Origin of the sequence: Enterobacter sp. Ap-867 (assembly GCF_011752855.1) — a bacterium.
Classification (GTDB): Bacteria; Pseudomonadota; Gammaproteobacteria; order Enterobacterales; family Enterobacteriaceae; genus Cedecea.
In genome coordinates this window covers 1,083,314-1,140,984 of the sequence record NZ_VWWS01000001.1, presented here as the reverse complement: position 1 = coordinate 1,140,984, position 57,671 = coordinate 1,083,314, and the positions used below count along the sequence as shown (strand labels likewise).

At 54.4% G+C, this 57,671-nt stretch carries 44 protein-coding genes, 1 pseudogene and 1 other annotated feature (2 of these 46 running past the window's edge); of the genes and pseudogenes, 17 read left to right on the top strand and 28 right to left on the bottom strand.

What is annotated here, in order from left to right; genetic code table 11:
• The 6 genes from acnA to topA all read right to left on the bottom strand — a co-directional run.
• Positions 1 to 1,570: the 5' portion of an aconitate hydratase AcnA gene (gene acnA, locus F3J26_RS05440; protein ID WP_166992086.1), read on the bottom strand. 1,106 nt of this gene lie to the left of the window's left edge; the window shows 1,570 of its 2,676 coding nt (coding positions 1-1,570); it begins with the start codon at positions 1,568 to 1,570; its stop codon lies beyond the left edge, outside the window.
• A gap of 228 nt (positions 1,571 to 1,798) precedes the next feature.
• On the bottom strand, positions 1,799 to 1,897 hold the full coding sequence (gene ymiC / locus F3J26_RS22650) for a small membrane protein YmiC (protein WP_286180188.1): 99 nt from the start codon (positions 1,895 to 1,897) through the stop codon (positions 1,799 to 1,801).
• Between the two features lie 158 nt (positions 1,898 to 2,055).
• The gene (locus F3J26_RS05435; RefSeq protein ID WP_157141453.1) at positions 2,056 to 2,226 is read right to left on the bottom strand and encodes a YciX family protein; all 171 of its coding nucleotides are present in this window, start codon (positions 2,224 to 2,226) and stop codon (positions 2,056 to 2,058) included.
• A gap of 2 nt (positions 2,227 to 2,228) precedes the next feature.
• Positions 2,229 to 2,387, bottom strand: coding sequence for a YmiA family putative membrane protein (locus tag F3J26_RS05430; RefSeq protein ID WP_502706581.1), 159 nt, complete (start codon positions 2,385 to 2,387; stop codon positions 2,229 to 2,231).
• Between the two features lie 314 nt (positions 2,388 to 2,701).
• Positions 2,702 to 3,676: an HTH-type transcriptional regulator CysB gene (cysB, locus tag F3J26_RS05425; protein WP_008461319.1), complete on the bottom strand. Its 975-nt coding sequence runs from the start codon at positions 3,674 to 3,676 to the stop codon at positions 2,702 to 2,704.
• A 198-nt stretch (positions 3,677 to 3,874) separates the two neighbouring features.
• A complete protein-coding gene (gene topA / locus F3J26_RS05420) occupies positions 3,875 to 6,472 on the bottom strand; it encodes a type I DNA topoisomerase (RefSeq protein ID WP_008461318.1) in 2,598 nt (865 codons plus the stop codon).
• A gap of 400 nt (positions 6,473 to 6,872) precedes the next feature.
• Here topA and F3J26_RS05415 point away from each other — a divergent pair, with 400 nt between their 5' ends.
• A complete protein-coding gene (locus tag F3J26_RS05415; protein ID WP_008461316.1) occupies positions 6,873 to 7,124 on the top strand; it encodes a YciN family protein in 252 nt (83 codons plus the stop codon).
• A 36-nt stretch (positions 7,125 to 7,160) separates the two neighbouring features.
• Here the strand turns inward: F3J26_RS05415 and sohB are convergent, their stop codons facing one another.
• A complete protein-coding gene (gene sohB, locus F3J26_RS05410; RefSeq protein WP_008461314.1) occupies positions 7,161 to 8,210 on the bottom strand; it encodes a protease SohB in 1,050 nt (349 codons plus the stop codon).
• A gap of 256 nt (positions 8,211 to 8,466) precedes the next feature.
• Between sohB and F3J26_RS05405 the strand changes: the two genes are divergently transcribed.
• Positions 8,467 to 9,228 carry a YciK family oxidoreductase gene (locus tag F3J26_RS05405; RefSeq protein WP_039294082.1) on the top strand — a complete coding sequence of 254 codons (762 nt, stop codon included), beginning with the start codon at positions 8,467 to 8,469 and terminating at the stop codon, positions 9,226 to 9,228.
• Positions 9,225 to 9,815, top strand: a complete 591-nt coding sequence (gene cobO / locus F3J26_RS05400) for a cob(I)yrinic acid a,c-diamide adenosyltransferase (RefSeq protein ID WP_166992083.1) — start codon at positions 9,225 to 9,227, stop codon at positions 9,813 to 9,815. The genes F3J26_RS05405 and cobO overlap by 4 nt, the downstream gene beginning before the upstream one ends.
• 30 nt (positions 9,816 to 9,845) lie before the next feature.
• Here cobO and rluB read toward each other — a convergent pair whose 3' ends face one another.
• The 4 genes from rluB to rnm form a co-directional block, all read right to left on the bottom strand.
• Positions 9,846 to 10,733, bottom strand: coding sequence for a 23S rRNA pseudouridine(2605) synthase RluB (gene rluB, locus F3J26_RS05395; RefSeq protein WP_008461308.1), 888 nt, complete (start codon positions 10,731 to 10,733; stop codon positions 9,846 to 9,848).
• Between the two features lie 190 nt (positions 10,734 to 10,923).
• Positions 10,924 to 11,745 carry a MerR family transcriptional regulator gene (locus F3J26_RS05390; protein ID WP_166992080.1) on the bottom strand — a complete coding sequence of 274 codons (822 nt, stop codon included), beginning with the start codon at positions 11,743 to 11,745 and terminating at the stop codon, positions 10,924 to 10,926.
• Positions 11,746 to 11,755: 10 nt separating this feature from the next.
• Entirely contained in the window at positions 11,756 to 12,376 is a 621-nt protein-coding gene (locus F3J26_RS05385) for an L-threonylcarbamoyladenylate synthase (RefSeq protein WP_008461305.1), read from the bottom strand.
• Positions 12,373 to 13,269, bottom strand: a complete 897-nt coding sequence (gene rnm / locus F3J26_RS05380) for an RNase RNM (RefSeq protein ID WP_442892446.1) — start codon at positions 13,267 to 13,269, stop codon at positions 12,373 to 12,375. The genes F3J26_RS05385 and rnm overlap by 4 nt, the downstream gene beginning before the upstream one ends.
• 142 nt (positions 13,270 to 13,411) lie before the next feature.
• Positions 13,412 to 13,509: a sequence feature (Trp leader region), on the top strand.
• A 21-nt stretch (positions 13,510 to 13,530) separates the two neighbouring features.
• Here rnm and F3J26_RS05375 point away from each other — a divergent pair.
• The 5 genes from F3J26_RS05375 to trpA are packed head-to-tail and all read left to right on the top strand — an operon-like array spanning position 13,531 to position 20,063.
• The gene (locus F3J26_RS05375; protein ID WP_166992074.1) at positions 13,531 to 15,093 is read left to right on the top strand and encodes an anthranilate synthase component 1; all 1,563 of its coding nucleotides are present in this window, start codon (positions 13,531 to 13,533) and stop codon (positions 15,091 to 15,093) included.
• Positions 15,093 to 16,688, top strand: a complete 1,596-nt coding sequence (trpD, locus tag F3J26_RS05370; RefSeq protein WP_166992071.1) for a bifunctional anthranilate synthase glutamate amidotransferase component TrpG/anthranilate phosphoribosyltransferase TrpD — start codon at positions 15,093 to 15,095, stop codon at positions 16,686 to 16,688. Before F3J26_RS05375 ends, trpD begins: the two co-directional genes overlap by 1 nt.
• Positions 16,689 to 16,692: 4 nt before the next feature.
• The gene (gene trpCF / locus F3J26_RS05365; protein ID WP_166992066.1) at positions 16,693 to 18,054 is read left to right on the top strand and encodes a bifunctional indole-3-glycerol-phosphate synthase TrpC/phosphoribosylanthranilate isomerase TrpF; all 1,362 of its coding nucleotides are present in this window, start codon (positions 16,693 to 16,695) and stop codon (positions 18,052 to 18,054) included.
• A gap of 12 nt (positions 18,055 to 18,066) precedes the next feature.
• On the top strand, positions 18,067 to 19,257 hold the full coding sequence (gene trpB / locus F3J26_RS05360) for a tryptophan synthase subunit beta (RefSeq protein ID WP_166992063.1): 1,191 nt from the start codon (positions 18,067 to 18,069) through the stop codon (positions 19,255 to 19,257).
• A complete protein-coding gene (gene trpA, locus F3J26_RS05355; RefSeq protein WP_166992060.1) occupies positions 19,257 to 20,063 on the top strand; it encodes a tryptophan synthase subunit alpha in 807 nt (268 codons plus the stop codon). The genes trpB and trpA overlap by 1 nt, the downstream gene beginning before the upstream one ends.
• A 72-nt stretch (positions 20,064 to 20,135) precedes the next feature.
• Here trpA and F3J26_RS05350 read toward each other — a convergent pair whose 3' ends face one another.
• Positions 20,136 to 20,561 carry a PH domain-containing protein gene (locus F3J26_RS05350; RefSeq protein ID WP_166992057.1) on the bottom strand — a complete coding sequence of 142 codons (426 nt, stop codon included), beginning with the start codon at positions 20,559 to 20,561 and terminating at the stop codon, positions 20,136 to 20,138.
• Positions 20,562 to 20,689: 128 nt separating this feature from the next.
• Positions 20,690 to 21,322 carry an outer membrane protein OmpW gene (gene ompW, locus F3J26_RS05345; RefSeq protein WP_008454288.1) on the bottom strand — a complete coding sequence of 211 codons (633 nt, stop codon included), beginning with the start codon at positions 21,320 to 21,322 and terminating at the stop codon, positions 20,690 to 20,692.
• A gap of 285 nt (positions 21,323 to 21,607) precedes the next feature.
• On the opposite strand from ompW, the gene F3J26_RS05340 reads away from it, so the two are divergent.
• The 4 genes from F3J26_RS05340 to yciA are packed head-to-tail and all read left to right on the top strand — an operon-like array spanning position 21,608 to position 23,781.
• Complete coding sequence (locus F3J26_RS05340; RefSeq protein WP_166873363.1) at positions 21,608 to 22,018, top strand: YkgJ family cysteine cluster protein; 411 nt, start codon at positions 21,608 to 21,610, stop codon at positions 22,016 to 22,018.
• A gap of 28 nt (positions 22,019 to 22,046) precedes the next feature.
• Positions 22,047 to 22,790 (top strand): YciC family protein, encoded by a 744-nt coding sequence (locus tag F3J26_RS05335; protein ID WP_166992054.1) that lies wholly within the window; start codon positions 22,047 to 22,049, stop codon positions 22,788 to 22,790.
• A gap of 59 nt (positions 22,791 to 22,849) precedes the next feature.
• The gene (locus tag F3J26_RS05330; RefSeq protein ID WP_166992051.1) at positions 22,850 to 23,386 is read left to right on the top strand and encodes a septation protein A; all 537 of its coding nucleotides are present in this window, start codon (positions 22,850 to 22,852) and stop codon (positions 23,384 to 23,386) included.
• Entirely contained in the window at positions 23,386 to 23,781 is a 396-nt protein-coding gene (yciA, locus tag F3J26_RS05325; protein ID WP_039294112.1) for an acyl-CoA thioester hydrolase YciA, read from the top strand. Before F3J26_RS05330 ends, yciA begins: the two co-directional genes overlap by 1 nt.
• Positions 23,782 to 24,444: 663 nt before the next feature.
• Here the strand turns inward: yciA and F3J26_RS05320 are convergent.
• A pseudogene (locus F3J26_RS05320) lies at positions 24,445 to 25,272 on the bottom strand (IS3 family transposase); the annotation flags it as partial.
• On the opposite strand from F3J26_RS05320, the gene F3J26_RS22830 reads away from it, so the two are divergent.
• Positions 25,273 to 25,365, top strand: coding sequence for a hypothetical protein (locus F3J26_RS22830; protein ID WP_502706577.1), 93 nt, complete (start codon positions 25,273 to 25,275; stop codon positions 25,363 to 25,365).
• 60 nt (positions 25,366 to 25,425) lie between these two features.
• Here the strand turns inward: F3J26_RS22830 and cdiI are convergent, their stop codons facing one another.
• The 4 genes from cdiI to tonB form a co-directional block, all read right to left on the bottom strand.
• Positions 25,426 to 25,791 (bottom strand): ribonuclease toxin immunity protein CdiI, encoded by a 366-nt coding sequence (gene cdiI, locus F3J26_RS05315; protein WP_166992048.1) that lies wholly within the window; start codon positions 25,789 to 25,791, stop codon positions 25,426 to 25,428.
• An 8-nt stretch (positions 25,792 to 25,799) separates the two neighbouring features.
• Positions 25,800 to 40,124 carry a hemagglutinin repeat-containing protein gene (locus tag F3J26_RS05310; RefSeq protein WP_166992045.1) on the bottom strand — a complete coding sequence of 4,775 codons (14,325 nt, stop codon included), beginning with the start codon at positions 40,122 to 40,124 and terminating at the stop codon, positions 25,800 to 25,802.
• Between the two features lie 9 nt (positions 40,125 to 40,133).
• Positions 40,134 to 41,795, bottom strand: coding sequence for a ShlB/FhaC/HecB family hemolysin secretion/activation protein (locus F3J26_RS05305; protein WP_166992950.1), 1,662 nt, complete (start codon positions 41,793 to 41,795; stop codon positions 40,134 to 40,136).
• A 285-nt stretch (positions 41,796 to 42,080) separates the two neighbouring features.
• Positions 42,081 to 42,815 (bottom strand): TonB system transport protein TonB, encoded by a 735-nt coding sequence (gene tonB, locus F3J26_RS05300; protein ID WP_205246352.1) that lies wholly within the window; start codon positions 42,813 to 42,815, stop codon positions 42,081 to 42,083.
• Between the two features lie 215 nt (positions 42,816 to 43,030).
• On the opposite strand from tonB, the gene F3J26_RS05295 reads away from it, so the two are divergent.
• Positions 43,031 to 43,327 carry a YciI family protein gene (locus F3J26_RS05295; protein WP_008454262.1) on the top strand — a complete coding sequence of 99 codons (297 nt, stop codon included), beginning with the start codon at positions 43,031 to 43,033 and terminating at the stop codon, positions 43,325 to 43,327.
• A gap of 43 nt (positions 43,328 to 43,370) precedes the next feature.
• Here the strand turns inward: F3J26_RS05295 and F3J26_RS05290 are convergent, their stop codons facing one another.
• From F3J26_RS05290 to F3J26_RS05280, 3 genes are all read right to left on the bottom strand, one after another.
• Positions 43,371 to 44,132 carry an EAL domain-containing protein gene (locus tag F3J26_RS05290; protein ID WP_166992042.1) on the bottom strand — a complete coding sequence of 254 codons (762 nt, stop codon included), beginning with the start codon at positions 44,130 to 44,132 and terminating at the stop codon, positions 43,371 to 43,373.
• Between the two features lie 26 nt (positions 44,133 to 44,158).
• Positions 44,159 to 45,688 carry a sensor domain-containing diguanylate cyclase gene (locus F3J26_RS05285; protein ID WP_166992039.1) on the bottom strand — a complete coding sequence of 510 codons (1,530 nt, stop codon included), beginning with the start codon at positions 45,686 to 45,688 and terminating at the stop codon, positions 44,159 to 44,161.
• 179 nt (positions 45,689 to 45,867) lie between these two features.
• Positions 45,868 to 46,047, bottom strand: coding sequence for a YciY family protein (locus F3J26_RS05280; RefSeq protein WP_008454259.1), 180 nt, complete (start codon positions 46,045 to 46,047; stop codon positions 45,868 to 45,870).
• Positions 46,048 to 46,193: 146 nt separating this feature from the next.
• On the opposite strand from F3J26_RS05280, the gene cls reads away from it, so the two are divergent.
• Together cls and F3J26_RS05270 are read left to right on the top strand one after the other, a co-directional pair.
• Entirely contained in the window at positions 46,194 to 47,654 is a 1,461-nt protein-coding gene (gene cls, locus F3J26_RS05275) for a cardiolipin synthase (RefSeq protein ID WP_008454258.1), read from the top strand.
• 37 nt (positions 47,655 to 47,691) lie between these two features.
• Positions 47,692 to 48,021 carry an HI1450 family dsDNA-mimic protein gene (locus F3J26_RS05270; protein ID WP_008454257.1) on the top strand — a complete coding sequence of 110 codons (330 nt, stop codon included), beginning with the start codon at positions 47,692 to 47,694 and terminating at the stop codon, positions 48,019 to 48,021.
• A gap of 33 nt (positions 48,022 to 48,054) precedes the next feature.
• Here F3J26_RS05270 and F3J26_RS05265 read toward each other — a convergent pair whose 3' ends face one another.
• The 7 genes from F3J26_RS05265 to F3J26_RS05235 all read right to left on the bottom strand — a co-directional run bounded on the left by F3J26_RS05265 (position 48,055) and on the right by F3J26_RS05235 (position 56,009).
• Positions 48,055 to 48,900 (bottom strand): ion transporter, encoded by an 846-nt coding sequence (locus tag F3J26_RS05265; RefSeq protein ID WP_008454256.1) that lies wholly within the window; start codon positions 48,898 to 48,900, stop codon positions 48,055 to 48,057.
• Between the two features lie 51 nt (positions 48,901 to 48,951).
• Positions 48,952 to 49,956, bottom strand: coding sequence for a murein tripeptide/oligopeptide ABC transporter ATP binding protein OppF (oppF, locus tag F3J26_RS05260; RefSeq protein ID WP_166992036.1), 1,005 nt, complete (start codon positions 49,954 to 49,956; stop codon positions 48,952 to 48,954).
• Complete coding sequence (locus F3J26_RS05255; RefSeq protein ID WP_039303721.1) at positions 49,953 to 50,966, bottom strand: ABC transporter ATP-binding protein; 1,014 nt, start codon at positions 50,964 to 50,966, stop codon at positions 49,953 to 49,955. Before F3J26_RS05255 ends, oppF begins: the two co-directional genes overlap by 4 nt.
• Before the next feature lie 11 nt (positions 50,967 to 50,977).
• Positions 50,978 to 51,886 (bottom strand): oligopeptide ABC transporter permease OppC, encoded by a 909-nt coding sequence (gene oppC, locus F3J26_RS05250; RefSeq protein WP_034807489.1) that lies wholly within the window; start codon positions 51,884 to 51,886, stop codon positions 50,978 to 50,980.
• A 12-nt stretch (positions 51,887 to 51,898) separates the two neighbouring features.
• On the bottom strand, positions 51,899 to 52,819 hold the full coding sequence (oppB, locus tag F3J26_RS05245) for an oligopeptide ABC transporter permease OppB (RefSeq protein WP_008454251.1): 921 nt from the start codon (positions 52,817 to 52,819) through the stop codon (positions 51,899 to 51,901).
• A gap of 108 nt (positions 52,820 to 52,927) precedes the next feature.
• Positions 52,928 to 54,559 (bottom strand): oligopeptide ABC transporter substrate-binding protein OppA, encoded by a 1,632-nt coding sequence (gene oppA / locus F3J26_RS05240; protein ID WP_166992033.1) that lies wholly within the window; start codon positions 54,557 to 54,559, stop codon positions 52,928 to 52,930.
• 802 nt (positions 54,560 to 55,361) lie between these two features.
• Positions 55,362 to 56,009, bottom strand: a complete 648-nt coding sequence (locus F3J26_RS05235; RefSeq protein ID WP_008454247.1) for a YchE family NAAT transporter — start codon at positions 56,007 to 56,009, stop codon at positions 55,362 to 55,364.
• A gap of 476 nt (positions 56,010 to 56,485) precedes the next feature.
• Between F3J26_RS05235 and adhE the strand changes: the two genes are divergently transcribed.
• Positions 56,486 to 57,671, top strand: the 5' portion of a protein-coding gene (adhE, locus tag F3J26_RS05230; protein ID WP_166992030.1) for a bifunctional acetaldehyde-CoA/alcohol dehydrogenase. Its footprint extends 1,487 nt past the window's final position; only the first 1,186 of its 2,673 coding nucleotides appear in the window; the start codon lies at positions 56,486 to 56,488; its stop codon lies beyond the right edge, outside the window.

Here is a 57,671-nt window from a genome sequence, read left to right as displayed (position 1 = left end):
GATCGCCTTTTTTAATCGCCTGCTCGATAGGATCGGGCAGCGGACCAGAGTTGCCTATGCAGGTAGTACAACCGTAACCCACCAGGTTAAAGCCCAGCTCATCAAGGTATGGGGTTAATTTGGCTTTCGCCAGATAATCCGAGACCACCTTAGATCCCGGCGCAAGCGAGGCCTTCACCCAGGGCTGCGGCTTCAGCCCCAGACTGACGGCTTTTTTAGCCAGCAACCCTGCCGCCATCAGCACGCTGGGGTTTGACGTGTTGGTACAGGAGGTGATAGCGGCAATCACCACGGCGCCATCCGGCAATTGATGCTCTTCGCCCGCCAGCGTGTAGCTGACCGGATGACGATCTTTGTGGGAAGCGTTGACTTCAAGCTCGTTGCTGGCGGCAAACGCTTTTGGCACTCCGCCGAGCGGGACACGATCCTGCGGGCGTTTTGGCCCGGCCAGGCTTGCCTCAACGTCATGCATGTTTAGAGAGAGCGTGCTGGTAAACACGGGTTCATCTCCCGTATTGCGCCACATGCCCTGCGCCTTAGCGTAAGCTTCAACCAGAGCCACCTGCTCTTCGCTACGCCCGCTGAGGCGCATATATTCCAGCGTTACGCCGTCGATCGGGAAGAAACCGCAGGTCGCACCGTATTCTGGAGACATGTTGGCGATCGTTGCCCGGTCGGCGAGCGGCAACGAATCAAGCCCGTCGCCGTAAAACTCAACAAATTTGCCCACTACGCCGTGTTTACGCAGCATCTGGGTGACGGTCAGCACAAGGTCCGTCGCGGTGATCCCTTCCCGCAGTTTGCCCTCAAGCTTAAAGCCGACCACATCGGGGATCAGCATAGATACCGGCTGGCCCAGCATCGCCGCTTCAGCTTCGATACCGCCCACTCCCCAGCCCAGCACGCCAAGGCCATTAATCATCGTGGTATGCGAGTCGGTGCCAACCAGCGTGTCAGGGTAAGCGACAAGTTCGCCGTTCTGTTCTTCACTCCAGACGGCTTTGCCCAGGTACTCAAGGTTCACCTGGTGGCAAATGCCGGTACCGGGTGGCACAACGCTGAAACGGCTGAAGGCCTGCTGGCCCCAGCGTAGAAAGACATAGCGCTCGTGATTGCGCTCCATTTCAAGACGAACGTTTTCCTCGAAGGCATCGTTGTCGCCGAAATGGTCGACGGTCACCGAGTGGTCAATCACCAAATCGACCGGGGAAAGCGGGTTAACTTTCGCCACATCACCGCCGAGGCGCTTAACGGCCTCACGCATTGCGGCAAGATCGACCACCGCCGGTACGCCAGTGAAGTCCTGCATCAGTACCCTGGCAGGACGATAGGCAATTTCGCGGTCGGCGTGGGCCTGTTTCAGCCAGCCGGCCAGGGCATGAATATCTTCGCGGGTGACGGAGTCTTCATCCTGCCAGCGCAGCAGGTTCTCCAGTAAAACTTTTAGCGACTTAGGTAACCGGCTGATATCCCCCAGCTCTTTTGCGGCCAGCGGCAAGCTGTAGTAATGCCAGGTTTTATTTAGCGCCCGTAGAGTGTCCTTACTGGCTTCGCGTAGGGTTAACGACATAGCTCCTCCTTTATGACAGGGATAGCGAGTGCCCTGATTATTCGCAGGGTCACTATTAAAGATAACACAAACCTGCCGTAACGATTTGATAACAACCCAAATTGATAAATGAGGCGAAGGGAATAAACCGTGAATAAACAAACGCCCCAACGGAATGTCGGGGCGAGAGGCGAATCGGGAGGATTATTCGAAGCAGTAAGACAGCGGCGCTCAGCCACTCAACGAAGATTAATTCGCGAAGACACGCAGCACTTCTACCCAAAACAAAGCAGACAGCGTGAAAGCACCGATCCATGACCAATATTTCACGGCATTGTTATTATTCATAGAGTTAACTCAATGTGACTATATGCAACAAGACTGCTTAATTAAGCAATCACCAGAATGTATTGCTGTGTGTAATTATTAGTGAATAACAGGTTGCCCTGCGGCAAATAAAAAGCACGTTTAATTCCGCAGAAAAAATAAACAATTCAATAACGATTTTATTGTTTTTTGCTATCGTCTTCAGAAAACAAATCAATAAAGGCCTGCTGCTGTTTCGTCAGCGTCCAGCCTTCAGGTGGCGTGCTTCCCTCTTTCTTAACGTCTTTTCGTGGTTTGCCGCTGTTGCGGGCCACAACTTTAGGTGCAGGACCCCTATCCCGAGTAGACATAGCTACCCCCAAAAATGCCAGGCAACCAGCGCCACAACCAGCCAGAACAAGGCTGACACCAAAAACACCGCCATCCATGCCTTACGTTTCAGGGATGGATCCTGCTGCGATTCCTCACTGCCTGAAGACATTGCTAGCCTCATACAATCGACACCACTTATCGTAACGTTTCTAAACAATCGGTATAACTAATCGCCAGTTGGGATTAATCCTAAAGAAACTCTAGCTCAAAAGCCAGAAAAATTGCGCAATAAGCAGGAGAAAAGATTTAATCTTTTGACCTGAAATAAATAATCGAAACGCCAGGTTTGCGCAACCACGAATTATTTACTAGCTGTGTCTCTTAATTGCGACACAATAACCATTAGCAGGATGTGGCTTATTTACGGGAATGGGAATAGACGAAGAAATGCGTTTAATTCTTGTTTAATAATGACTCGGGTATCTTCGGATGTGCCGAAGATACCCTGGGGAATTATTTGGCGGGTAATTTTATATCTTTAAACATCGCTTCAATATCTTCGTTCGAGCGTAATGCCACGGCGGTATCCACCACGTCACGGGTTAAATGTGGCGCAAAACGCTGAATAAAATCATACATATAACTGCGCAGGAAAGTGCTGCGACGGAAACCTATTTTCGTCGTGCTGTGGCTAAATACGCCCTGGGCTTCGATACGGACTAAATCCGGGTCTGAAATCGGATCTACCGCCATGCTAGCAATGACCCCTACTCCGAGTCCCAGGCGAACATAGGTTTTAATCACATCGGCATCGGTGGCGGTAAAGACGATTCGCGGCGTTAACCCTGCGCGGTTAAAAGCAGTGTCCAACTCGGAACGGCCGGTAAAACCAAAGGTGTAGGTGACCAGCGGATACTGCGCCAACTCTTCGATGCTAACCGACTCTTTCGAAGCCAATGGGTGATCGGGCGTAACCACAATGGAGCGGTTCCAGTGGTAGCAAGGCAGCATCACCAGGTCATCATAGAGATGAAGCGCTTCGGTGGCGATAGCAAAATCGGCATTGCCTTTGGAAACTGCCTCTGCAATCTGCGTCGGCGAGCCCTGATGCATATGCAGTGAAACCCGAGGATAACGCTCAATAAAGCCTTTAATCACGCCAGGCAGCGCATAACGGGCCTGTGTGTGGGTTGTCGCCACATAGAGCGAGCCTTTGTCAGGCCAGGTGTGTTCTCCGGCAACGGATTTGATGGCGTCGACTTTCGACAGCACTTCACGGGCGATACGGATAATTTCCTGCCCCGCTGGCGTAACCTGGGTCAGGTGTTTTCCGCTTCGGGCAAATATTTGTATTCCCAGTTCGTCTTCCAGCATACGAACTTGCTTACTGATCCCCGGCTGAGAGGTATAGAGCCCTTCCGCCGTAGAAGAGACATTAAGATTGTGGTTTACGACTTCAACGATATAACGCAGCTGCTGTAATTTCATAGCTTACCGTCCAGGGTCAAAGGCCCCGGCGCAATGGGCGGGGTTAAGACGCAGAAAAAACGAAAATTGACATTGCTTTACTCACTATATCAGTTATAGCTACTTTGTATAGATGGGATAAAAAGATAATAAACGAGTTATATAAGGCGCCATAAAAAAACCGGAGACAGGCTCCGGTTTTCACAGGTTCAGGCAGAATTATTTCTTACCAACGACCCATTTGCCGTCAACGAAGAAGGCTGACCAGCCGGTCGCTTTACCGTCTTTATCAGAAGCCACGTACTGCTGCTTCGTTTTACGACTAAAGCGAACGAACGCTTTATTCCCCTCTGGATCTTCCTGAGGAGCGTCGGCCAGATAGCGCAGCTTCTCAGGCAGGCGATCGCGGAAGCGATGCAGCTCTTCAACCAGCGGGGCGCGCGTTTCACGAGATTTCGGGAACGTGTTCGCGGCCAGGAAGACACCAGCGGCGCCATCACGCAGCACGAAATACGCGTCAGACTTCTCACACGGCAACTCTGGCAGCGGCACCGGATCTTCCTTCGGTGGCGCTACTTCGCCGTTACGCAGGATCTTACGGGTATTTTTACACTCGTCATTAGTACAAGCCATGTACTTGCCAAAACGCCCCATTTTCAGGTGCATTTCGGAGCCACATTTCTCACACTCAACGATTGGGCCGTCATACCCCTTGATGCGGAATTCACCCTCTTCGATTTCGTAGCCATCACAGGTCGGGTTATTACCGCACACGTGCAGCTTGCGCTTCGGATCGATAAGGTAGCTGTCCATCGCCGTGCCGCACTTCTGGCAGCGACGCTTGGCACGCAGGGCGTTAGTTTCCGCATCGTCACCTTCCAGCACGTTAAGAACTTCGTTCTCCGGTACCAGGTTGATGGTGGTTTTGCAGCGCTCTTTCGGCGGTAACGCATAGCCAGAACAGCCGAGGAACACGCCGGTACTCGCGGTACGGATCCCCATTTTACGGCCGCAGGTTGGGCAGTCGATGCTGGTCAGAACCATCTGGTTCGGACGCATACCGCCTTCTTCTGGATCCTGCTCCGCTTTCTCAAGCTGGCCGCTAAAATCAGTGAAGAAGTTGTCCAGCACGCCTTTCCACTCGGCCTGGTTATTGGCCACCTGGTCAAGACTGTTTTCCATTTGCGCCGTGAAGTCGTAATTCATCAGCTCGCGGAAGTTCTCTTCCAGGCGATCGGTAACAATTTCACCCATTTTTTCGGCGTAGAAACGGCGGTTCTCAACGCGCACGTAGCCACGATCCTGAATGGTTGAAATGATAGAGGCATAGGTGGACGGGCGGCCAATCCCGCGTTTTTCCAGCTCTTTCACCAGCGACGCTTCGCTGAAACGCGCGGGCGGCTTGGTAAAGTGCTGGGCTGGAAGCAGTTCAACCAGCGTCAAAGATTCGCCCGGATTCACCGCCGGTAAGGTGCGATCTTCATCCCCTTTGCGCAGCGCAGGCATCACTTTCGTCCAGCCATCAAAGCGCAGCGTGCGGCCACGCGCCTTCAGACGGTACTCACCGGCTTCCACCGTCAGCGTGGTGGAGTCGTATTTCGCTGGCGTCATCTGGCAGGCGACGAACTGGCGCCAGATCAGCTGATAAAGCTTCTGGGCATCCGCCTCCATGTCTTTTAACGCTTCCGCCTGCACGGCCACGTCAGAAGGACGAATCGCTTCGTGCGCTTCCTGAGAGTTATCCTTGCTGGCGTATTGATTGGCATCCGCCGGCAGGTATTTCTTACCGAAGTTTTCTTCGATGTAGCCGCGTACCATGCTCACCGCGTCCTGGCTCAGGTTAGTAGAGTCAGTACGCATATAGGTAATGTGGCCCGCCTCGTAAAGACGCTGCGCCATCATCATGGTTTTCTTCACGCCGAAGCCAAGGCGGGTGCTGGCAGCCTGCTGCAGCGTGGAAGTGATGAACGGCGCCCCCGGTTTGCTGCTGGTCGGCTTGTCTTCACGATCCAGAACGGTGTAACGCGCTTTTTCAAGCAGGCTAACGGCCGCCATGGTCTGCTCGCGGTTAACCGGACGGAACGGTTTGTCTTTATGGTGACTCACCTGTACCGGCAGCGCATCGCCCTTCGGCGTCGACAGGTTGGCATCGATTTCCCAATACTCTTCCGGGACGAACGCTTTAATTTCGCGTTCACGCTCAACCACCAGGCGAACGGCCACGGACTGAACGCGCCCGGCAGACAGGCCACGCGCAATTTTTTTCCACAGCAGCGGAGACACCATATAGCCCACAACGCGGTCCATAAAACGGCGCGCCTGCTGGGCATTCACACGGTCAATATTCAGTTCACCGGGCTTTTCAAACGCCTGACGAATCGCATTCTTAGTGATTTCATTAAACACCACGCGGCTGTAGCGGGTGTCGTCGCCGCCGATAACTTCCCGCAGGTGCCAGGCAATAGCTTCCCCTTCGCGGTCAAGGTCGGTTGCGAGATAGATGTGGTCTGCTTTTTCTGCCAGTGATTTCAGCTCGGAGACCACTTTCTCCTTGCCAGGCAGCACTTCGTAATGAGCATCCCAGTCATGCCAGGGATCGACACCCATACGGTTGACGAGCGCTCCGCGTTCATCCTTTTTGACCTTTTTGGCCCCTTTGGCGGCGGTAGAGTCAGCGCTCTTCTTGGTGGTTGATCCACTGGTCGGCAAATCACGGATATGACCGACGCTGGACTTCACCACGTAGTCGTTTCCAAGATATTTGTTGATCGTTTTGGCTTTTGCCGGGGACTCAACGATAACGAGAGCTTTACCCATTTTCACCTTTACCTATTTAATTCTTCCAGGAATACGTCGCAAATTTTCACCTTCCACTGGCGACGCGCTTTTTTATATTGCGGCAGCGTAGAAGGAGATCAACTCTTTTTTTCAATAACCTGCAACACCCACGGCTCACTCGTCGGGTATTAAAGGCCTAAAGTCTCAAACAAGTGGCATAGCACGACGGAAGTTTGGTCGAATGTCAAGCAATTCTGTTGCCAGATTTGCGAAAGCGTCACACTCTACCTGATAAAATATGTTACGCAACTTTATTAGCATGCAATACCGGATCCCGCCAGCACGGTTAACTTTTTTAAGGCCACAGGGTTTACAGGGAAAATTTGCCCTTTTCCCTCAAGCGGACGTAAACTAGCGCCAGTTTTTTAAGGAGAACATCATGCAAGAGACAACTCAGCCTATTGACCGCGAATCCCTCCTCGCAGAGGCGAACAAAATCATTCGTGAACATGAGGATTTCCTGCACGGAATGGAAGCCACCGGCGTGGAGCAAAAAAACGGCGTGCTGGTCTTTAGTGGAGAATACTTCCTGGACGAACAAGGTTTGCCCACGCCGAAGAGTACGGCGGTGTTTAATATGTTTAAACACCTGGCCCACGTCCTGTCAGAAAAGTATACGCTGCAGGGCTAAACGAAAAGCGAGGCTTAAACGCCTCGCTTTTTTGCTTTACAGCAGTGGTTTTTCACCACGCTGCCACCAGCGCAACAGCAGGCGATCTAAGCTATTCGCCGCGCTACCGGTGAAGCGGTCCATCATTTTTTTACGCTGCAAATAACGTACATTAATAGCGTCAAAATCTTTCATCATCCCCAGCAGCAGATCGTCGCTGGTCGCCACGTCATCAACCAGACCTTTTTCTTTCGCCTGGGTACCGTACCAGTGCTCGCCCGTAGCCACTGATTCAATATCAAGGCCCGGACGCATGCTGCTGACAAACTGTTTGAACAGGTGATGCGTTTCGTTGAGATCTTCCCTGAACTTCTCACGCCCCTGCTCAGTATTCTCACCCAACAGGGTCAGCGTGCGCTTGTACTGCCCCGCGGTGTGCAGCTCCACGTCGATGTCATTGCGCTTAAGCAGGCGATGGAAGTTAGGGATTTGCGCGACAACGCCAATCGAGCCGATGATCGAGAAGGGCGCGGCCACAATGCGCTGGGCCACACACGCCATCATATAGCCGCCGCTGGCCGCCACTTTATCCACCGCAATGGTTAAAGGCACGGCTTTGTCCCGCAAGCGCTGGAGCTGTGATGCCGCTAGCCCGTAGCCATGAACCACTCCGCCAGGGCTTTCCAGGCGCAGCAAAACTTCATCCTTGGGTTTAACAACTGATAGCACGGCGGTAATTTCTTCACGGAGCGAGCTGACTTCGTGGGCATCCATACTGCCTTTAAAGTCGAGGACGTAAAGCGTCGGCTTGCCTGAACTGGCCTTTTCGCCACGTTTAGCCCGCGCCTTTGCCTGCTTCGCTTCGAGCTTAAGCTTTTTCTTTTCTTCTTTAAGCCACAGCTTCTGCTGATGCGGGTCGAGCATAGCGACCTGCATCTCCTGCTGTACATCCTGATACTGCTCGCTCAGATTCGTCAGCCTTAGTTCACCCCGGCCCTGTTTCTTACGTTGCGCAACGTTCACCAGGATAAGTGCAATGGCACCAATTGCCACCACGATGGTCACCGCTTTAGCCAAAAAAAGTCCATAGTCAGCAATCAGATCCACATTTACCGCCTTTATCACCAAGCATTGTTAATCTCCGCAGTGTACCCGAGCAGGCACACGTTCGTCTGTAAGTAACTATAAAGGCAGCATGAGGGCATCCTTAAAAGATTTGGCTCGGGGAAATTTTTGCAAAATGTTAATCCTTAGCATTGTCTCCGGCTGACTGATTGAAATACGCCCGTCTTTAAGGCATAAAGCCAGGTAACTTAACGAGAAATAAGACGTGAGCATATTGCATCACGCGAGGAGTAAAACCGTGCACTATCAGCCGCAAGATAATTTACTGAAAAATCGCATTATTTTAGTGACCGGTGCCAGCGATGGCATCGGCCGTGTCGCCGCACTCACCTATGCCAGATTTGGTGCTTCGGTGATTTTGCTGGGGCGCAATGAGCAAAAGCTCCGCGCCGTCGCCGGTGAGATCCAGTCTCACGGTTTGCTCCCCGCGCACTGGTTCACGCTCGACCTGGCTACCGCCACGTCGGCAGATTGCCATGCGCTGGCTAACAAGCTTAGCGCGCTGGTTCCTCGCCTCGATGGCGTCCTGCATAATGCCGGTATTCTTGGCGATGTCGTGTCGATGGACAAGCAGGATCCCGACACCTGGCAGGCCGTCATGCAGGTGAACGTCAATGCGACCTTTTTCCTGACTCAGGCTTTGCTTCCTTTATTACTTAAATCCGAATCTGGCTCTCTGGTGTTCACCACCTCAAGCGTGGGTCGCCAGGGCCGCGCTGGCTGGGGCGCTTACGCCGCATCGAAATTTGCGACGGAAGGCATGATGCAGGTGCTGGCGGAGGAGTATAAGCAGCACAACCTGCGCGTAAACTGCATCAACCCAGGCGGTACTCGCACCGCAATGCGCGCCAGCGCCTTCCCCACGGAAGATCCGGCTAAACTGAAAACGCCCCGGGATTTAATGCCGCTTTATCTCTGGCTGATGGGCGACGACAGCCGCCGTAAGACCGGCATGAGTTTTGATGCCCAGCCTAACCGTAAACCGGGGATTTCAGAATGAGCGAAGAGCGTTATCAGCAGCGCCAACAGCGCCAGAAAGAAAAGGTTGATGCGCGCATTGCAGAAGCCCAGCAGGAGCGCGGGATCCTGATAGTCTTCACCGGTAACGGGAAAGGTAAAACAACCGCCGCATTCGGCACCGCTACCCGCGCCGTAGGCCACGGCCAAAAAGTCGGCGTCATTCAGTTTATCAAGGGCCAGTGGCCGAACGGCGAACGTAATCTGCTGGAGCCACACGGGGTTGAGTTTCAGGTGATGGCGACAGGCTTTACCTGGGAAACGCAAAACCGGGAAACGGATACCGCCGCCTGTCTTGCGGTGTGGGAGCACGGCAAACGGATGCTGGCAGACGCCACGCTGGATATGGTGATCCTCGACGAGCTGACCTACATGGTGGCCTATGATTATCTGCCGCTGGAAGACGTCTTAATCGCGCTGGCTAACCGCCCGGCGAATCAGACAGTGATTGTGACTGGCCGCGGGTGCCACCGCGATATTCTGGAGATGGCCGACACGGTGAGCGAACTCCGCCCGGTTAAGCATGCGTTTGACGCCGGGGTGAAGGCGCAGATGGGTATTGATTACTAATAAAAAACCCCTCAAAAGAGGGGTTAAGATTTAGCTGCCGCTGCCGTTATTACGGCTGCTGCTGGCGCGGCGGTTACCGCCGGTCACCTGGGTGTGACGCTTCACGGCACGACGAATCTGGTTCGCTTTCATGCGGCGGCGATCTTTTTCTACCGCCACTTTACTGCTGGTTTCTTCCGGCAGTTCCACCAGCGTACGCAGGTAGTTTGTCTGCGCCAGATCAAGCTCGGTATAGCCCCCGCGCGGAAGGCCTTTCGGTAGCTTAATGTCACCGTAACGCACGCGAATAAGGCGGCTCACCTGAACACCGACAGCTTCCCACAGGCGACGAACCTCACGGTTACGGCCTTCGGTCAGGGTCACGTTATACCACTGGTTAATGCCTTCCCCGCCGGTGAACTTGATGGTTTTGAACGCCGCCGGGCCATCTTCAAGCTGCACGCCACGAGACAGTTGTCTTACTTTGTCGTCATCCACCTGGCCAAACACGCGTACGGAGTATTCACGCTCCACTTCACGGCTTGGGTGCATCAGGCGATTTGCCAGCTCCCCGTCGGTGGTGAACAGCAGTAAACCACAGGTATTCACGTCCAGACGCCCAACGGCAATCCAACGTGCACCGCGCAGCTTTGGTAAACGGTCAAAAACGGTTGGGCGCCCTTCCGGGTCGCTGCGGGTACAGAGCTCACCTTCCGGCTTGTAATAGGCCAGCACGCGGCAGATCTGTTCCGCTGATTCACGGATGGAGATCAAATGACCATCGATGCGGATTTTAAGCGACTGGGTAATTTCAACGCGATCGCCCAGCGTGGCAATTTTACCGTCAACGCTTACGCGGCCTGCAGAGATAATGGTTTCAATCTCACGACGGGAACCATGGCCAGCGCGAGCCAGCACTTTTTGTAACTTTTCGCTCATTGAGCTTCCTCGGGTGTCGCCTTCACAGGCGTCTCAGATACTTTGAAATCAAAAGGCATGGGCCTGATGAAGTATAAATACGAATTTGAATGGCTGCCCGGCAATGCAGGAAAACCGCTGACAGCATCGTGGCCGCACATACTACACGAATTTTAACGTAAATGGAGTGAAAACCCGTTTACAGATTCGCTCACCGCTGGCTCTGAGTATCCAGCAGTGCAGCTTGCTCGCCGGAAGCACAATTGCGCGGAGTAGCCACATTTTTATTTCCTCTGGCGGCCTCACTGCCTCCCAGAAAAACAGGAATTCCGCTCTTCAGCCAGCGGTGATACTGTGCCTGTTGGTTAGCATTCAGCGCCTTATCGGCCCAAATCATAATGTGGTCCGCATGAATACGGCTAAGATCCGGGCAGGGAATGCCGCGATCCAGGACCTCAACGCAAAAACCGTCGCTGGCAAAACGGATCCCTTCCAGCCAAAGCTCGACGGGATCTTTTAGCGAAAGTGCCAGAATAAACAGACTGCCGCCCGGACGCTTACGCCCGCTGGCCAGGACGAACGTCGCATATTCAATCAGCGCCGTATCAAGCAATGCGCTATTCATCGCCTGTTCCTGCTGTGCATCAGCGTTAAGCCATAGTCTCAGCGGGCGGATAACCTCATCAATAAAAATAGCGGGCGGGACTTCGCGGCCATAGCGCCAGATAAGCCCCCGGAGCTTCGCAGGCTGCATCGCTTCACACTGCGCCAGCAGGGCTTCCTGAACGTCGAGCCATCTGAAAGGCGGAGACATCTCCTCGCCTTTCAGCAGCGCCAGCATATCCGACAGAGCTACCCCTTTCTCAAGCCAGCCAACAATCGCGGCGACCTGCGAACAGTGGGTAAAATCAAAAAAACGGTGCCCGTTCTCATCCACCTGCGGCTTGATCAACCCATAACGCTGCCAGCTCCGAATATTGGCGGGCGTCACGCCGCATTGAGAAGCCAGAACATCAATGTTAAATCGGGCCATAGCGATTTCCTTACAGGAAAGGTTTAACGTCCCCGACGCCCTCGCGCATAACAACCGGCGCGTCTTCAGTCAGATCGATAACCGTGGTGGGCTGCTGCCCCAGATAGCCACCGTGGATAACCAGATCCACCACTTTCTCGAGGCGATCTTTGATCTCTTCAGGATCGGACTCGGTAAACTCGCTACCCGGTAGCATCAGCGAAGTCGACAGCATCGGCTCATTCAGCACTTCAAGCAGCGCCAGCGCAATCGGATTTGACGGCACGCGCAAACCGATAGTTTTACGTTTTTCCTGCAGCAGGCGACGGGGAACCTCTTTGGTGCCCTTCAGGATAAAGGTGTAATTCCCCGGCGTGTTGTTTTTAATCAGACGGAATGCCACGTTGTCGACGAAGGCGTATGTCGACAGCTCCGACAGATCCCGGCACATCAGGGTAAAGTTGTGGCCGTCAGGGAGCTGACGAATGCGGCAAATGCGCTCCATGGCGCCCTTGTCTTCAATCTTGCAGCCCAGCGCATAGCCGGAATCGGTAGGGTAAACAATGACCCCGCCTTTACGAATAATATCGACGGCCTGATTAATCAGGCGCGGCTGCGGGTTATCCGGGTGGATATAAAAAAACTGACTCATACTGCCCTCTCTTTAGCGATGCGGCTCTGCTCCCAGTGCTGCCAGACGGGCTCAACGCCCGCCGGTAGCCACAGCTTACGGCCCAGTTCAATCCACGCGCAGGGTAGATGAAAATCAGACCCCTGCGACGCCAGCAGATTAAACTGCTTAGCGTAGCTGGCAAGCTGGGTACGTTCGTTGGGAGCCTGCTGGCACTGCGCAACTTCCATGGCATCGCCACCGTGTTCGGCAAAGTGCGCCAGCAGTCGTTTTAGCCATTTTGCGGTCAGGCCGTAGCGCCCTGGATGCGCCAGCACCGCCTGCCCGCCAGAATGATGAATCACATCAATAGCTTGTTCTATTGTACACCACTGGGGCGGAACGTATCCGGTTTTCCCCTTAGCCAGATACTTTTTGAAAACATCGCCCATATTGCTGGCTTTGCCCTGCTCGACCAGAAAACGAGCGAAATGCCCGCGGGTAATTGCCCCGCTGCCTGCGTGACGCATTGCCCCTTCCAGCGCACCGGGAATACGCGCTTTATCCAGACGTTCAGCAATCATTACCGCGCGCTGGCTGCGGCGTTCACTTTGCTGTTCAAGAAAAAGCTTCAGCGCCGGGTGCTGTTCATCAATCCCCAGGCCAACGATATGGATTTCGTGATTTTCCCAAACGGTGGAGATTTCAACGCCGCTAATTAACTGTAGCGGTAAATTCAGGCGCTGGATTTCAGCCCTTGCGGCAGGCAGACCAGCGACGGTGTCATGATCGGTAATGGCAAGTACCGTGACGCGCATATCTACCGCGCGATTAACCAAAGCTTCAGGAGACAACAGGCCGTCCGAGGCGGTAGTGTGGCTGTGTAAATCGTGGATCGTGGCCAGGGTGGGCTCGCTCAAAATGGCTCCAGAAATGGATAGACAGAAATTTAGCGGCCCATGATAACGATAATCGTCTATTTTAAAAAATCAGTATTGACAATAAAGCCGCGAACCAGTTTACTAGTACGCAAGTTCACATAACGAGGTATCTGAAATGAAAGCGATGAATTCCCTGCACGGTTGGTGGCGTACTCCCTGAACTCGGGCGGTGCGATCGCGTACGCTGTTTAACAGCACAGATACCAGGCCCGCCAACGATGCGGGCTTTTTTTTGAACAAAATTTGAGAACTAAAATGCAAACACAAAAACCGGCACTTGAACTCCTGAGCAGCGAAGCTGCCTACCGTGAAAACCCAACGGCCCTTTTCCACCAGCTGTGCGGTGCGCGCCCTGCGACGCTGCTGCTGGAGTCCGCAGACATCGACAGCAAAGACGACTTAAAAAGCCTGCTGCTGGTCGATAGCGCCATGCGCATTACGGCCTTAGGTGACACCGTCACCTTACAGGCCTTGTCTGCTAACGGCGCTTCCCTGCTGCCTCTGCTGGATGCCGCCCTGCCGGCTGGTGTCGAAAACGAGCACTTCCCGGATGGCCGCACCCTTCGCTTCCCAACGGTCAGCACGTTATTAGATGAAGACGCGCGCCTGTGCTCGCTGTCGGTCTTTGACGCATTCCGCATTATGCAGGAACTGGTGAGCGTGCCCGCGGATGAACGCCATGCGATGTTCTTCGGCGGTCTGTTTGCCTACGACCTGGTGGCCGGTTTTGAGGACCTGCCGCAGCTTAAACAGGACAACCGCTGCCCGGACTACTGCTTCTACCTGGCCGAAACCTTATTGACCATCGATCATCAGAAAAAACAAACCCGCATTCATGCCAGCCTCTTTACGCCTTCCGTGAGCGAAAAACAACGCCTGCAGAAACGCACCGAACAGCTGCGCCAGCAAATCAGTGAAGAGCCTGCTGCCCTGCCGGTGCAGAAAGTTGAGAACATGAGCTGCGATGTCAATCAGACAGACGAAGAGTTCGGGGCAGTTGTGCGCCAGATGCAAAAAGCCATTCGCATCGGTGAAATTTTCCAGGTTGTGCCGTCCCGCCGCTTCTCGCTGCCTTGCCCGTCACCGCTGGCGGCTTATCAGACGCTGAAGAAGAGCAACCCAAGCCCGTACATGTTCTTTATGCAGGACAACGATTTCACACTGTTCGGCGCGTCCCCGGAAAGCTCGCTCAAATACGATGCGACGAATCGCCAGATTGAGATCTACCCGATTGCCGGCACCCGCCCTCGTGGCCGCCGCGCCGACGGATCGCTGGATCGAGACCTGGACAGCCGCATCGAGCTGGAAATGCGTACCGACCATAAAGAACTCTCAGAACACCTGATGCTGGTTGACCTGGCGCGGAACGATCTTGCCCGCATTTGTACGCCGGGCAGCCGCTACGTGGCGGATTTAACCAAAGTCGACCGCTACTCCTTCGTGATGCATCTGGTTTCCCGTGTTGTCGGCGAGCTGCGTCACGACCTGGACGTGCTGCACGCCTACCGCGCCTGTATGAATATGGGCACCCTGAGCGGCGCGCCGAAAGTACGTGCGATGCAGCTGATTGCCGGGGCCGAAGGCGTTCGTCGCGGCAGCTACGGCGGCGCGGTGGGTTACTTCACCGCCCACGGCGACCTCGATACCTGCATCGTCATCCGCTCAGCCTACGTCGAAGACGGCATAGCCACCGTGCAGGCCGGCGCTGGCGTTGTCCTTGATTCAGACCCGCAGTCCGAAGCCGACGAAACCCGCAACAAAGCCCGCGCTGTTTTGCGCGCCATTGCTACCGCGCATCACGCCCAGGAGATTTTCTAATGGCTGACATCCTGCTGCTCGATAATATCGACTCATTCACCTATAACCTGGCGGACCAGCTGCGCGCGAACGGCCACAACGTGGTGATTTACCGTAACCACGTCCCGGCACAAACGCTGATCGAACGCCTGGCCACCATGGATAACCCGGTGCTGATGCTGTCCCCTGGGCCAGGTGCCCCAAGCGAAGCGGGCTGCATGCCGGAATTACTGACACGAATGCGCGGTAAACTGCCGATTATTGGCATTTGCCTCGGCCACCAGGCCATTGTGGAGGCTTACGGCGGCTACGTCGGCCAGGCGGGCGAAATCCTGCACGGCAAAGCCTCCTCTATCTCCCATGACGGCGAAGCGATGTTTGCCGGGCTGCCTAACCCGCTGCCGGTGGCGCGCTATCACTCCCTGGTGGGCAGCAACATCCCTGCCGGCCTGACCATCAACGCGCATTTCGACGGCATGGTGATGGCGGTTCGCCACGAGGCTGACCGGGTTGTGGGCTTCCAGTTCCACCCGGAATCCATTCTCACCAGCCACGGCGCTCGCCTGCTGGAGCAGACCCTCGACTGGGCGCTGCAGAAGCTGAAGCAGGCCAATACGCTACAGCCGATCCTCGACAAGCTTTATCAGGCGCAAACCCTGAGCCGCGAAGAGAGCCACCAGCTGTTTTCCGCCATCGTTCGCGGTGAGCTGAAGCCAGAACAGCTGGCGGCCGCGCTGGTCAGCATGAAGGTGCGCGGTGAACACCCGAACGAAATTGCCGGCGCCGCATCTGCCCTGCTTGAGCACGCAGCGCCGTTCCCAAGCCCGAGCTACGAGTTTGCCGATATCGTCGGCACCGGCGGCGACGGCAGCAACAGCATTAACATCTCCACCGCCAGCGCCTTTGTTGCCGCCGCGGTCGGGCTAAAGGTCGCCAAACACGGCAACCGCAGCGTTTCCAGCCGTTCGGGTTCCTCCGATCTGCTGGCAGCGTTTGGCATCAACCTGGAAATGAACGCGGATGCTTCCCGTAAAGCGCTGGACGAGCTGGGCGTTTGCTTCCTGTTTGCGCCTAAGTACCACACCGGTTTCCGCCACGCGATGCCGGTTCGCCAGCAGTTGAAAACGCGCACCCTGTTCAATGTTTTGGGGCCACTGATTAACCCGGCGCATCCGCCGCTGGCGCTGATCGGCGTCTACAGCCCGGAACTGGTGCTGCCGATTGCTGAAACCCTGCGCGTCCTCGGCTATAAACGCGCAGCTGTGGTTCACAGCGGCGGCATGGATGAAGTGTCGCTCCATGCGCCGACGCTGGTCGCCGAACTGAATCAGGGTGAAATCAAAAGCTACCAGCTGACCGCCGCCGATTTCGACCTTCCGGCCTATCACCAGGAAGCACTGGCGGGCGGCACGCCGGAAGAAAACCGTGACATTCTGACTCGCCTGCTACAAGGTAAAGGTGAGACCGCGCACGAGTCTGCCGTCGCGGCTAACGTTGCGATGCTGATGCGATTGCACGGCCATGAAGACTTGAAGGCTAACGCCAAAAAAGTGCTGGATGTATTGCGCAGCGGGGCCGCATATGACCGCGTCACCGCGCTCGCAGGAAGAGGATAAGGGAATGCAGGAGACCGTTTTAAACCGCATCGTGGCTGACAAAGCGCTGTGGGTCGAAGCCCGCAAACAGCAGCAGCCGCTGGCGAGCTTCCAGAATGAGATTGTGCCCGCCACGCGGAACTTCTATGACGCGCTGCAGGGGGCCCGCACCGTCTTTATTCTTGAATGCAAAAAGGCATCCCCGTCCAAAGGGACGATCCGCGATGACTTCGACCCGGCTCATATCGCCGGTGTTTATAAGCATTATGCCTCTGCCGTGTCGGTGCTGACCGACGAGAAATACTTCCAGGGCAGCTTCGATTTTCTGCCGATCGTCAGCGGCATTATCAGCCAGCCGGTGCTGTGCAAAGACTTTATTATCGACGCCTACCAGATTCATCTGGCGCGCTTTTACCAGGCGGACGCCTGCCTGCTGATGCTTTCGGTGCTGGACGATGAACAGTATCGCCAGTTAGCCGCCGTGGCCCACAGCCTGAACATGGGCGTGCTGACCGAAGTCAGCAACGAAGAAGAGCTGGAGCGCGCCATCGCGCTCGGGGCCAAAGTGGTCGGCATCAACAACCGCGACCTGCGCGATCTGTCCATTGACCTGGACCGCACTCGCCAGTTAGCGCCTCGTCTGACCCACGGCGTCACGGTGATCAGCGAATCGGGCATCAATAATTACGCCCAGGTTCGTGAACTCAGCCACTTCGCCAACGGATTCCTGATTGGCTCGGCGTTGATGAGCGAGGATGACCTGAGCGCCGCGGTACGCCGCGTGTTGCTGGGTGAAAACAAAGTTTGCGGCCTGACGCGGGGGGAAGATGCTCGTGCGGCTCAGGAAACCGGAGCTATTTACGGTGGCCTGATCTTCGTCCCGACTTCGCCGCGTTTTGTCAGCGATGAGAAAGCCGCCGCAGTCATTGCCTCCGCCCCGCTTCGTTACGTGGGTGTATTCAGAAATACGCCGATAACAGAAGTTGTGCAGAAAGTAGAGACGTTCTCACTGAGCGCAGTTCAGCTTCACGGCGCTGAAACCCAGGCATACATTACTGAGCTGCGAGCGCTGCTGCCGGAGAAAACACAAATCTGGAAAGCGTTGAGCGTAGCCGACACGCTTCCTGAGCGGAATCTGCAGCACGTTGACAAATACGTGTTCGATAACGGCCAGGGCGGCACCGGGCAAAGCTTTGACTGGCGACTGTTAGCCGGACAAAAGCTGGACAACGTGATTCTGGCGGGCGGCCTCGGAGCGGATAACTGCGTGGAAGCGGCTAAAGCCGGCTGCGCGGGACTGGATTTCAACTCTGGCGTGGAAAGCGCGCCGGGAATAAAAGATGCTAACAAGCTGGCTGCGGTCTTCCGGACCCTGCGGGCTTACTAAGGAAGAGATACTATGACTTTACTGAACCCTTATTTTGGTGAATTTGGCGGGATGTACGTGCCGCAGATCCTGATGCCTGCTTTGCGCCAGCTCGAAGAAGCTTTTGTGGCGGCGCAAAGTGACGCTGAGTTCCAGGCGGAGTTTACCGATCTGCTGAAGAACTACGCGGGCCGTCCAACGGCGCTGACTAAATGCAAAAATCTTACCGCAGGCACCAATACCAGGCTGTATCTCAAACGTGAAGATCTGCTTCACGGCGGCGCGCACAAAACTAACCAGGTGCTGGGCCAGGCGCTGCTTGCCAAGCGTATGGGCAAAACCGAAATCATCGCCGAAACCGGCGCGGGTCAGCACGGCGTAGCTTCTGCCCTCGCCAGCGCCCTGCTCGGCCTGAAATGCCGTATTTATATGGGAGCCAAAGACGTCGAGCGCCAGTCGCCAAACGTCTTCCGTATGCGCCTGATGGGGGCCGAAGTCATTCCTGTGCACAGCGGCTCATCCACCCTGAAAGATGCCTGTAACGAGGCGCTGCGCGACTGGTCTGCAAGCTATGAAACCGCGCACTACATGCTCGGCACCGCCGCAGGTCCGCACCCGTTCCCGACCATCGTGCGTGAATTCCAGCGCATGATCGGCGAAGAAACCAAAGCGCAGATTCTGGAAAAAGAAGGTCGCCTGCCTGACGCGGTAATTGCCTGCGTGGGCGGTGGCTCTAACGCCATCGGCATGTTTGCCGACTTTATCGATGAAACCAGCGTGGGCCTGATTGGCGTTGAGCCAGCCGGGCACGGGATTGAAACCGGCGAACACGGGGCGCCGCTGAAGCACGGCCGCGTGGGGATCTATTTCGGCATGAAGTCGCCGATGATGCAAACCGACGAGGGGCAAATCGAAGAGTCGTACTCTATTTCTGCCGGGCTGGACTTCCCGTCCGTGGGGCCCCAGCACGCGTACCTGAACAGCACTGGCCGCGCCGATTACGTCTCCATTACCGATGACGAAGCGCTGGATGCCTTTAAAGCGCTGTGCCGCAGCGAAGGGATTATTCCTGCGCTGGAGTCTTCTCACGCCCTCGCCCATGCGTTGAAAATGATGCGCGAGAACCCTGAAAAAGAGCAGCTGTTGGTAGTGAACCTCTCTGGCCGCGGCGACAAAGACATCTTCACCGTCCACGATATTCTGAAAGCACGAGGGGAAATGTAATGGAACGTTATCATCATCTGTTTGAACAGCTGCAGGCCCGCAAGGAAGGCGCATTCGTTCCCTTCGTGACGCTGGGCGACCCAAACCCTGAGCTTTCGCTGAAAATTATTGATGCACTGGTTGAGGGCGGCGCGGACGCGCTCGAGCTGGGCATTCCGTTCTCCGATCCGCTGGCGGATGGTCCAACCATCCAGGGCGCGGCGCTGCGGGCTTTCGCCTCTGACGTGACGCCAACCCAGTGCTTTGAAATGCTGGCGACGATCCGCCAAAAATACCCGCAGATCCCGATTGGTCTGCTGATGTATGCCAACCTGGTCTTTAACCGTGGCATCGACGAATTCTATGCGCTGTGCGCCAAAGTGGGCGTGGATTCCGTGTTGGTTGCCGACGTGCCGGTGGAAGAGTCCGCTGAATTCCGCCATGCCGCAATGCGCCACAACGTCGCGCCTATTTTCATCTGCCCACCAAACGCCGATGAAACGCTGCTGCGCGAAATTTCGGCTCATGGCCGGGGTTACACCTACCTGCTTTCCCGTGCAGGCGTTACCGGCACCGAAACACGCGCTCAGCTTCCGCTGCATCATTTAATTGAGAAACTGGGTGAATATCAGGCCGCGCCGCCTCTGCAAGGCTTTGGTATTTCCGAACCGTCTCAGGTACGCGATGCCATTGCCGCCGGTGCTGCAGGCGCGATTTCAGGCTCTGCGGTGGTGAAAATCATCGAAAAGAACCTGACACAGCCTGAAGTAATGCTCAGCGAACTGAAACAGTTCGTGCAGAACATGAAAGCCGCCACGCGGGGTTAAGGTAAACAAAAACGGCGGCCGACCGGTTTAGTCCCCCGATCTGCCGCCGTATTAACAGAAATTGTGGGTATGTTAACTGGCTGCTTTATTTTCCAGCTCTTCCTGATATTCAAAAAAGCGCTGTCTGAATCTCATTGGATCTTTAATAAAACGAATCGGCGCGTGACCAGTCCCGGAATCACTGATCACCAGAGAACCATAACCCAGCATGCGACCAATAATCCCTTGTCGAACCTGAAGGCTGGATATTTTCTTAATCGGGATTTCAACGGTATCACGTTTAATTAAGCCCGATTTAGCGATCAGTCGCTTATTAGTAATAGCCGCTTCATTGGAGCGTACAACAAAATACCCCAATGGAATCAGGATAAAACCAACGATGGTCATGAACCCTAAAATGAGCCCCCAAAGGATCCAGGGCAGCCATGCCCACAGAGTCACCTGCCCACGATATAAAACTTCTTCATTGCCAATTAAGTTGGAGTCGATATATGCCATTTTTCTACCCATTAAAAGAAGACGGGGAATAATAGCATCTCATTTCAGAATATGACTAATTGAAATTTAATGTACGCACTCAAAGAAACTGGCCATTAAACAGCCAGTTTCTTCCGATGAAGAGAGACTTAAAAACGGTAACCTGCAGAGAACATAAACACCCACGGGTCGATACGCGTCTTGATGCTCTGCTGATCTTCCCCGGCTTTAAATTTCACCGTGGTGTCGATGTCCATATACCAGACGGACATGTTCAGCAGCCAGTCTTCGTTCACCAGATAATCCAGCCCGACCTGACCCGCAGCGCCCCACGAATCTTTCACTTTCAGATCGCTCAGGCCCGCGCTTTTGCCGGTGTCGTTGAAGCTTGCATCAAAGAAAGTGGTGTAGTTTACCCCGACGCCCACGTAAGGCCGCACTTTGCTGCCCGCATCGCCAAAGTACCACTGCGCCATCAGCGTAGGCGGCAGCTGGTGCACGGTGGCAAGATCACCGGTTGGCCCTAGCCCGACCTTGTGACGGAACGGCGTCGCCGCCAGCAGCTCAATCCCGATGTTATCGGTGACCATATAGTCGAAGGTCAGCCCCAGCTGCGTATTGTTATCAACTTTAAAGCCGCCCATTTTGAGCACGTCATCCGAGCCCGCGGTGGGTCGAACCGTCGCGGTACCCGCGCGCATAAAGAATTCCCCCGCCTGATGCGCCGACGCCGCACCGGACAAACATCCCATCGCCAGTAATGCCAGTGTGAGTTTTTTCATAGCCCTTCCCTTGATATGGTTTTTAACAGCGGGCTGAATATACTCAGAAAGAAGTACAAAGTGATCTAACACCGATCACACTTTATCCTCTAATTTAACATTCAATGATCTGGATTAATTTTTGGTAGCGCAGTGAAAAACAACAAACCGAAACCAGATCAACTTTGTGAATAATCACATCCTGAAAATTCTTCCTCATCCGCCTCTTGCAAAAAGCCCTGCCCTGGCTAATTTGGGTGTTCTCCTCAACCGTTGAAACGTGAAATCAGAAGTTGCAGGTGCAAGATGAGCGATAACCCTTGTATGACTTGTGGTGCCTGTTGTGCTTACTTTCGTGTCTCTTTCTACTGGGCTGAAGCCGACGACGCCGGCGGCCTGGTCCCTTCGCATTTAACCGAGCCGGTTACCCCTTTTCTGCGCTGCATGAGCGGCACCAACCAGCGCAACAGCCGCTGCGTGGCGCTGGAGGGCGAGCCGGGTCAGCGGGTCAGCTGCGGTATTTATGAAAATCGCCCTTCGCCGTGCCGCGAGTTTGCGATGTCCGGGGAGGACGGCGTCACCAACGATGCCTGCAACCGGGCACGAGCCCGCTACGGCCTGGTGCCCCTGTACGGAACTGACGCTATTCAACCGCTTATAGAAAGTCTTTGTGGTGCCACGGCAGCCTCATCCAGGGTACAATTGCCCCCAGATTGATAACCGCTAGCAACATCAAGGAGAGTGCATGTCTATCACGGCAGGTTCCGTATACCGTGACACGGGGAATTTTTTGCGTAATCAGTTTGTTACCATATTGCTGATTGCGTTACTTTGCGCCTTAATTTCGGTGATTATTGGCCGTGCGTTCTCGCCCAGCGAAGAACAAATGGCGATTCTGAGTGAGGGAGATAACCTGGCGGGCAGCGTCGGGCTGTTTGATTTAGTGCAGAATATGTCGCTGGAACAGCAGCAAGTGTTACTGAAAGCGTCTGCGGCCTCCACGTTTTCGGGCCTGATTGGCAACGCTATTCTGGCGGCCAGCATGATGGTGCTGATGCAAATCGTTTCTGCAGGCCAGCGCGTAAGCGCCCTGCGCGCGATTGGTGCCTCTGCGCCCGTGCTGCCAAAAATGTTCATTCTGATCTTCCTGACCACGCTGCTGGTGCAAATCGGCATTATGCTTGTGGTTGTGCCCGGCGTGCTGCTGGCAATCCTGCTGTCGCTTGCCCCGGTAATGCTGGTGCAGGATAAAATTGGGATTTTCCGCTCTATGCGCAGCAGCCTGCGCCTGGTGTGGGCCAACATGCGCCTTGTTGCCCCTGCGGTCGTCGGCTGGCTGGCAGCCAAAACGGCGTTACTGCTGCTGGCATCCAGCTTTGCCGCGCTGTCGCCGGAAGCCGGGGCCGTGATTGCGAATACCATAAGCAACCTGATTTCAGCCGTGCTGCTGATCTACTTATTCCGCCTGTACATGTTGATACGTCAATAACCTTCCCCGACTCCTGACCGCGCGTTATAGTCAGGAGTCACCTCTTTACGGAACAGATTATGAAGCAGTTTCTCGACTTCCTGCCCCTGATTGTCTTCTTTGCTTTTTATAAGATGTACGACATTTTTGTCGGCACCTGGGCGCTGATCATCGCCACCGCCCTCGCCCTGGTTTATAGCTGGGTCAAGTACCGCAAGGTGGAAAAGACCACGCTGGTCACCTTCGTGATGGTTGCCGTCTTTGGCGGCCTGACCATTTACTTCCACAACGCGGAATTCATTAAGTGGAAAGTCACGCTGATTTACGGCCTGTTCGCGGCGGCGCTGCTGGTGATGCAGTTCGGCATGAACAAGCTGCTGATTCAGAGCATGCTGGGCAAAGAAATCACTTTACCAACCGAAGTGTGGTTTCGCCTGAATATCGCCTGGGCGCTGTTCTTCATCGCCTGTGGTTTATTGAATATTTACGTGGCGTTCTGGCTCCCGGAAAGCATCTGGATTAACTTTAAAGTGTTCGGGCTGACCGCCATCACGCTGGTCTTTACCCTGCTGAGCGGCGTCTACATCTACCGTCATATGCCAAAGGAAGAGCAGTAATGCCGAACGAATTACCGCAAGGTGAATTAGTGCTGCGCACCCTGGCGATGCCAGCGGACACCAACGCCAACGGCGATATTTTTGGCGGCTGGCTGATGTCGCAGATGGACATGGGCGGCGCCATTCAGGCCAAAGAGATCGCTCATGGCCGCGTGGTGACCGTGCGTGTGGACGGCATGACCTTCCTGAAGCCAGTGGCAGTGGGAGACGTAGTGTGCTGTTACGCCCGCTGCGTTAAGCGCGGGACAACGTCCATCACCATCAATGTGGAAGTCTGGGTGAAAAAGGTCTCTTCCGAGCCTATCGGCCAGCGCTACAAAGCCACCGAGGCGATTTTCATCTACGTAGCCGTGGATAAAGAAGGCAAGCCTCGCGCGATACCTCAAATAGATTAGTGCTTAAGAGAAGCCCGGCAATGCCGGGTTTTTTATTCATTGAACCATGTTGCCGAGAAAACGAGAATAAATTAGCCGATTTTATATTTCTGAGATATGTCATTCGCAGTTAAACCACCATTAATCAGTTGATTATATTCGCCTTCTGTTATTGTCACTCTTTGCTCTGTAATTTCCTAAGCGCCTGATAAACAGAAAAATACATACTGGGAATCATTTATTTTCTTTATTCGCCACCAATTGCTGGTTGAGAATCCCCCCTCTGCCGGTGAGGCCTGCTCAGGACATGAAAATGATTTCATTGTGTAGTATTTATCCATATCGTTCATTTCATTGACCACCATTATATTTATGCAGCAATATGCCTTTTGCCTGAAAGGCGCGCTATCCGCAGGTATCCTTACTTATTGAGCAACTAGATATTCTTCAGAGTTGAAATAAGCGTAATCGTTATCAACAATGCAACGTTACATTCCACCATATTATTTTTAGACGACACGTCGCAATATTGTATTCAATCAGTGAATCAGGCTCTGTATTTTTGTACAGCATGATATAATACTCAGGTGTTGAAGCGAATGGTTTACAAAAGAGAAGTATGACAAAAAAAATTAATTATGAATTAGCGCGACATAAAGGTGTCTCACTGTAAGCATCCCAGCTTCAGTTCCATGCACTTTTTGAGATTTCCGGTATTTCAGCCATCAGCCGGTACTCTTCCGGCGTCAGGTTATTCAGGGATTCATGAGGCCGCTCGTTGTTATATTCCATCAGCCAGCGCTCGGTAATCTCCCGTGCTTCATTCAGTGTTCTGAACAGGTAAAAATCCAGGATTTCTGTCCGGTATGTCCGGTTGAACCGTTCGATAAAAGCATTTTGTGTAGGCTTACCCGGCTTGATAAATTCGAGCTGCACGTCATGCTCTTCGGCCCATTGTGCCAGCACCAGCGAGACCAGTTCTGGCCCGTTGTCCATCCGCATTTTCAGCGGGTAGCCGCGGTTTGCCACGATCCTGTCCAGCACCCGGATGACTCGCTGAGCCGGGATATTCAGGTCGATTTCTATCGCCAGTGCTTCACGGTTAAAATCATCCACCACATTAAAGGTCCGGAAGCGTCTGCCGTAGACCAACGCGTCGTGCATAAAATCGATGGACCAGCTCTGGTTTAACGCTTGCGGTGTCGCCAGTGGTGCTGGATTACGCACAGGTAGCCGCTGTTTTCCCTTGCGGCGAAAATTCAGTTTCAGCAGGCAGTAAATCCGATGAACATGTTTATGGTTCCAGGTATTACCCTGCCTGCGCAGCAGCTGGAACAGTTTCTTAAAACCGTAGCGCGGATAGCGTTCTGCCAGCTCAGTCAGTGCATGGATAACCGGTTCATCACGCCGGGTATCAGGCTGATAAAAATACACCGTCCTGCTCAGCGATAACGTCCTGCAGGCCTGGCGTAAACTCATGGCAAATTGTGCCGTCAGATAGCTGACGAGATCATGCAGACGCTGAAGAAGGTCTGTAAATTCTCCGCCCGCAAGCAGAAGCAGGTGACGGAGCTTATCAAGGTGATCGGCAAGCCACAGCGGTAAAGCGCTAACTTACTGGCATATAAAGTAAAATCCCAACCGCGGAGGGTTGGGATTTTTAGATCATACAGGTTGTTTAGCCAGTAATTCATTAACTTTATCCATATCTTCAGGATGAAGTTTCACATATTTCTCACAGGCTAAACGAGTGTATTGATAACAAGTTTCTTCACTAACGTTTACAATATCATCCTCTGTTGGGGGATAGCCTATTGCAAACTGTACTCCTTGAAAATGTTCTTCTTTATCATAGCTATCCATATCCGGAAAATTACAATAAATTCCATCCAGAATATAACTTTCTTTACTTACTATATTCTCTACTGCATCTAAAAAATGACCGTCATTATAAATTAGATCGAAATAAGACTTGATTGTCCATCCTGGTTCGGACCTCTCATATGGCAACTCAAATAAATATTTATTCATAGCAATCCCTATTTCGGATGAAAATTACTTACGATGCCTGATTTCTGATCAACGTATACCCTGAATGTAACGCCCCCGGCTGTCGCATCGTATGCTTGCAACCCATTTTTGATTGCGTCTTTATAGCCTTTCGCAGCAGCTTCCTGACCTAACTGCAACATTTTTTCATCGGTAAATATTTTGGGATCATAAATGGTTTTTTCGAAAGGCTTAGAACCATTTCCTTTATAATTCCCTGTCATATTCCCAGCAGCATCTTTTGTCGGGATCTCATATTGAATCTGAGTTATACCTTTAACTCCTGTAGATTTCTCAGAAACGATCTTCGCTCCGTTATCAGCGACAGCTTTATTAAAAGCATCAGCATTATGCGCACCAGTAATCCCTTTCTTCTGGGAATATCCGTCAAGTTGTGCCAGGTGTTCTGGCTGGTTAATCTTAAAGCTAATCCCTGAAGGATAAATCACCGACTCTTTAGCTATCACCGCAATCTTACTAACAACAGCCGCACCTAGCACAGGCTTCAGGGACGACGTTATCATCTGTATCCCTTCGTAGGTTTCGACGTAATTCTCTGCCGCCACCTTATCAACCTTAAGATATTCCATAGCATAGTTCACCATCGCATCCTTCACCTGCTGTTGATTCTGCGCATCAACGCTGGTGATATTCAGCAGGTTCACTATCTGCCCGTAGGCATCCGCATATTGCTGGCTGGCTTTCGAGTTATAGTTCCCGGTATTCTCGTACTCGCCTTTGGCCGCGACAACCTCTAGGCGTGCACTCGCACAGGCTGCACTCCCTGCCGCGCCGTTGCCACAGGCGTCGATAACCTTCTTATCGCTGGTGATGTCTTTTTCACGCAGCTCGTTAAGGGTTTGCTGCGCTTTCTCCCGCTCTGCCGGGTCTTTACTGTTGAGTTTCTGCTTCGCTATCTCAAGCTCTGTCTTCTCCGACACACTCAAATAATTATTCTCAACCGCATTCTTCCCGGCCTGAGCGCCGGTAGTCGCCGCTGCGGTGCTGTTCCCTACCACGCCGCCAGCGATCCCTGCCGCCATGATGCCCAGCAGACTAACGAGCTGTTTCTGGTCCTGATTCAAATCCCCAGGTTTTGTATTCGGGAACATCTCTGCGGCGATTTGTCTCGCCGCCAGTTCGCCGCTGAATGCCCCCGCCGCGCCTGCCGCCGCATTGCCGCCTGAGAGCTGGGCCGCCAGGGCGCCCCAGACCGCGTGCGCCATCAGGTTAGCCGGTTCATCGACTTTGTTACCGTCGGTTGTGGCGCCCTTAATTACTTGCGCCATCACCGGATTCAGGCCACCCGCCAGGGCTTTATTGAAATCGCCCCCGGCGGCGCCCGCCAGAATGCCGCTCACCGACTGCGCCACCATCTGGTATTTACCGCCGATGCCGTAGTCGCCAAAGGCTTTTTGGTAGTCCTCCGTATTACGCAGTTCTGCAGCGCTCATGCTGGCGTATTTGCTATCTTTGGCACGCACGGCATCCAGCGCCTGCAGATCGCCATAGGTGGCCACCACGCCGGTCATCTGGCCGCCGATTTCACCCGCCAGCTGCGCCGTCTGCAGGCGTTTTTGCTCTTCCTCTTTGTTAAAGATCTGCCCGATGCTGCCGTTGGCATGATCGGTGTCGCGGCTCAGCGTGGCAACGTCCTGCTGCTGATTCGCCTTGTCACGCACGGTGATACTACCATCTGCCACGGCGGATTGCGTGGTGCCTTCGGCGTGGCCTTTCCCGTTCATCCCGGCCAGCAGCGTACCAACGTTCGCGAGGCCGTTAGCGGCCAGCATTGATCCGGCAGATATATTAGTCCCGCCGGACAGGCTCACTCCGCTATGGCTGACGCTGTAGTCGGCTTTATTGCTGATATCAGTGAAGCCCAGCGTCCCGGTATCGAGGCTGTTTTTATCCGCCCCGGCCCGGCTGGCTATCACCGCCCCGTTAAGCTGGGTATGGTTGCCCACGGTAATGTCAAAGCCGCCGTTTCCGGCAAAAATACCGCTTTGCTCCAGCACCGAGTCATAGGTGCTCTTCATCTTGTCCTGGCTGAGACTGACATAACCGGATGCGCCCGGGTTGGTGCCCCAGGTGTAGCTGCCCCCTGCGGCCATGCTGGTTTGCTTGCTGTCGTAGTTGTTCGAGTCCTGCTGGCTGCCGATCAGCAGGTCCCGGCCAATGTCGGCGATAACTTTATCGCCGTTGACCTGGGCCCCGTTCAGGATGGCATCCCGGCCGCTGGTGAGCGACACCGTGCCGCCGCTGTCGAGTGTGGTTTCCGTCCAACTGGTGCCGTTCCCTTTGTCCTTACCGTTGGCTGCGTTGACGTTGGCAAAGATGCTCAGTCCCGCTGAACCGCTGTTCACGCCGAAACCAACGCCAATACCTCCGCCGCTGCTGCTGTTTTTGCCGGTCGTCAGCTGCGTATTGGCTGCTCCGCTCAGCAGAATGTCGTTGCTCGCCGCCAGAGAAGTGTCTCCTCCCGCTTTGAGCTGGCTGCCGCCAATCAGGATATTGCCGCTGTCCGCACTGTTTCCTTTTCCGGTGGCGGTGATGCTCAGATCATTTCCGGCCGTCAGGGTCGAGCCTTTGACCACATCCGACTCGGCGTGCTGCTCAGATTTCGATTTTTGCGTGGTCAGGGAGACGCTTACCCGGATACCGTTATCAGGATCTTTTTCTGCCCCCGCTTTCTGGGCGTTCAGATAGGCCTGGCTCCCGGCCAGCGCCGTTTTCGTGGCCTGCAGGGCAGCCAGTCTGCCGTCACTTTCATTTTTGGTTGTTTGCGCGGTCTCTACCGCGCTGTTGACCGCGTCTCCCACTGCCCCGGAAAGGGCCACGGTCAGCCCGGTGCTCTTCTGCTCAAATTTCTCATCTCGGGTACGTTTGTCGTGCCCCGGCTCAATGAGAACGTTATCGCCTGAGACCGACAGGTCCTTACTTGCGACCAGATCGGCGCCGCCAATATGCGCCGTTCCCCCGGCGTTCACGCTGACGTTGCCGGCGGTTGATCCCACAGTGCTGATGCTCTGGCTCTGGGTGGTGCCTTGCTCACGCAGATCGTGGGTACTTTTGCTGCTGCCGATGGTAAAACCGATGCCGCCGGTGCCCATCAGGCCGCTCTTTTTAGTCTCCTTAAAATGCCAGGCCGTGTCTGTATCCGTCGCGGCCACGATATCGACGTTATTACCCGCGTTCAGCGCCACATTCCCGTCGCCTACCACGGACGAGCCTTTCACCAGCAGATCGTTACCGGCTTTCAGCGTCACGTTATCGCCGCTCAGCAGCGTTCCGGCTTCGCGGGTCGAGCTGGTTTCATTGATGGTGTGCGTGGTTTTGCTGCTGAGGAAACCTTTTTTGGTTTTGGTTTCTTCGTCGTAGTGGTAGTCGCTCTCGGTGGCCGTGGTCAGGTTGATATCCCGCCCTGCGCCCACGCCGATATCCCCGTGGGCCGTCACCTGCGCGGCCTCGGTGTTAACATCGCGCCCGGCAATAATTGTGGTGTTTCCGCCGCTGGCGATCTCCGTGCCCTGCTGGCGCACGGATTCATTGATATCGACTTTTTTCTTCGCGGTGTACTTATCGCTGTGGGAAGATTCCGCCGCCTCTAAGTTAACGTCCCGCCCGGCATGTAGCCCTACGCTGTCCTGTGCTGCCAGCGCCGCACCCATGCTGTTCAGGTCTCGCCCTGCCGCCAGGGAGAGATCCTTCCCGGTGCTAATGGTCGTGCGGGTATTGCTGGTATCGAGGATGTCCATATTGCTGGTCTGGCTATGGCGGCTGTTCTTCGCCACGTCCAGCGTCAGGTCGTTCCCTGCCCATAGCGCGGCGCTGCCACCGGCATTGAGGTTGCTGCCGGTGACGGTCAGATCGCGCCCGGCCTGCAGGCTCAGATTCCCCCCACTGTTGACGTTACTGCCCTGATGGGTAAGCGTTTCATTGATGTTGCGGCCGCGCTGGTCGCGCTCCACAAGCTGGTTGCCCGTAAGGGAAATGTTATCCAGCGCCTTCAGCAGCATGTCGCCACCTGCGCTGAGATTGGCGCCGGTATTGAGGATATCTTTACCCGCGCTGAGGCTCAGGCCGTCGGCGGCGGTAATCGATGCCAGTGGGCCCAGGTCAGTTTGAGTGAAGGCCACATCCATCCCATTCCAGCCGCCGGTTTTGCCGGAGGCATTCCACTGGCTGGTCAGCGTCTGGTTAATGATGCTGCCGCCCACGCTCTCGAGGCTGACTTTCTGCCCGGCGATGGTGGAGCCAATGTTGTTGATATCCCCCAGGGCGCTGAGCTGCAGGCTGCCGCCCGAGTTAATGGCCCCGCCGTTAATATTGCTGATGGCGTTCTGGCTGCTGGCGCTCAGCAGCGCTTTGCCCTGCAGCGTGCTTCCATCGTTGGTGATATTACCTGCGTTGAGGATCACCTGATTCCCGGCGATGACGCTGCCGTTATTCACCGCAACGTCCTTCGGCGAGATATACAGTTTAGGCACGAGGACATTTTGCCCGTCGATCACCGTGTTCTCCCACCACAGGATGCTGGAGTCCAGGGCCGCGACCTGATCGGCAGACAGGCTGACGCCCAGTTTAAGACCCAGTTTGTCACGAGCCTGAGCGGCATGGTCAATCAGGTACTGCATCTGCTCCAGATCGGAGCCGACGCCGTTCACGTAGCGACTGCCGGTCTGATTCAGGATCTGATTACTGACATAGCGGGTATCAAAAGCCGCATCTCCGAGGAAGCTGTAGTCATAGTCCGGGCGCAGGTTCAGTCGAGCCAGGAAATAATCCGAGCCGAGGAATTTATTGGTATCGGTATAAGTGGCGCGCGTTTCCTGCGGTGCGGTTGGTCCGGCCATCCCGGCAAGCTTATAGATATCGTTAAACAGGCTGTTGTCCAGCTGTCCAAGACTATCCAGCTTGGGATTGGTGACGATCAGATACGGGCTTTTCGGATCTTTATTCGCGACAAAATAGCCGTTATCGCTGGCAGGCAGCGGATAATCGCTGAGCTTAACTGGCGACCCGCTGGCCGTCAGCTTCGAGGTAATATCCGAGATGTTCGTCAGTTCAATGGGGCGATAATCATACCCTGGCGGCGGCGGTGTTTTCCCCCCGCTGGATTGCGCTATCACCTGAGCGGCAGCGGCGGCAATATCATCATTTTTATGACGAGAGGGCTCGCCCGATTGCTGTTTGGTCAGCTCAACGGTCTCACCGTTTACAGGCGTTAGATTGCCACCATTCGCCTTCGAATCCGCCAGTCCCGTCGCGTTGCCCGCTAAATCAATATCAGGCCCGCCCTGCTGGCCTAGGTTGACATCGGCGATCTTACCGCCGGCCTGACCATAGTCCGCGCCATTCTGCGGCCGACTATTCACGGCGGCTAATCCGCCGCTTCCGATTGGGTTTTCGATGTTACCAATCCCGGTTCCAGACAAATTGATCGTTGCCTGCGGTGCGGTCACAGTATTATTGGTGCCCGTCTTTAGATCGGTGGCCTGCGCGCCGCCAGTTACACCAGGACCACCGGCTAAATTAAGCCCCGGAGCACTTCGTCCTGGGGTATAGCCAGGGGTATTGGCTGAGACAGAGGTATTGCTGATATTGTTGCTAAAGTTGGCGACGACTGCGCCTCCGGCCTGAATGACCGAACGATAAATTTCACCCGGCTCATACTGAGTATCATGCCCAGTGAGGTTAAATTGCGCACCATTACCCTTTATTTCGGCGCCAAGCGGAGCCTCTTTAATATTCGCAAATCGAGGCTTACGCGTACCAGGATCGGCGTATTGGTAAACTAAAAAGTCGTAGTTTGTGCCTGCCTGCCAGCTTTGGTTATTTAACTGTGTTCCGGTGAATATAATATTGCTACCCGCAAGAATATTACTCGCCTGGTTTTCGAGATTATCAACACTACCGTTAATGCTACCCGCAGCAGCAATCCTGCCGCTTCCACCATTTGTAGCAACAGTTATATTTGTTTGTGAAACTGCGAATTTTTGCGTAGCAAAATCTTTGAAGGGGGCATAATGGTAATATGTGTGGTGCACGTAATTACACGCCCCGTGGCCATTACATGAACCAACTTGAACAACCTCATCAGTAGTAAAATACCCCATTGCGCCGCCAGGTAATTGCTCTGGTTTAACAAAAATGGAAGCACTCCCAATACCCGCCACAGTCGAATTATTTGTTGTAGTTTGCTGAATACTAAGGCCATCGCGGGTATTCAATAAATGCAAGGTACGAATAGAAATATCACCATTCTGCGTTTCAATACTTCCGGAGGTGTTCACCACTTCGGCGTTGACATTGCCCGCCGCATCACGCTGCATCCACAGGCTGTTGCCTGCCAGAATGTCGCCGCGATAGTTGCGAATGCTGTTGGCAAACAGACTCATGTTATTGCCCGCATACAGCAGGGCGCTGTTGAGCAGCGTCCCGCCCGCGCTGGCAATTAAATCACCGGAGGTGCCGACGAAGCCCGCGTTGTTGATGCCGTTCTGGCTGGTCAGGCGCAGCGTCCCGCCCGCCTGCACGCTGCCTGCGCCGTTCAGATTCAGTTGTCCGGCACTGAGGTGGCTTTCGCCGTAGCCCGCCCGGACCTGCCCGTTATTATTCAACGTGCCTGCGGCAGAGAGCTGCACGCCCTGGCCCTGTAGCAGGCCATTGACGTTAATATCGCCCTGACTGCTGACCGCCAGCGTATTGCCAGCCGCCAGCGTGGTCAGCTGGTTGTAGCTGCCCTGGCTGTTGAGCGACAGGTTGCCCAGCGCCGCGACCTGCCCCTGCAGGCTGGTATTCCCGGCGTTGATCCCCATATTGCCCTGGCTAAGCAGCCGTGCCCCGGCAGAGCTGTTAACCTGGCTGGCCGTGATGCCCAGGTTCTGTGTGGCATACACGGTGCCGTTGTTGTCCAGTTGCCCTGGATTAACGGTTAAACTGCCTCCCTGTAACATGCCGTTATTCAGGATATAGCTGCCGCCGATCGTCCCCTGCTGCTGCGCCAGTACCGTTCCGCCGTTGTTGAGCGAGCCCGCATTCAGCATAAGTGCGAAACCCTGCACCCAGCCGCCGTTGGTAAACCCTGGCGCATTGAGCGTCAGCGTGCCGCCGCTCAGTAGCTGCCCCTGGTTGCTGCCGCGCTCACGCAGATCGAGCCGGGTATTGCCGTTCCCCTGAACGGTGCCGGTATTGGTTAGCTGCTGCGCCCCAAGATCCAGGCTGCCCTGGCTGAGCAGGACCGCATTCTGTCCGTTATCCAGGCCTCCGCTCAGCGTGCCGGTGAGGGCAGAATTCGCTTCTATACGTCCCTGATTGTTCAGTGCGGCGGCGGTGAGCGTCACCGCGTTGCCCTGAACGTGGCCGAGGTTGGTGATGATATTGGCCCCGACGGTCAGCAAACCATTGGTCAGCAGTTTCGCGCCGCTTTGCACATCCAGGTTACCGCCCAGCGAGATCCCCAGGCCTTCAACGCCGCTGATATTGCCGCTGTTATTGAGCGAGCTGCCGCTGAGAGCAAGATTTTTAGCCTGTATTTGCCCCTGGTTTGTTATTCCCGGAGCCGTAACGGTGGCCGCGTTATTGGCCGTTATGGCACCGGTATTCGTCAGGCCGGATACCAGCGCCAGGTCGAGGTTGCCGGTGCTTTGCAGCGTGCCGTTATTTTGCAGTTGCAGAGCGTTCAGCTTCAGGTACTGCGCCTGCCACAGGCCGCCGTTGGTGACGTTCTGCCCGGACACCAGCAAGGCGCCCTGGGTTTGCATGGCGCCGCCCTGCCGGTTGTTGATGTCCTGCTGAGGCTGCAGAGTCAGCGATTTCAGGCCAATCACCGAACCCGCGTTGTCTATCGCCCCGTTGTTGGCCGTGAGATTGCTGCCCTGAATATTGCCGCGGTTCAGCAGCGCGCCGCCGCTGAGCGTTAAGTCCCCCTCGCTCAACACTGCGCCGGTGTTGGTTAACGTTCCGGCGGTTATCTGGCTCACGCCCTGGCTGAGCAAACGCCCACCGTTGATGAGTTGGTTATCAACCTGAGCCGTCAGCCCGTTGAGGCCGAGCGCGCTGCCGCTATTGTCCCAGTCAGTCGCTTTCACGCCCAGGGTCTGGCCCTGCATAATGCCGGCATTGGCGATCTGTTGGCCATTAAGCGCCAGCTGACCCCCCGTGAGCATTTTGCCGCCGGACAAGTTATTCACCGTGGAAGCGTTAACCGTCAGATCTTGCCCCTGCATCGTGCCCTGGTTGTCCACGGTATCGGCATGGACGGTCATTCCCTGCTGAGCCAGCAGGGTTCCCTGATTGGCGAGCGTCGACAGGTTAAGCGCCAGCGCCCCGCCGGTCAGTATTCTCCCGTTATTCTGGTTCGTGACTGTCAACGTGGATGGCGTACCCGAGACCAGCGTCAGCGCCGTATTGCCCTGCATCAAGCCTGCGTTGTTCAGGGTATTGGTCGTTATCTCTGCGGTGTCACCTGCCAGCGTGCCCTGATTGTTAAGATTGGCCGTTTGCAGAGACAGACCTTTCTCTGCCAGCAGTTTGGCCGCGTTGCGGTTGAAGATGTTGTCGGTAAAGTTCAGCGCCAGGCTGCCGCCCTGCAGCATGCCCTGGTTATCCAGGCTCGCGCCTGACAGCGTAAGCGCCTCCTTCACGGAGATCAGGCCCAGGTTGACCATCTGCGGAATGGTCAGGTTCAGCGAGCTGCCGCTCACGATCTGCCCGTCGGCCAGATTGTTGAGCTGCGGAGTATTCAGCGCCAGCGCAGTGTCGCCCTGGAGCACGCCCTGGTTATCGATGCGGTTGCTGCCGAGTTCGAGCTTGCCTGCGGCAATCACGCCGCCGTTAGCCAGGGTTTCGCTCAGGCCTTGCAGCGCATCTGCCGCCAGTAATTTGCCGCCGCTTTGGTTATTCAACTGTCCGGCGATATCGAGCGCTAAACTGCCCGCCGAAAGTGTACCCTGATTATTCAGGCTCCCTGCGGTGAAGGTCAGATTGTCGCGGGCCTGAACGGTGCCAGCGTTGCTCACATCATTAGCGGCAATGTCGAGCTGGCCGCCGCTAAGCAGCTTCCCGCCGCTCAGGTTATTCAGGACACGAACGGCCGGAGGTGGCGCTGCGGCAAAACTTCTCAGCAGCATGGTCTGAGGGCGATTTGCCCCTGCACCGGACAGCGACAGGCCATTATTGCCCTGCACCAGCCCACCGTTATTGAAAATGTTTACCGCCAGGCGCGCGTTATCCGCTGCCACCGCACCGCTATTGCTCAGCGACTCTCCACTGAAATCAAGCGTGCCAGTTGCCAGCAGTTTCCCTGTCGCCTGGTTGGTTAGCCCGTTTTGCAAGGCAAGAGTGAGCGTGTCCCCCTGAACGATACCGCCGTTGTCGAGGCTGGTGCCGGTGATATTCAGCCCCTGCTTAGCCAGCAGCGTGCCGCTGTTTGTCACAACGGCACTGTGGAGATCCAACCCGCTGTTGCTCTGCAGCGTTCCCCGGTTATTAAGCGTGTCGGCCCGAACACCGACCTTTGTCGCGGCCAGCACGCCATTATTATCCAGCTGGCCGGTGGAAAGCTGCAGCTCTCCCTGACTCAGCATCTGCCCGTTGTTAGTGACCGATTTATCGGTGTTAATCGACAGCCTGTCTTTGCCGGACAGCGACCCGATGTTACTCAGATCGCCGCCTTGTAGCGTCAGGGTTTGCCCCTGAAGCAGCCCGTTGTTGTTCCACTGGGCGCCGCGAAGATCAAGCCAGCCTCCGGTCAGCACTTTGCCTGCCGCGCCGTTGCCAAACTGAGTGGCGTTGAGCTTCAAACTGCTGTCGCCCTGCAGCAGGCCATCGTTTTGCCCCTGCAGAACAGAGAAGGTGACGTTGTCACCGATAATTTGCCCGGCGTTAGTCCAGCCGTGAGCGGTCATTGCCAGCCGGTTGTCCGCCACTAGTGAGGCTCCAGCCAGGTTGTTTAACTGCCCGCTCAGACTCAGATCCACGCTTTGTGCGTCGAGGGTACCGAGGTTATTTAAACTTTCCCCGTCGATCTGAAGATGTTTGCCGGCAGAAAGACTGCCCGCGTTGTTGAGTTCGGGTAGCGTCAGGGTGACGTCATCCCCGCCAGCCACCGTGGCCCCTTTCTCATTTCGCAGGGCGGCAGCGGTAAGCTGCAGTTTGCCGTCTGCCTGAATCAAGCCACTATTGTTTGCCTGGGCTGATCCGGCATCTATATTCAGGGTAGAGGCCGCAATAATGCCGGTATTGCTGAGTGGCCCGGTCGTCAGGCCGAGAGTGTTCTGGCTAATCAGCCGGCCGCCGTTGTTGAACGCCCCGCCGAATAAAATATTCAGCGCGTCGCGGCCAAGAATCTGCCCTGTATTTTCACCGCCGTTTTGCCCGCCGGTCAGCGTAATATTTCTCCCCTGCAGTCGGCCGGCGTTATCCAGACGCGCAGCATTCACGGCAATGTTTCCGTCACTTAATAGCTGGCCTGGGCCACCGTTAGTCAGCGTCTTGCCCCGGGAGCTAATGGCCTGGTTACCCTGGAGCAATCCGTTATTGGTCAGGTCATCAACCGTCAGGGTTGTATTGTTGGCAATCAGTTTCCCGGCGTTACTGCCTTTGGCCGTTGTCACCGAGAGCGTGTTGTCGGCGAGAAGCACGCCGCTGGCCTGGTTATCCAGCCCTTGCGTCAGCCCCAGGTTCAGATCGCTGGCTTCAATGTTCCCGCTGTTGCTGAGATTGACCCCGTCGATCGTCAGCCCTTGCTCTACCGAAATCAGCCCGGCGTTGTTCAGCTCAGGAATAGACAACGACAACCCGCTGCCGCTGATAATTTTCCCCTGCGCGAGGTTGTTCAGCACCGTGGCACCCAGACGCAGCGATTTTTCGCCCTGCAACAGGCCGCCGTTGACGTTACGCTGGCTGTCGACGCTGAGATCAGACGCCGCCAGCGTGCCCTGGTTTTCGAGGCTGCCGCTGGTCAGTACGAGTTTGTCTTTGCCGAGGATTTTACCGGTATTGGCCAGGTTATCAGTCGCGGTCAGGTTGAGGATGGACAAGCCAAGCAGCTTGCCGCTGTTGGTCATCTGGCCGGTATTGAGCGTCGCGCTGTCGGCCTGAATCTCTCCCGCATTGGTCATCTGGCGAGCGGCAAGCGTCAGCTCCCTTTCTGCCAGCACGGTGCCCCCCGTGGCATTGTTGAAGGTGTCGCCCGTGGCTTTGAGCGCGGAATCCCCTTGCAGCAAGCCCGTGTTAGCGACGTTTTGCACATCCAGAACGGTACTGTCGGCAATTAACTGGCCGGCGTTATCTAACTCAGGAGCAGAAAGCTGCAGGTTGCGTTTTGCCACCAGCACGGCGCCAGCAAAGTTATTCACTTTGTCACGCAGTTTTAGCTGAAGATCCTGCGCTTCAATGCGGCCCCGGTTATCGAGCGTCAGCCCTTCGAGGGTTGCGCCCTGGTTAGCGGAAATCACCCCCGCGTTCACCAGGGCCTGAACGGTCACGTTCGCCCCGCCGCCGCTTTGCAGCCAGCCTTCGTTGGTCACGCTCCCGGCGTTGAGATTAAACTGACCGCCGGCGATGACGCCCAGAGCGTCCGGCTGGCCGACGATGATTTTCCCTTGTGAGCCGTTATTCAGCTCCCCGCTAACGCTGGCCGTTAAGCTCTCGCTTCCGCGGGTCAGTCCGCTGTTATTCCATTGCCCCGCGCCGATAGCGAGATTTTTTCCCTGCAGGCTCCCGGCGTTATTGAAGCTGCCAGCCGAGAGCGAGAGCGCATCTTTCGCCAGCAGTGCTCCACTGGCCTGGTTGTCTACCTGCTGGCCCGCTTTCAGCGTCATCGCCTGAGATTCAATATTCCCGCTGTTAACCAGCGTCAGGCTATCAATGGCCAGCCCCTGCTGAACGGAAATCAGGCCTGCATTGGTGAGCTGCGGGATGCTGAGCGCCAGGCCGCTGCCGCTGATGATTTTGCCGCCGCTTCGGTTAGCCAGGTCCGCGGCCGTTAACGTGAGATGCTGACCGCCCTGAATCAGGCCGCCGTTGTCTAGCGTGGTGCCATGCAGCGCGAGAGAGGCCGCCTCAAGCTGGCCGGTGTTTTTTAGCTGCGCTGCCGTTGCATTCAGGTTTTTCTCAGCCAGCAGGCTGCCGGTGTTGGTCAGGGCGGTCTGCGCAGTGACGTCAAGCGCGGAGGCCGCTACCTGCCCAGCGTTGTTAAAGCTATCGGAGGTACTGTTCAGGCCATTGCGAGCGGTGATTTTTCCGCTTGTCTGGTTGTCAATATTCCCGGCAATAGCCAGCGTCAGCGCATCGCTGTCCAGCGAGCCCCGGTTGGTAAAGTTCAGCGCATTAAGCTGTAAGTTTTTTTGCGCCAGCAGGGCACCACCGGCCTGTTGCACAATATTGTCTGCGGTGAGCCACATTGCGCCATCAGCCTGAATATTTCCGCTGGTGTCGATCTGACGGGCGCCAAGCGTAACGGTATTACCTTGGGTGCTTCCGCTGTGTGTCAGTGTGCCGGTGTTAATCACGAGCGCACCTTTTGCGGCCTGCGTGCCGCTCAGCGTGAGGCTATTATTAGCCTGCAGCAGCATATTGCCTTCAGATTGCAATTGCCCGCCGGCCAGGGTTTCAAATCGCTCACCCTTGAACGTCAGATCTTTTTGCGAGGTGATTTGCCCGGCGCTTTGTAGCTGCTGAGTAACCAGCTCAAGGTTGCCCCCGCTTGCCAGCGAGCTTCCCTGTTGGCCGTAAAGCTGCTGGCTGCTTAACGTCACCTCCTGCTTGCCGTTAACCGTCCCCGCATTACTGAACGTTCCGGACTCAAGCGCAAGATTGCCGCTGCCCAGAAGTTGACCATTTCGGCCAATATTGAAGGTGTTGCGACTGGTCCACGCCTGGTCGGTGCCGCTGCTCAACATGCCGTCTATCCAGGCATCCCCGGTCGTGGCCGTGAGTCCTGCCCCGGCCAGCATCTGGCCGCTGTGCGTGAACGAACCGAGGTCGAGCTGGATATTGCGCTGTGCCTGTACGTTCCCGCTGTTGTTGAGGCTGCCGGCTCTGGCGTTCAGGTCCCCGTTGGCCGTAATCTGGCCGCTGTTGCTTACCTGGCCAGCGGATAAAGCAATGTCTCGCCCCGCCGTCAGCTTCCCGGCATTGCCCATGCCTGCCCCCACGCTGGCCCGGATCGCGCCGCCCGCGTTGGCCTCGCTGGCCGCGTCCATACTTACCGCCCCGGCATTGAGAGCAATGTCATTGCCTGCGGTGAGCTGGCCGTTGTTCAGGGCCAGTTTTCCGCTGCCGTTCAGCGTGATGTCCCTATCGCTGGCTAACTTACCGTTGGCGACGGTGATGTCAGAGCGGCTATTAACCTGCGTTGCGCCCCCACTTTTATGCTCGCCGCTCAGCACGACGCTATCCGCCTGAGCCGAGAGACTCCCGCTTGCAAGGCTGTTATTCACCACCAGCTTGCCGCTGGCATCCAGGGTGATGTCGCCCTGGCGCGCGTTCAGGTTCCCCAGGTTGACGCCCACGCCTTTGTCACTGGAAACAAGGTGAATACGATTGGCATACATGCCGCCCAGCGCGCCGGTATCCACGGCAACCACGGGCGCGGCACCTTCTCCGGCTATCGGCGTGACCACGCCCGTGGATGAAACGCGGTTGGCGCCCACGGTCACCTTAAGATCTTTGGCGTGAATACCGGCGTTGACTTCCGTTGCCCGGGCAATGATCGACAGCGCGTCGGTTTTGCTGGCATCGAGGCCCTGGCCTTCAACCGTGATGGTGCCTTTGCTGACATCCAGCGCCAGCAGGTTACCTGCCGCATCAAACTGAGGTTTGCCCGTGGTCAGCGTGGCATTGGGGGTATTGATAAATCCACAGCCGTTACAGGTAATGCCGTAGGGGTTAGCGACCATCACGTTGGCCGCCTTGCCCGCCACTTCGGTATAACCCTGCAGCTGTGAGCGATTGCCGCCGATGACTTCATTGATGATGCCGGTCGCTTCCTGGCCGGCCCGAAGGTTAGGGTTGTTCTGAATAATCCCCCCGAGCTGAGTTTGCGTCATCTGCCCGGTGGTGTTGTTAAGGATCAGCCCCTCTTTTCCGACGTTATAGTCCTGGAACTGGTTATGGGAAATACCTGCCTGGTTGGGCGTGGCGATGTTAACTACCGGGACGCCGTTTCCGGCCTGATCCATCTGCGTACCCGGCGTGACCGGGTTGATGGTCGCCGCCACCGCCGGAAAGACCGGCTGCCCGGCAATCAGGCAGATGATGAGGTAACTTAACAGGCGCGGCGCTAATCCAACCGGGTGCTTATCCATATTTTTACCTTAAATCGCCAGGCCCAGGCGGTAATAAATCACGAGATGATCCGGTGCCAGATAGCCCGGATAGTGAAGTGGCGTGCCAACGGTGAACTGGCTGGAGTAGAAACGCCCGGCGACAGTGAGGCCAGCGGAGGCACCCCAAAGCGTGCCGGATGCCTGCCTGTCTTCGTTGTCATTGCGCAGCCAACCGCCATCTACGGCAGCGTTCAGGCTGACTTCGCCCAGATAAGGGAAGCTGAACAGGGCATAGTTCAGTTCGTTGCGAAGATAGCCCCCGTTATCGCCGGAAAGGTATTGCTCTTTAAAGCCGCGCACGGAGCTTTCACCGCCTATCGTTAAGCGCTCGCTGCCGTAAAGTCGATCGGGCGACCATTGGCCGTAGACGCTGGTTAACCACCAAATTTTTTGCGTCAGCGGACGCTGAAAACTGCCGCTCAGGCTCCATTTTTTGAATTCGGCTTTTGGCACATCGCCCCGCTTGCCGTTATCGTTTTCGGCCCCAAACCACGGCACGCCGTGGCTGAATGACGGGTTCAGAGTTGCCACGCCGCCTGCGATTTTCTGCGTGTGGTTAAGGCCGAACTGCAGGCTGGTGAGCTTCCGGCTGCTGCTAAGCAACGGCGCATCGTTCAGGTAGTTGCGGCTAATACGGTGAGTCAGGCCGATGGAGGCGGCGGTTTTTAAGTCACCGTTTCGGTAAAGCACGCGGGAGAAGTTCAGGCGATGCGTTTCGGCTCGCCCGGTCGAACGCCACAGATAACCTTTGTTATCCAGGGTGGTGAGGTAGTCGCTCCAGCTGTAGCTGTAATCAACGAGGCTATAACCCCATGGCACGTTGACCCCGGCCTGAAAGCTTTGGGCATCATGGTCGCTGGCAAAATCGCTGCTGCGCCCACCGCTGATAAACCATTTATCAGCCAGCCCCAGCGGATTATTGGCGGTCAGCGAGGCGGTGAGCTGCCCGGTGCCGGTGCTTTTTTGCCCGCTGTTATCAAACCCGACGGCTGCGGAAAATGGAAATTCAGGCGTGGCCGTGAGATTGACAATTGATTCCCCGGCCTTCTCGCCCGGTAATATTTCAATTTGTACCGGCGTGGTGCGTAACCGGTTTATTTGCTCCATCCCTTGCTCAATATCGCGCAGGTTAAGTATTTTCCCTTCCAGTCCCGGAAACGCCATTTTTAGCTGGCGTGAAGGAGCCCCTTCAATACGAATAGCCTGCAGCCTGCCCTCCAGCACGGCAATATGCAGCGTTCCCCCCGAAAGATCCTGCTCGGTCAAAAATGCCCGGCTGGTGATATATCCGCGGCTAATATACCAGTCAGATATATCCCGGGTTAGCTGATTGATCTTCACCATGCCGAGGCAGCGATCAATATAGGGCGTAATTAGGCGATTCCGGGCCGGGTCGGAAAGCAGCGTGGCATTTTCAATATCAATATGGCGAATGGTGAAGCAGGGTCCCTGGTCAGGTTGGGCCACAGGGCTTGCCAGTCGAGGCTGGAGGCTACGCTGGATCTCCTCTCGCTGCTGCCTGTTCTGCAACAGCAAATCCTGCTGCTGCTGGAGAATAGTGTCCCGGTCGGCAGGCGTCAGCGGCGCAGCATAGTTTAAGTCGGAGTAAAAAAGCACGCACAAAAAGGCGGCCTTATAATAATGGCGCATAAAGGAAGAGTCTATTTTTGTCATTTCCTTTTAGTATGCCAGCGCAGCAATAAATAAGAAAAGTCTTAAACAAACACCCTATTAATATTAGTAGTTAATTTACCTTAAGTTTGATTATTGAATTTAGGATAAGGAATGAAATAACTCATTTATTATTTTTCTGGAATCGTTTAACTGATGAATATTTAAACAATGATTGTCCTGCAACATTAGGCAAAACAGGTCACGAAATAAAAAAGCCACGTATTCTCATACGTGGCTTTTTTAAAAGGTGGATGATGATTATTAATCCATGCTTGCGCCGCCGCTAATGCGGAATTTAATGTTGACGGTAATGCCCTGCCCTGGCTTCCCGCTCTCATAACGCCACTTCTTCATCGCCTGCTTAACTTCACGTTCAAACATGTTTGCAGGCTGGGCGGAGAGGATCTCAACGTTATTCACCCGGCCATCGGCATCGACATCAAACTTCACGCGAACGTTGCCGTCCATGCGCAATGCAAAAGCTCGCGTTGGGTACTGCGGCCTGTCGCGGCTGATCGCTCGCGGCCCGGTGTTCACCGATGGTGCAGGCGATGCAGGAGCTTGTTTCGCCGCTGCCGTTGGCGCAGGCTGCACGGGCACATTGTTTTCAAACGGAGAAGTCTGACGAGGCTCAACCGGCTTAACGTCTCGCTTCGGCTGCTCAACCTTTTTCACCGGTTTAGGCTTCGGTTTTGGCTTAGGCTCAGGCTTGTGAATAACAACGGGCACCTCTTTCGGCGGCTCGGGTATCGGCTCTGGCTCCGGTTCGGGTTCCGCGACCGGCTGTGGCGGAGGCTGAACAACCTGAGGCTGAGGAGGCTCAAGATCAGCAGGCGCAACCATCGTGACGCTGATCGGCTGCGAAGGTGCTGGGGACTCAATAACCTGATGTACCGAGGTGTAGAGCAACCCGGCCACAACGGCACCATGAATCCCGACGGAGAGAAGAGTCGGCCACGGAAAGCGGCGAGGTAATTCCAGGGTCATTGACGTCATAATGGTTTCAGTGTCTTTCAAGAGACGACAATTTTAAATGCAAATAACAATCATATTCAACAACGCATTGCCCAAAGGCGCACTTTTTCCTGCTGTCTTCGCGAGTTTCCCGCTATTTTCTCAAGGATTTAACATCCTGTTTATCTTTCAATTGCAGTCTGCCCGAGGTTCACTTACCGTGGTTTACAACCCAACATCAAGAAGGAAGTGTGCCCGTGCTGTACGTCATTTATGCCCAAGATATTGCCGATTCACTGGAAAAGCGCCTGTCCGTTCGCCCTGCCCACCTGGCTCGCCTTCAGGTGCTGCGTGACGAAGGTCGTCTGCTGACCGCAGGCCCGATGCCGGCGGTTGACAGCAACGATCCTGGCAGCGCCGGCTTTACCGGTTCCACGGTGATTGCCGAGTTTGCGTCTCTGGAAGAGGCGAAAGCCTGGGCTGATGCAGACCCGTATATCGCCGCAGGCGTGTACGCTAAAGTTGAAGTAAAACCGTACAAGAAAGTATTCTGATTTGCCTTCAGACGAGCCTGCAGGCTGCAGGCTCATTAGCGTGTTACTCTGTCAGCTGTAAATGCTTCTGGCGAAAACTGTCCTGATTCAGGGGCCGTGAGAAAAGATAACCTTGCGCCAGCCTGACATTGCTATTGAACAGCACTTGCATCTGCGAAAAGGTTTCTACCCCTTCCGCAATAACATCCACCTCTTTCTCCTGAGCACGGCGGATAATATTGAGCGTTTCTTCGCCGGATGTGGCCCTGAAGCAGGCACGGTCTAGCTTTATGAAGTCTGTTTCTACCTGAGCCAGTCTGCTTTGAAGCTGTTCAACGCTGTGAATATCATCCCACGCCAGTAAAAAACCGGCGTCACGAAGGCGAGTGGCGTTTTCGCGCCCGGTATCATCTAGCAGAATGTTGTTGTCGGTTATCTCAAAGACAATGCGTTGCACTGGCACAGGACGCTGAGCCACCAGCTCGACTATCCGATCGGCAAAACCAGCATCATTCAATTGAACTGGCGAAAGATTGAGGTGCAATAAATAACTCCCGTTATGCGGCACGATGACGTCCGTCATATAGCTAAATGCCGAGGAGATAACATGTTCGCCCAGCGACACAATCCCTCCGTTTTCTTCCAGTCGATTAATAAACACGTCTGGGGAGACGAGTGCCCGCCGATGCACGCCTCGAATGAGCATCTCGGCGCCGACACAGGTAAAACCTGATGTGTCGAAAATCGGCTGCAGTAACGACTCAAAAGCCATGCTGAAGTTATTCTTCATCACCCGATTAACGATGAACTCAACGCTTTTCTCCATGTAACTACTCCTTTTGGCAGGCTTCCTTAGCTGGTCGAGATCACGACTTTATTTTTTCCGCTGGATTTCGCCTTGTAGAGCAACCTGTCGGCTTTCTCAATCAGCGCTTCATAATCCTCACCTCGCCATGGGCAAACACCGCCGCTAAAGGTGACGACTAATCCTTGTTCACGCCAGAGTTTACTTTCGACCGCTTTACGCCAGCCTTCCATAATTTCCATAGCTTTAACCTGATTGTCGGAAAAATAAATAAAGGCAATTTCCTCTCCACCGTAGCGATAAAGCTTGGCGCGATCGTCCAGTAAACCCATGCCCATATCGGCAATGACCTTTAGCACCGTGTCACCGACCAGATGCCCGTAGTCATCGTTTATTTTTTTAAAGTTATCAATATCAATGATGCCAAGACTAAAAGGTGCTTCCCGGGCTAATAGGTAATTAATATCATTATCAAAGCTACGGCGATTAAGCAACCCTGTGAGACCATCCGTTAGCGAAGCATTTTTTGCACTTTTTATTTGCTGACTGCTTGCGTTTATTTCATTCATAATTTGTTTATCGACGCCGCCTTTCATATCCAGACGGCCAAAACGCATCATCGAAATAATATCAATCACCATCGACTTTATCGATTGATGCATAAAGAACCATAATAATAGATAAATTGTCAGGCAAAAAACAAATCCGCCCAAAATGATCCAGATATAATATAAAACGACATCATCAATGATTCTGTCTTTTACAGCATAAACAACAAACCAGTCCGGGTTTGAAAAGGAGTAGTAGTAATACTGCCTGTGACTTGCTTTATCGTGAAATGACCCCAGGCCATTTGTCATACATTGCACCACCGCCGGCGAGACAACCTCCGTGCCGATAGCATCGCTGTCTGCATCAAGCACCGCTCTTCCCTGACGGTCAACAATCGAGAAGTGCCCTGGATTCGGACTCTCCAACTGTCGTAGCGGATAGCTCATATTGATCAAATTCAGATCCATGGCGAACATCCCGTACCGCTCGCCTTTATCGTCGTGCAACAGTTTGGCAATGGTCACTACCGGTGATTTATCAACTGTATTAGCATAAATATTCGAATAGTTCACAAAAGAACTTTTTACGCTGAGGCTTTCGTACCAGTTTCGTCCTGACAGGTCCAGACGATTATCAACATAGGAATTTGGTATGCTATTATACTTTCCATCAAGTGTAGCAATGATATAACCTGAAATAGCTGGCAACACCGCAATAGATGTTGTGAGCTGTTTCTCCAAAACTTCATTTTCAGCATTAACCAGAGCATCAACGTTTTTATTATTTAATAGGGTAGCGCTTTGCCACAATGCATTCTCTAAAGTTTTCAGCTGCTGCTCGATATAGAACATCGCAATATTATGAACAAAACCTTCGTTTTCATCATCCAACGTGTTTTTTTGATGATTATAGTTTATCCAGGCCAGCACCGAGCTAAACATCACCAGCACGGCAAGAATAATGACAAACAGAAAATTTATTCTCCTGGTATAAGAAAAATCCTTTTTAATTAAATCGCTAATCACTTATTGCGGCACCCTGTCAAGGTAAGAAAACTCCGTGAATTATGCCGTCAATTTTAATTAAAATGATGATCGCGATCATTTTAAAAACAAACTTCCGCCCTTTGGAAATATAAATTCAGGGTAAAGGGAAGGTTTATTTCCTAATGGATTTAATGGGCACCGCACGCGGTGCCCGGATCTTATGCCCAGCGATCGTGGATGGCAAACAGCAATGAATTACGCTGCTGGTTAACCAGGCACTTACGAATAGCATGAATGCGCATATTGCGCCGTGACTGGCTTTCCAGCCAACGCGCCCTGCGCTTCTGCGTTTGACGCTGCATACGCCAACGCCCAACTTCCGTTCTGCTACGTCTCATGTCTACGACTCAATTTTCTAAAAAAGACGCGCCATTATAGAACCTTCTGCCGGGCAAACCATCCGTTTTGCGTATACTTTTAGTGTTAAGCAGTGAAAGTTCTGCGTACACTCTCAACTCTTCGGTTTCAAAAGGATTTTTAAGGCATGACAACCTTCTATACCGTGGTGAGCTGGCTGGTCATTCTCGGCTACTGGCTGCTTATCGCCGGCGTTACGCTGCGTATATTGATGAAACGCCGCGCCGTCCCTTCGGCAATGGCCTGGCTATTGATCATCTATATTCTGCCGCTGGTCGGGATTATTGCCTATCTCTCCGTGGGAGAACTGCATCTCGGTAAACGCCGGGCAGAGCGCGCGCGCGCCATGTGGCCTTCTACCGCTAAGTGGCTTAAAGAGCTGAAAAACTGTAAGCATATTTTTGCCTCAGAAACCAGCGAGGTCGCCAGCTCGCTGTTCCAGCTTTGCGAGCGCCGCCAGGGGATTGCCGGCGTGAAGGGCAATCAGCTCCAGCTGCTAACCAGTTCGGATGACACCATGCAGGCGCTGATCCGCGATATCCAACTGGCACGCCATAACATCGAGATGGTGTTTTATATCTGGCAACCCGGCGGCATGGCCGACCAGGTGGCAGAATCATTGATGGCGGCAGCACGACGCGGCATTCATTGCCGTTTGATGCTCGACTCCGCGGGTAGCGTCGCCTTCTTCCGCAGCCCGTGGGCCAATATGATGCGTAACGCGGGCATCGAAGTAGTCGAAGCGCTGAAGGTTAACCTGATGCGTGTTTTCCTGCGTCGAATGGACCTGCGCCAGCACCGTAAGATGGTGATGATCGATAACTATATTGCCTATACCGGTAGCATGAACATGGTTGACCCCCGTTTCTTCAAGCAGGATGCGAATGTGGGTCAGTGGGTCGATTTGATGGCGCGTATGGAAGGCCCGGTCGCCACCGCAATGGGCATCGTATACTCCTGCGACTGGGAGATAGAGACCGGGAAACGTATTCTTCCGCCGCCGCCGGATGAGAATATCATGCCGTTCGAAGAGGCCAGCGGCCACACCATTCATACTATCGCTTCAGGGCCAGGGTTCCCGGAAGATCTGATTCATCAGGCGTTGCTGACCTCCGTTTATGCCGCACGTGAATACCTGATCATGACGACCCCCTACTTCGTACCGAGCGATGATTTGCTCCACGCCATTTGCACGGCAGCGCAGCGCGGCGTGGACGTGAGTATCATCGTGCCGCGTAAAAACGATTCTTTACTGGTGGGCTGGGCAAGCCGCGCGTTCTTCACTGAACTGCTTGCCGCTGGCGTGAAAATTTACCAGTTTGAAGGCGGGCTGCTGCACACCAAAAGCGTGCTGGTCGATGGGCAACTCAGCCTGGTCGGCACGGTTAACCTGGACATGCGCAGCCTGTGGCTGAATTTTGAGATTACGCTGGTCATCGATGATGAAGGTTTTGCCGGTGATTTAGCTGCGGTGCAGGACGACTATATCTCCCGCTCGCGGCTGCTGGACGCGCATTTATGGTTAAAACGCCCGCTCTGGCAGCGAATGACCGAGCGACTGTTTTACTTCTTTAGTCCGTTGCTGTAAAACGTGGCGCATCAGCCCTCGATAAGTGGATGTAGAGATGGAAATGGATCTGAATAACCGCCTGACCGAAGACGAGACTTTAGAACAGGCGTACGATATTTTTCTCGAGCTGGCGGGCGATAATCTCGATCCTGCTGACATTATTCTTTTCAATCTACAGTTCGAGGAGCGCGGCGGTGCGGAGCTGTTTGACCCGGCCGAAGACTGGCAGGAGCACGTCGATTTCGACCTGAACCCTGACTTCTTTGCAGAAGTCGTTATCGGGCTGGCGGATACCGACGGCGGCGAGCTGAACGATATCTTCGCTCGCGTCCTGCTGTGCCGCGAGAAAGACCACAAGCTGTGCCACATCCTGTGGCGTGAGTAATCCTCCCTGCGCGGCCCTCAGGCCGCGCTGTGACTACTTCTCATTGGGCGGGAGATGCTCCCCGCAGGTTTTGCAGTAATGCGCGTTGCTGGCATGATCCTGCTGATGACAGCGCGTACATTCCCTTACTGACCGCCTTCTTTGCATATCCTGCGACATTTGCGCCGTTAAAATCCCGGTGGGGATGGCTATCACCGAATAACCAATCAGGATCAGCAGCGAGGCCACGAAACGCCCCAGTGCAGTATGCGGCACAATGTCGCCATAGCCGACAGTGGTGACCGTTACAACCGCCCAGTAAACCGCTACGCCAAGGCTGGTAAAGCCGTTGGCCTTCCCTTCTATGCCGTACATCAGCGCTCCCGCCGCGACCATTACGATGGCAATAAACGAATAGAACAGGATCAGCTGATTGCTGGCGTTAATCAGGCTGCGCCACAGACTTTTGAGCGCGGGCATGTAGCGCAGCAGTTTGAGGATACGCAGCACGCGAATGGCGCGCATTGCCCGCCAGGCAAAATAGTAGTGAATAGCAAACTCAGGCCAAAGCCACAGGACATACAGCGGCAGCATGGTCGCCAGGTCAATAATGCCCCAGAAGCTAAACACGTAGCGGATGGGCTGCGGCCACGTTAGCACTCGCAGCAGATATTCACAGGTGAACAGCAGCGTGAAGATGATTTCCAGCCAGATAAAGAGCTGCCATTCGCCGTAGGTTAGCCGGGGATCGCTCCCGACGCTGGATTCGGTAAAAACAACGGCCACGCTGAGCAGCGCCAGCAGGCCGCAAAACGCCTCGAACCGGCGCCCTGAGCGGGTATTTTGATCGAACAGAAAGCGGTAAAGCAGCGCACGAAGTGATGAAATGTTGCCTGGCACGGTGATCCTCGCAAAAAGAAAGGGCCAGCGCGGTGCTGGCCCCAGGCGAGATTATAGCGGGTCAATCTTCAGACAGGAAACCGCATGGCGGAAACTGCCTTCCAGCACCGGACGCGTTTTGGCGCATTCCGGGCCGGCAATCGGGCAGCGGGTGCGGAACACGCAGCCTGATGGCGGATTGATGGGCGACGGCAGCTCCCCTTCCAGCAGCTGGATAGTTTTGTTCTTCTCCAGATCCGGATCGGGGATCGGCACCGCCGACATCAGCGCTTTGGTATAAGGGTGCAGCGGATTGTGGTACACCTCATCGTAGGTGCCCAGCTCCACCGCATGGCCCAGATACATGACCAGCACGCGATCGGAGATGTGCTTCACCACCGCGAGATCGTGGGCGATGAAGATTAACGACAGCCCCATTTCGCGCTGCAGTTTCTGTAGCAGGTTAACCACCTGCGCCTGAATGGACACGTCCAGCGCGGAGACCGGCTCATCACAGATGATGAGTTTTGGCTCAAGAATCAGCGCGCGTGCGATACCGATACGCTGGCACTGGCCGCCGGAGAACTCATGCGGGTAGCGGTTGACCAGGTTTGGCAGCAGGCCGACCTTCATCATCATCGCCTTCACGCGGTCGCGAACTTCCTGCTTAGGCATTTTTGGATGATAGGTCAGCAGCGGCTCGGCGATGATATCGCCGATGTTCATCCGCGGGTTCAGCGATGCCAGAGGATCCTGGAAAATCATCTGAATATCGCTGCGCACATCGCGCCACTCTTCCTGTTTCATGCCCAGAAGATCTTTGCCCAGCCACGCTACTCGGCCATCGGTCGCTTTCACCAGGCCAATGATGGCGCGGGCAAAGGTCGATTTACCGCAGCCGGACTCGCCCACCACGCCGAGGGTTTCCCCTTCGTACAGGCGCAGCGTCACGCCATCCACGGCTTTCAGGGTTTTGGAAGGCTGCCAGAACCACTGTTTGCCATCTTTGATGTCAAAATGCACCTTCAGGTCAGCGATTTCTAACAGAACTTTTCTCTCTTCTGCAACGGTGCTCATGCTAATTCCTCCACCGGTCTAAAGCAGGCACGCAGGCGGCCATCACCAAACTGCTCCAGTGGCGGAGCACTATTACACGCTTCCATCGCAAACTGGCAGCGAGGCTGGAACGGACACCCCTGCGGCAGGCGCAGCAGGTTCGGCGGGTTGCCTGGAATGGTCAGCAGAGATTCACCTTCCGCATCCAGACGCGGTACCGCGTTCAACAGGCCGATTGAGTACGGGTGTACCGGCTTGTAGAAGACGTCGCGCGCGTTGCCGTATTCCATCGTACGCCCGGCGTACATCACCAGCACTTTGTCGCAGATCCCGGCCACAACACCCAGGTCGTGGGTGATCATGATGATCGCCGTGTTGAACTCACGCTTCAGCTCGTTCAGCAGCGTCATGATCTGCGCCTGAACGGTAACGTCCAGTGCGGTAGTCGGTTCGTCAGCAATCAGCAGTTTTGGCCGACACAGCAGCGCCATGGCAATCATCACGCGCTGGCGCATCCCGCCGGAGAACTCGTGCGGGAACATGCGCATACGCTTCCGCGCTTCAGGCATTTTTACCGCATCCAGCATCCGCACAGACTCTTCAAACGCTTCCGCCTTACCGAGTTTTTTGTGCAGCATCAGCACTTCCATCAGCTGATCGCCCACACGCATGTACGGGTTCAGCGAGGTCATCGGATCCTGGAAAATCATCGAGATTTGCTCGGCGCGCAGGCGGTTAAGCTGCGACTCCGGCAGGTTCAGGATCTCTTTGCCGTTGAATTTTGCAGAGCCGCCGATACGACCATTGGCCGCCAGCAGGCCCATCAGCGCGAAGGCCGTTTGGGATTTGCCCGAGCCGGACTCACCGACAATGCCGAGGGTTTCACCGGCACGCAGGCTAAAGTTGAGGTCGTTTACTGCCGTGACGTCGCCGTCGGGTGTGCCAAAGGTCACACGCAGGTCTTTAACGTCCAGCAGGACCTCAGATTTGTTCAGTGGAGCGGCCACCGGAGAGGTTTCAATAGTACTCATGGAGCGACTCCTTAACGATCTTTCGGGTCGAGGGCATCACGCAGGCCATCGCCGATAAAGTTAAAACAGAACAGCGTAACCACCAGGAAGCCTGCCGGGAACAGCAGAAGCCACGGTGATACCTCCATGGAGTTTGCACCGTCGCTTAACAGCGCTCCCCAGCTGCTCAGAGGCTCCTGCGTGCCGAGGCCCAGGAAACTCAGGAAAGATTCGAACAGGATCATGCTAGGTACCAGCAGTGAGGCGTAAACCACCACCACGCCCAACACGTTCGGCACAATATGACGCAGAACGATGTTAATGGTCGAAACACCGCCTACGTGTGCCGCTTCGATGAACTCTTTGCGTTTCAGGCTCAGGGTCTGGCCGCGCACGATACGCGCCATGTCCAGCCAGGACACCATGCCGATAGCCACGAAGATCAGCAGGATGTTTTGCCCGAAGAAGGTCACCAGCAGGATCACGAAGAACATGAACGGGAAGGAGTTCAGGATCTCCAGCAAACGCATCATCACGGAGTCGATTTTGCCGCCGAGATAGCCGGCCAGGCAGCCGTACAGCGTCCCGACAATAACCGCCACCAGCGCAGCAGAAATACCCACCATAAGGGAGATACGTCCCCCAATGGCAACACGCACCAGCAGATCGCGACCGGACGAATCGGTCCCGAAATAGTGACCGGATGCCATATCAGGGGCCGCCGACATCATGCCCCAGTCGGTATCAAAGTAGGTAAACTGCGACAGAACTGGCGCAAAAGCCACGAACAGCGCAATCAGAGCCAGGACAAACAGGCTGGTGATCGCCGCGCGGTTATGGATAAAACGGCGACGCGCATCCTGCCACAGGCTGCGACCTTCAACTTCCAGTTTTTCACTGAAGTTTTCCAGCGCCTCGCTGTTTTTCTTAGTCAACATTATGGCCACTCCAGCTTAGTAACGGATTTTCGGGTCGATAACGGCATACAGCACGTCAACGACCGCGTTGAACAGAATCGTCAGCGCGCCGACCAGAATGGTCAGGCTGAGAACCAGTGAGTAGTCACGGTTCAGCGCCCCGTTAACAAACAGCTGACCGATGCCCGGCAAGCCATAAATTGTTTCAATCACCATGGAGCCCGTGATGATGCCCACAAATGCTGGTCCGAGGTATGACAGGACCGGCAGCAGCGCAGGTTTCAGGGCATGGCGCAGCACGATACGACGCATCGGCAGGCCTTTGGCACGTGCGGTGCGGATAAAGTTAGAGTGCAGGACTTCAATCATTGAGCCGCGGGTAATACGCGCGATGCTCGCGATGTACGCCAAAGACAGGGCTATCATCGGCAGTATCATGTACTTCGGCGCCCCCCCGTTCCACCCGCCACCGGGCAGCCATTTAAGGGTGATAGCGAAGATCAGTACCAGCAACGGCGCCACCACGAAGCTGGGGATAACCACCCCCGTCATGGCAAAGCCCATTACCGTGTAATCCCATTTGGTGTTTTGATTCAGCGCCGCAACCACGCCCGCCGTCACACCCAGCACAATGGCAAAGATGAAAGCCGCTGCACCTAATTTTGCGGATACCGGGAAGCTGGAGGCCACCAGGTCATTGACCGAATAGTCTTTGTATTTAAATGACGGCCCAAAATCCCCATGCGCCAGCTGTTTTAAATAGCTGAAATACTGCGTGGTGATCGGATCGTTAAGGTGATACTTCGCTTCGATGTTCGCCATGACTTCTGGCGGCAGCGTACGTTCGCCGGTAAAAGGACTCCCCGGTGCGAGACGCATCATAAAGAAGGAAATAGTGATAAGAATAAAGAGTGTCGGAATTGCTTCCAGACAACGACGTAGAATAAATTTCAACATTGCCCGTACCTTCTGGCCTGTGCCTTTGCAGTGCGATGTAAATAAGACACGATGGGGCAGAATCTATCCACCGGCCGAAACCGGTGGGCCCTGCCCCACGAATTGCCATTAATGTTTGATAATGTACAAGTCTCTTACGTAGACATTATCCATCGGGTCTTTACCGGTGTAACCACCCACCCACGGCTTAACCAGACGGGCGTTAACGTAGTAGTAAACCGGGACGATGGCTGAGTCTTTATCAAGCTGCTGCTCAGCTTTCTCATACAGCGCGGTACGCTGGGCTTCGTCGGTCACTTTCAGGGTGTCGGCAATAATCTTGTCGAACGCCGGGCTCTTATAGTGCGCGGTGTTGTTAGAGCTGTCGGACAGCATGGTGTTCAGGAAGGAAGTCGGTTCGTTATAGTCCGCACACCAGCCCGCACGCGCCACGTCGAAGGTCCCCTGATGACGGGTATCCAGGAAGGTTTTCCACTCCTGGTTCTCCAGCTTGACGTTCACGCCCAGGTTTTTCTGCCAGATAGACGCCACGGCGATAGCCAGCTTCTTGTGCAGATCGGAGGTGTTGTACAGCAGGTTGAAGGTCAGCGGCTTGTCTTTGGTGTAACCTGCTTCAGCCAGCAGTTTTTTGGCTTCTTCGTTACGCTTGTCCTGAGACCAGGTGAACCACTCTGGCGGGGTCAGTTTCGCGCCATCAGTATACGGCGGGGTATAACCATAAGCCGGCAGATCGCCCTGGTTTTTCACTTTGTTCACGATGATGTCGCGATCCAGGCCCAGTTTCAGCGCCGCACGAACGCGAGGATCGGTAAATGGTGCTTTCTGGTTGTTGATCTCGTAGTAATAAGTACACAGGTACGGATCGGCGTGAACTTCAGTTGGAATTTCTTTTTTCAGTTTCTGGAACAGCTCAATCGGCAGGTTGTTATACGTCATGTCGATTTCACCGCTGCGGTAGCGGTTAACGTCTGTTACTTCAGAAGAGATTGGCAGGTAGGTCACCTGGTTAATCACGGTTTTCCCGTTATTCCAGTAGTTGGTGTTACGCACCAGAACGATACGCTCGTTCACCACCCAATCTTTTAATTTGTAAGCACCGTTGGTCACGATGTTGGCAGGCTGGGTCCACTTGTCGCCGAATTTCTCAACGGTCGCTTTCGGTACCGGAGAAACGGATGGGTGAACCAGCAGCTTGTAGAAGTACGGCACCGGCTCGCTCAGGGTGACTTCCAGAGTGTGGTCATCGATGGCTTTCACGCCCAGATCGCTGGTCGGCTTTTTACCGGCAATGATATCGTCGATATTGGTCAGGTGACCGTATTGCAGGTAGCTGGAATAAGGAGAGGCGGTTTTCGGGTCAGCCAGGCGCTGCCAGCTGTAAACAAAGTCCTGCGCGGTGACAGGTTCGCCGTTGGACCATTTCGCGTCTTTACGCAGGTGGAAAGTCCAGACTTTAAAATCTTTATTGTCCCAGGACTCTGCGACACCCGGAGACGGGTGGCCCTGCAGATCGCTTACCAGCAGACCTTCGAACAGGTCACGGCTGATATTGGACTCTGGCACGCCTTCGATTTTGTGCGGATCAAGAGATTGAGGTTCTGAGCCGTTGTTACGAACCAGATCTTGTTTCTCTGCCAATTGCACACCCGCCGGAACATCTGCCGCCATCGCGACATTGCCAGCAATCAGCGCAGTTAAAATGCCCGCTGCAATCAGGCTTTTTTTAGTGATATTTGTCATTGTGTTGGTACTCCACTCATTATAATTACCGACCCGAAAGTCGGCCTCTTCCCCTCAGGGGTCCCTTACAGCGCAGGAGCGTTAAACGTCCGTACGGGATACTGCTTTCCTTACTACTTCGCTATCACCGACTTTATTTTCGGGCCGCTCGATTCGGCGACCTCATTACGTCGATTCTTTTGCCGCCGATTGCGTGGTCGACGGCCATGATTTAGTGGTTCGCAGGACATGATTACGCTGCGAAATCATTCTCATCTAGAAAAGAAACATTTTTCAGCGAATTGTTTTGCCCGGAAAGTATCAAAAGCTTCAGATACCCGCCAATACAATTTGCAAATTTGTTAACCATTTCTCTTTTATGGAGAGATTGTGGGGAGCGTCATGCAGGAAGGATGTTTATAAAAACCCAATCATAATCTTTATTATCATGGGGTTAGTATACTATCACTGCATTAGAGAGGAGGTCGGTTTATCGCCTGCTTCATCACTCACAAAAAATTAACAATTGATTATTTTTTAGCACATTCCTCTGCGGGAAGGCATGAATTACTAATATCATCTCAATAAACCCGCAGCAAGCCTGATTGCATAACGGATGCTAAATATCATTTCGATCGCCACTTTTCTGTACAGCTTGTTACAACGTCAACCTCTAATACACGGTTTTCCAAAGCATTTTCTTATGAAAGATTCGCATTTACTTTTGCAATAATGGGGATAGCGGGCAGGTAAAATTTTCTTCTACGGAAAGAAAAAAAGCAGAATAGAGATTCTGCTTTTTCATTTGAAAGCGGCAGCGAAATTAACTTGTCAGGCCCGGGAAGATAGCCCTGACCCCGGTGACAATAAATTCGATCCCCAGAGACATCAGAAGCAGGCCCATAATACGGGTAATCACGTTGATCCCGGTTTGCCCCAGTATGCGCACCAGCCAGGGTGCAATGCGGAACAGCAGCCAACAGCAAAATGCAAACAGCGCAATGGCCAGGGAGAATCCCAGCAGGTGCCCCCAGCTGTGATAGCGACTTCCCCAGACAATCGTTGAACTGATGGCACCCGGCCCCGCCATCAACGGCAATGCCAGGGGAACAACCCCCACGCTTTCGCGTATCGCGCTCTCCGATTTCTCTTGCTTATTCTGTTTATCTTCACCCAGCTTGCCGCTGATCATTGACATAGCAATGGTCACAACAAGAATGCCGCCGGCAATGCGGAATGAATCAATTGAAATACCAAAAACTTGCAAAATACCGTCACCCAAAAAAAGTGAGGTCCAGAGAATAATCGCCACCGAGAGGTTGGCCGTGAGGTTGGTTTTATTTCTTGCTGCGGCACTCTGGTAACTGGTCATACTAATAAATACGGGAATGATCCCTACCGGGTTGACCAGAGCAAACATCCCGATAAAAAACTTAATATAGGTTGGCAGGTCGAAAAAGGATTGAGCCACACAAAACTCCGCAAATGAACAAAGCAAAAGCAGGCGTAATGTAATGGAAAAACACCCCTGCCGCTACGCTATTTCCCTGCTTAATCGATGCCTGCAACAACTTATTTTAGCATCATGGCGAACTGTTACCCGAATGTTGAATTTGTGATACTTTGTTTTGACATTGCTGTGACTAAATTTTTAAAGATTTATCAATCACCTGGATACCGCCTGCTGAATGGTGTCAGCATCGATTAGTTGTGATTTAGATCACGAAAAACCTACTCAGAAGTGAGTACTCTTGGACACATCTGAAAAGCAGGTTTCTCCACTAACACGGCTTATTCAGATGAGGCTCTTTTAGTAAATCAGCGCATGAATCCAGGTCATTTTTATGACAGTTTTTTGTCTTAAACACGCATTCGGTGGCTGCTGGCTATACTGTCGACTCGCGCAGCTTATTTACTAAAAGAGTTTAACATTATCAGGAGAGCATTATGGCTGTAACTAATGTCGCGGAACTGAACGCCCTCGTAGAGCGCGTAAAGAAAGCCCAGCGTGAATATGCCAACTTTACTCAAGAGCAAGTCGATAAGATTTTCCGTGCTGCCGCCCTGGCCGCTGCCGACGCTCGAATCCCCCTGGCTAAATTAGCCGTCGCTGAATCCGGAATGGGTATCGTCGAAGATAAAGTGATTAAAAACCACTTCGCTTCTGAATATATCTATAACGCTTATAAAGATGAGAAAACCTGCGGTGTGCTGTCTGAAGACGACACCTTCGGTACCATCACGATTGCCGAACCTGTCGGTATCATCTGCGGTATCGTGCCAACCACTAACCCAACTTCAACCGCCATTTTCAAATCGCTGATCAGCCTGAAAACCCGTAACGCGATCATCTTCTCCCCGCACCCACGCGCTAAAGATGCAACCAACAAAGCAGCAGACATTGTTCTGCAGGCTGCAATCGCGGCGGGCGCACCAAAAGATCTGATCGGCTGGATTGATCAACCTTCCGTCGAGCTGTCTAACGCCCTGATGCACCACCCGGACATCAACATGATTCTGGCGACCGGTGGCCCTGGCATGGTTAAAGCGGCTTACAGCTCCGGTAAACCGGCTATCGGCGTAGGCGCAGGTAACACACCTGTAGTGGTAGACGAAACTGCCGACGTTAAACGTGCTGTCGCGTCTATTTTGATGTCAAAAACCTTCGACAACGGCGTTATCTGTGCGTCTGAACAGTCCGTCATCGTTGTTGATTCTGTATACAACGCCGTTCGCGAACGTTTCGCCAGCCACGGCGGTTACCTGCTGCAGGGCAAAGAGCTGAAAGCCGTTCAGGACATCATCCTGAAGAATGGCGCGCTTAACGCCGCGATTGTGGGCCAGCCGGCAGCCAAAATTGCAGAACTGGCAGGCTTCACCGTACCAGCAGACACCAAAATCCTGATCGGTGAAGTGTCCGTAGTCGATGAGTCCGAGCCGTTTGCTCATGAAAAACTGTCCCCTACCCTTGCCATGTACCGCGCTAAAAACTTTGAAGACGCGGTAGTAAAAGCAGAAAAACTGGTTGAGATGGGCGGTATCGGCCATACCTCTTGCCTTTATACCGACCAGGACAACCAGCCTGCGCGCGTTAAGTTCTTCGGCGACAAAATGAAGACCGCACGTATCCTGA

Excerpts from the sequence above, each read along its gene's own strand:
- ymiC (WP_286180188.1), bottom strand. The coding sequence starts at position 1,897 with ATGAATAATAACAATGCCGTGAAATATTGGTCATGGATCGGTGCTTTC.
- F3J26_RS05435 (WP_157141453.1), bottom strand. The coding sequence starts at position 2,226 with ATGTCTACTCGGGATAGGGGTCCTGCACCTAAAGTTGTGGCCCGCAAC.
- cysB (WP_008461319.1), bottom strand. The coding sequence starts at position 3,676 with ATGAAATTACAGCAGCTGCGTTATATCGTTGAAGTCGTAAACCACAAT.
- topA (WP_008461318.1), bottom strand. The coding sequence starts at position 6,472 with ATGGGTAAAGCTCTCGTTATCGTTGAGTCCCCGGCAAAAGCCAAAACG.
- F3J26_RS05415 (WP_008461316.1), top strand. The coding sequence starts at position 6,873 with ATGCAAGAGACAACTCAGCCTATTGACCGCGAATCCCTCCTCGCAGAG.
- cobO (WP_166992083.1), top strand. The coding sequence starts at position 9,225 with ATGAGCGAAGAGCGTTATCAGCAGCGCCAACAGCGCCAGAAAGAAAAG.
- rluB (WP_008461308.1), bottom strand. The coding sequence starts at position 10,733 with ATGAGCGAAAAGTTACAAAAAGTGCTGGCTCGCGCTGGCCATGGTTCC.
- F3J26_RS05390 (WP_166992080.1), bottom strand. The coding sequence starts at position 11,745 with ATGGCCCGATTTAACATTGATGTTCTGGCTTCTCAATGCGGCGTGACG.
- F3J26_RS05385 (WP_008461305.1), bottom strand. The coding sequence starts at position 12,376 with ATGAGTCAGTTTTTTTATATCCACCCGGATAACCCGCAGCCGCGCCTG.
- F3J26_RS05375 (WP_166992074.1), top strand. The coding sequence starts at position 13,531 with ATGCAAACACAAAAACCGGCACTTGAACTCCTGAGCAGCGAAGCTGCC.
- trpD (WP_166992071.1), top strand. The coding sequence starts at position 15,093 with ATGGCTGACATCCTGCTGCTCGATAATATCGACTCATTCACCTATAAC.
- trpCF (WP_166992066.1), top strand. The coding sequence starts at position 16,693 with ATGCAGGAGACCGTTTTAAACCGCATCGTGGCTGACAAAGCGCTGTGG.
- trpB (WP_166992063.1), top strand. The coding sequence starts at position 18,067 with ATGACTTTACTGAACCCTTATTTTGGTGAATTTGGCGGGATGTACGTG.
- trpA (WP_166992060.1), top strand. The coding sequence starts at position 19,257 with ATGGAACGTTATCATCATCTGTTTGAACAGCTGCAGGCCCGCAAGGAA.
- F3J26_RS05350 (WP_166992057.1), bottom strand. The coding sequence starts at position 20,561 with ATGGCATATATCGACTCCAACTTAATTGGCAATGAAGAAGTTTTATAT.
- ompW (WP_008454288.1), bottom strand. The coding sequence starts at position 21,322 with ATGAAAAAACTCACACTGGCATTACTGGCGATGGGATGTTTGTCCGGT.
- F3J26_RS05340 (WP_166873363.1), top strand. The coding sequence starts at position 21,608 with ATGAGCGATAACCCTTGTATGACTTGTGGTGCCTGTTGTGCTTACTTT.
- F3J26_RS05335 (WP_166992054.1), top strand. The coding sequence starts at position 22,047 with ATGTCTATCACGGCAGGTTCCGTATACCGTGACACGGGGAATTTTTTG.
- F3J26_RS05330 (WP_166992051.1), top strand. The coding sequence starts at position 22,850 with ATGAAGCAGTTTCTCGACTTCCTGCCCCTGATTGTCTTCTTTGCTTTT.
- yciA (WP_039294112.1), top strand. The coding sequence starts at position 23,386 with ATGCCGAACGAATTACCGCAAGGTGAATTAGTGCTGCGCACCCTGGCG.
- F3J26_RS22830 (WP_502706577.1), top strand. The coding sequence starts at position 25,273 with ATGCAGACGCTGAAGAAGGTCTGTAAATTCTCCGCCCGCAAGCAGAAG.
- cdiI (WP_166992048.1), bottom strand. The coding sequence starts at position 25,791 with ATGAATAAATATTTATTTGAGTTGCCATATGAGAGGTCCGAACCAGGA.
- F3J26_RS05310 (WP_166992045.1), bottom strand. The coding sequence starts at position 40,124 with ATGGATAAGCACCCGGTTGGATTAGCGCCGCGCCTGTTAAGTTACCTC.
- F3J26_RS05305 (WP_166992950.1), bottom strand. The coding sequence starts at position 41,795 with ATGCGCCATTATTATAAGGCCGCCTTTTTGTGCGTGCTTTTTTACTCC.
- tonB (WP_205246352.1), bottom strand. The coding sequence starts at position 42,815 with ATGACGTCAATGACCCTGGAATTACCTCGCCGCTTTCCGTGGCCGACT.
- F3J26_RS05290 (WP_166992042.1), bottom strand. The coding sequence starts at position 44,132 with ATGGAGAAAAGCGTTGAGTTCATCGTTAATCGGGTGATGAAGAATAAC.
- F3J26_RS05280 (WP_008454259.1), bottom strand. The coding sequence starts at position 46,047 with ATGAGACGTAGCAGAACGGAAGTTGGGCGTTGGCGTATGCAGCGTCAA.
- cls (WP_008454258.1), top strand. The coding sequence starts at position 46,194 with ATGACAACCTTCTATACCGTGGTGAGCTGGCTGGTCATTCTCGGCTAC.
- F3J26_RS05270 (WP_008454257.1), top strand. The coding sequence starts at position 47,692 with ATGGAAATGGATCTGAATAACCGCCTGACCGAAGACGAGACTTTAGAA.
- oppF (WP_166992036.1), bottom strand. The coding sequence starts at position 49,956 with ATGAGCACCGTTGCAGAAGAGAGAAAAGTTCTGTTAGAAATCGCTGAC.
- F3J26_RS05255 (WP_039303721.1), bottom strand. The coding sequence starts at position 50,966 with ATGAGTACTATTGAAACCTCTCCGGTGGCCGCTCCACTGAACAAATCT.
- oppB (WP_008454251.1), bottom strand. The coding sequence starts at position 52,819 with ATGTTGAAATTTATTCTACGTCGTTGTCTGGAAGCAATTCCGACACTC.
- oppA (WP_166992033.1), bottom strand. The coding sequence starts at position 54,559 with ATGACAAATATCACTAAAAAAAGCCTGATTGCAGCGGGCATTTTAACT.